This is a genomic window from Novosphingobium lentum NBRC 107847, assembly GCF_001590965.1.
GTDB lineage: Bacteria > Pseudomonadota > Alphaproteobacteria > Sphingomonadales > Sphingomonadaceae > Novosphingobium > Novosphingobium lentum.
In genome coordinates this window covers 1-57,671 of record NZ_BCTW01000018.1, presented here as the reverse complement: position 1 = coordinate 57,671, position 57,671 = coordinate 1, and the positions used below count along the sequence as shown (strand labels likewise).

Below are 57,671 nucleotides of genomic sequence, written 5' to 3'. Positions count from 1 at the left end.
GTTTCCACTTCTGATGATGTGATCGATCGCGGATTCCGGTGTGCATGGGGGCCACCGGGATCCATGATCAGCCGATGGGATCGTGGGGGGATTTTTGCGAAGGAGGCGGGCATGCCCGACGTTTCAGCCGATCACCCCGAAGACCTGATCGAACTTGCCCAGACCGATATCTATGCGATCCCGCTGGCCGATCAGCACGCGTTTCAGCTGGCCGCGCTGCGTCGCCGGTTTGACGACCTCGTCACCCGCATCCCGGTGCTGCGCCAGCTCGCGCAGGAACAGGGCATCACGCGGATCGACGCCATCGCCGATGTCGCACCGTTGCTGGTGCCGCATTCGGCACTCAAGTCCTATCCGATGTCGTTCCTCGAACGGTCGCGGTTCGACCGGCTGACGCAGTGGCTCGACGGGTTCACCACGTATGATCTGTCGGCGATCGACGCGCGCGGCTGCGACAGCATCGACGACTGGCTCGACCTGCTCGACGCGCAGACCCCGATCCGGGTGATGCATTCGACCGGCACCAGCGGCAAGCTGTCGTTCCTGCCGCGGGGCCTGCCCGAAATGCACAAGATGGTCACCGGCCAGCGCCGCCAGTTCGACCATTACCGTGACGAGCGCCCGCTGCTGGGCGTGCCGATGGAACAGGCGCCGGTGATCTACACGCAGTACCGCCACGGCGGCATGGCGCAGCACCGCCTGCTGCCGTTCCTGCGCGACGAGGTGTTCGGCGGCGACGAGGACATGATCCTGGCCACCAACCCCACCCGCTTTTCCGCCGACGTCGCCTCGATCAGCGGGCGCCTGCGCGTGGCCGAATCGCGCGGCGAGGCGGGCATGCTGAACATTGCGCCCAAGCTGATCGCGCGGCGCGCTGCGTTCCTGGCCGACCAGGCGCGCAGCGGCGAATATCTCGACGCGTTCTTCGATCGCATCACCAGCCGCTGGCAGGGCCGCACCGTTTCGGTGATGGGGCACGTCCCCTCGCTCTACACGCTCGCGGTCGAGGCCGAAAAGCGCGGCCTGTCCAACCTGTTCGCGCCCGACAGTTTCGTGGCCGCAGGGGGCGGGATGAAGGGCCACGACCTGCCCGATGACTGGCGCGCGAAAGTCGACCGCATGCTGGGCGGCGCGCCGCTGGTCGAAGGCTACGGCATGACCGAGATCGTCGCCGCGTCGCGCGAATGCGGCGGCGGGCATTATCATGTGCCGGCGTGGCATGTGCCGTTCCTGCTCGACCCCGCGACCGGCACGCCGCTGCCGCGCACCGGCACGGGCAAGGGCCGCTACGGCGCGATCGACCTCAACGCGCAGACGTATTGGGCGGCCTTCCTCACCGGCGACGAGGTCACGCTGCACTGGGGCGACACCGAAACGTGCCCGTGCGGGCGGATCGGGCCGTTCCTGGAAAAATCCATCCGCCGCTACACCGAGAAGGAAGGCGGCGACGACAAGATCACTTGCGCCGGCGCACCCGGCGCGCACGACCGCGCGCTCGATTTCATCACGCGGTCGGCCGGTGGCGAAGGAGTGACCGCATGACCGCGTTTCGCGTGCCGCTGGTGATCCGCGGCGAAGTGATCGAAGGCGACGAGGTCGAGTTCGGCGGCCGCGATCCGGCGACGCGCTTTCGCGGGCCCGATGTGGCGCGCCATCTCGATCGGCTGCCGCTGTCACCGCCGTCCGCCATCGCCGATCTTCACACGATCTCGTTCGACGAGATGCTCGACTACCTTGTCGAACTGGGCGAGCGGCTGAACTTCGCGTCCAACCGCCATTTGCAGGAAGCGCTCGAACTCACCAGCCGCACGTCGGGGCTCGGCCGCCCGATCCTCGAGGCGGTGTATGGCAACCTGGGCAAAGTGTTCAACCGCTCCGAAATGCGCGAAATGGCCGATGTGCTGATCGGCATTCCGTTCCTCGAAGGCTGGGTCTGCACCCGCTGCGAAGGGCCATCGTCGAGCCATGTCCGCGCGTTCGGCGCGCGCAGCCTGCACGTGATCGCGGGCAACGTGCCGACGATTTCGGCGATCACCGTGCTGCGCAACGCGATCACCCGCAGCGACATGATCGTGAAGACGCCGTCGAACGATCCGCTGACGATGATCGCCATCGCGCGCACGATGATCGACATGGCGCCCGACCATCCGCTCACCCGCCACGTCAGCGTCGGTTACTGGAAGGGCGGCGATGAACGGATCGAGCGCCGCCTGTACCAGCCCGCCAACGTCGAGAAGATCATCGCCTGGGGCGGGCTCGCCTCGGTCCAGCACATCTCCAAGTACCTCCAGCCGGGGATCGACCTGATCACGCTCGACCCCAAGCTGTCCGCCACGATCATCGGCGCCGAGGCATTTGCCGACGAGGCAGCGATGCGCGAATGCGCGCGCCGCGCCGCGCTCGACGTGGGCGTAAACAACCAGCAGGCGTGCCTCAACGCGCGCGTGATCCACGTCCACACCGGCACCGATGCGGCGGGGCTCGCCAAGGCCAACCGCTTTGGCGAGTTGCTGTTCGCGGCGATCCAGCAACTGCCCGCCACGCTGAGCAATGCCGTGCCCGCGCTCGATCCCGAACTGGCCGAGGAAGTGGAAGGTTTGCGTTATGCCGCAGGCCTTTACCGCACCTTCGGCGGCGACGGGCGAGGCGGCGTGGTGGTGTCGCAAGGCGACGAGCCGGTCGAATTCTCACCACTGCTGTCGGGGCGGGTCGCCAATGTCGTGCCGATCGACAGCCTCGACACCGCGATCGGCGCGGTCACGTCATGGACGCAGACCATCGGGCTGTATCCCGATCGCCTGATGCACGATTTGCGTGACCGGCTGGCGTTCCAGGGCGCGCAACGGCTGGTGACGCTGGGCTGCGCCACGCGGCGGACCATTGCCGGGCCGCAGGACGGGATCGAAGTGCTGCGCCGGATGTGCAAGTGGATCCTCAACGAAGTCCATGAAGACGATCCAACTGCGATCTGGCAGGATCGCGCCGAACTTGCCGCCACGGCGAGCTGAACCAAACGGGGCCGCTCTGGCCGGGGAGAATACCATGCCGCTCGATCACTACATCACGCTCGGCCGTTCGGGCCTGAAAGTCAGCCGTTTGTGCCTGGGTGCGATGACGTTCGGCACCGAATGGGGTTTCGGCGCAGATGCGGCGGATTCGACCGCAATCCTCGATGCCTATGCAGATCGCGGCGGCAATTTCGTCGATACCGCCAACCTCTACACCATGGGCACATCGGAAAAGATCCTGGGCGAATGGTTCGCGGCCGATACCGCGCGGCGTGACCGGATCGTGCTGGCCACCAAGTTCAGCTCCAACATGCTGCCGGGCAACCCCAACGGCGGCGGCGCGAGCCGGCGCGCGATCATCGCGGCGTGCGAGGCTTCGCTCAAGCGGCTCCAGACCGACTACATCGACCTCTACTGGCAGCACTGGTCCGACCCGTTCACCCCGATCGAGGAGACGATGGCCGCGCTCGACGATCTCGTGCGTTCGGGCAAAGTGCGCTACATCGGGTTTTCCGACACCCCGGCGTGGAAGGTGGCCGAAGCGCAGACCATCGCGCGGTTTCGCGGCTGGGCGCCGCTGATCGCGCTGCAGATCGAATATTCGCTGCTCGAACGCACAGTCGAGGGCGATCTCACCCCGATGGCGCTGGACATGGGCCTGGGCATCACCCCGTGGTCGCCGCTGCGCAGCGGGATGCTCAGCGGCAAGTACGATCGCAACCACCAGCAGCCGGCCTCGCTTGGCCGCGCCGAAGGACTGGCGCGCAACTTCACCGAACCCACGTTCCGGGTGATCGACGTGCTGCGCGATACCGCGACGCGGCTGGGCAGCACGCCCGCGCGCGTGGCGCTGGCCTGGGTGCTGGCCCAGCCGGGCGTCGCCTCGCCGATCATCGGAGCGCGCACGATGGCGCAACTGGACGACAATCTCGCCGCGCTCGACCTGACGCTCGATGCAGAAGCGCTGGCTGCACTCGATGCCGTGTCGAAGCCCACGCTCAACTTTCCGGCCGAGTTCCTGCCGAGGGCCGTGGCCAATACGTATGCCGGCATGACGATCAACGGACAGACTTTCGGCCCGTCGCCAAGGTGAGGGAAAGCGGCACCGCATCGCCGGTTGGCGTGCCCGCGCAAGCCGCGGCGACAATGCTGGTGCTGCTCGCGATTGCCTATGGCCTGGCCTATCTCGACCGGCTGATGATGGCCGTGGTCGCCGAACCGGTGCGGCATGAATTCGGGCTGTCGGACAAGCAGCTGTTCGCGCTGACCGGCGCGGCATTCGTGCTGATCTACGGTGCGTGCAGCATGATCGCGGGCTGGCTGCTCGATCGCGCCAGCCGCGCCCGGATCATCGGCATGGCGATGGGCGGGTGGAGCCTGGCGACGATGGCCTGCGGCTTTGCCACCGGCTTTCCCGGCCTCGCCGCCGCGCGCGCCGGGGTGGGCGTGGGCGAGGCGGCGATCGTGCCCGCCGCGATGGCGATGATCAGCGACGCCTATCCGCCACAAAAACGCCCGCTGGCGATGGGCGTGTTCTATGCCGGCGGGATGGTCGGCGTGTTCGTCGCGTGGGTCGCGGGCAGCTGGGTCGCGGCGCACTATGGCTGGCGCAGCGCGTTCTTCCTGGCCGGGCCGCCGGGCATCGTGCTGGCGCTGCTGGTGCTGTGGAAAGGGCGCGAACCGGAGCGCGAATTCCATCGCGGCGCGGTTCGCGGACGCGGCACCTTTGCCGACATCGCGCGCAACACGCCGCTGCTGTGGTTGCTGGGCGCGGGATCGGTGCTGACGTTCGTCAACATCGGGCTGATCAACCAGCTGGGCAGCTTCTTCATGCGCAGCCATGCCATGCCGATGCAGCAGGTCGGGCTGATCTTCGGCCCGGTGATGGCGGGTGGCACCGCCTGCGGGCTGATCGGCGGCGGCTGGATCGGCAACCGGCTGGCGGCGCGCGGGGTCGATGCGCTGCTCAGGTTCTCGACGATCAACGCTTTCGCGCTGTTCCCGATCTACATGCTGGTGTTCCTGGCGCCGTCGAAAGGGCTGGCGCTGGTCGCGCTGTTCCTCGGCACGATCGCCAGCGTGTTGTATTCACCGTGCTTTTCGGCGGCCTATCAGGCGGTCAGCGCGCCACACACGCGGGCGACCGCCGCCGGGATTTCGGGCTTTGCCAACGCGCTGATCGGCGGGGCGCTGACCACGTTCCTCGTCGGCGCGCTCAGCGATCACTGGAAACCGGCGTACGGGCCGGAAAGCCTGCGATATGCGATGATGGCGGGGCTGGTCAGCTGCCTGATCTCGGGCGCGATGTTCGTGAAGGCGCGACAGCTGGTGGCGCAGCAGGCGGCAAGCGCCGACGCGGCTACATTCCCTTGAAGTCTGGCTTGCGCTTTTCGCGGAAGGCGGCGACGCCCTCGGCGTGATCCTCGCTGCGGCTGGCGACGGGCTGCATCACGTGCTCGACCTCGAGGAACGGATCGAACGCCATGCTGGCGGCGAGGTCGAACTGGCGCTTGGTCAGGCCGATCGAGATGCCCGGTCCTGCGGCCAGTTCGGTCGCAAACGCCAGCGCGCGTTCCATCAACCCCTCGGGCGGCAGCACTTCCAGCACCAGCCCCAGGTCCAGCGCCTCCGCCGCGCGCACCACGCGCCCGGTGTAGCACAGCTCCTTGGCGCGCATCGGCCCGACCAGCCGGCTCAGCAGCCACACCGACCCCGCGTCCGGTGCCAGCGCGATGTTGCGGAACACCTGCACGAACTTCGCGCGATCATCGCACAGCACGAAATCGCACGACAGCGCGATGCCCCAGCCCATGCCCGCGCAGACGCCCGGCACCGCCGCGATCACCGGCTTCTTGAGGTGATAGATTGCGCGGTTGATCCGCCCCAGCTCGTGCATCCGCCCCAGCGATCCGGGCATCCCCCCGCCGCCGAAACCGGCGACGTCGGCGCCCGAGCAGAAATCGCCGTTCGCGCCGGTCAGCACCACGGCGCGCACTGCGGGATCGAGCGCGAAATCCTCGAACGCCGTGAACAGTTCGCGGCGCATCGCGTCGGTGACCGCGTTCTTGGTCTTGGCGGCGTCGAGCGTGACCACCGCCACCGCGCCGTGCTGTTCAACCGAAACCGTCATGCGCCCTGCCCCGTCCTTGCTGCCGTCACGTTCAATGATCGCCCAGCTGGGTCTTTACCGCGCCGCCGTCGTAATAGTCGACCACCGCGGCAATGCGGCCGTCGGGCGCCAGCTTCATCACCGCGACGCCTACCCCGCTGAAGGCGATCCCGGTGGGCGGCTTGCCATGATAGACCCCGGTCTGCACGCCGGAAAATGTCCATTCGAGGCAAGCATCCTCGCCCGACCGGAAGGCGCGCGGGAATGCCATGCGGATGTCCGAGATCGCCGCGACGAAATGCGCGTGGAACGCGCGCAGATCGTCGTGGCCCCGGCTGAACCGCTTCACCTGATCGTCGCGGTACGTCGCATCGGGGGTGAACAGCGCGACGAACGCCTCGGTATCCGAACTGGCCCAGGCATCGCCATATCGGCGGGCGAAGGCGGCCATATCATCCATCTCGTCAGGCATCAGCGGCGCTCCAGCATGGCATCGAGGCGGTCGTGGTAGCGCGCGATGGCGTGTTCATAGCGGCCGAACAGCGCGGGCTGATCGAACCCGCCCGCATAAGCGCGCTGGATCGATTCCCAGATGGCGAAGTCATCGATCTGCACCAGCTGGTTCATCTCCCAGCTCTTGCGCCAGTGATCGTCGGTTTCGGGGCCAGCGCCGGGCGGCTTGAGCAGGCTCATCACCATTTCGCTGCGCCCGACCGACAGCGGCCGGATCGTCTGGATCAGCACGTGATCGTGCGGCGTGGTAACGAACGTGGTCGGGAAGATGGCGAAGGTGATCATCACCTCGCGCCGCAGCAGCGCCGGGTCGACCGGCTCGAGCTTGGCCAGCGATCGCCGCGCGGTGATGAAGCGCGTGTGATCGCCGTAAAAGTCGAACAGCGAGGCATTGCCGGTAAACGTCCGCGCCGCTGCCGGGTGCAGGTAGTTGAGGTGGTAGGTTTCCAGCGACCCGTCGATCGCCAGCTTCCAGTTGTAGTCGTTGACCACCGCGCCGTCGCAAAAGAACTCATGGTCGGCCAGGCCGAAGCTGTCGAGCTGCTCGCCCATCGTGCCAAGGTCGATGTCGATCGGTCCCGGGGTCAGCCGCACGAACACCAGCCCGTGCTTTTCGATCACCGGCAGCGGCGACATCCGCGCATCGTCGAGCGTCGCGCCCGCGAACGACTCGCGGTCGGTAACATGCGTCAGCTTGCCCGCAAGGTCATACGCCCAGCCGTGGAACGGGCAGAGGAAATCGCCGCGCCGCCCGCACGGTTCGCGCACCACTTGCGCCCCGCGATGGACGCACGCGTTGACGAACGCGTTGAGGCTGCCGGCATCGTCGCGCGTGACCACGATCGGCGTGCCCGCAATCGTCGCGGTGACAAAACTGCCGGGCGCGCGCAGTTGAGAGACATGGCAGACGAACTGCGGCATCTCGCGAAACACCGTGGCGATCTCTGCAGCATAACGTGCCGGATCGGTGTAGCGATCGGGCGATCGGGCGGACACCGCATCGCCCATGTCGTGGCCGTGCCGGCGGAAATTGTCCGCCATGCGTTCCAGGATGTTCAGCGCTTCGCGTTCCATCGCCTGTCCTTCCATCAACCGTCGCCCTGACCGAACCGGGGTTTGCGCTTCTCCGCGAACGCCGCCACGCCCTCGCGAAAATCGGGGTGCTCTGCCGCCAGCCCCATCAGCCGGGCTTCCATCTGCAGGTGATCGGCAAAGCTGTGCTGCGGCGCGGCGTTGACCAGCGCCTTGATCCCGGCGAGCGCAATGCGCGGCATCGCGACCAGCCGCTCGGCGAGCAGCTGCGTGGCAGCCTCCAGTTCCGCATCGGGTACGACCTCGCGCACCAGGCCGATGCGCAAAGCCTCGGCGGCGTCGATCCGTTCGGGCAGCATCAGGATGTCCTTGGCCAGCTTCGGTCCCAGCAACCGCGTCAGATACCAGCTGATCCCGCCATCGGGGGTCAGCCCGGCGAGAATGTGCGCGGCGAGGAAAAACGCAGTGTCCGACGCAACGATGAAATCGGCGGCGCAGGCAAAGCCGAAGCCCCCGCCCGTCACCGCGCCGCGCACGCTGGCGATCACCGGCACCGGCAGGCGTTCGATCACCTGGCAGAATTCGTTGGCCATGCGCACGACGTTGGATTCGAACACCCCGCGCATATTTGTCGCAGGGTCGGCCAGCAGCGGCGCGAGCGAGGACAGGTCGCCGCCGGTGGAAAAATGCCGCCCCTGCCCCGCCAGGATCAGGCACCGCACGTGCGGCGATCGTTCGACCTCGCGCGCATGGTGCAGCATCAGTTCGCACGCCGCACTGTCGAGCGCGTTGCCGACTTCGGGACGGTTGAGCGTGAGCCGCGCAATCGGACCCGCCATGTCGAGTTCTATCGCTGCCATGCCGCTCTCCCCGCGCCCTTGCGTCACCCCATCAGGCCGCGCGCGATCGCGACCTTCTGCAGTTCGTCGGTGCCGGCATAAATGCGCTGGATGCGCGCGGCGGTCCACATCCGGCTGATCGGGTTTTCATCCATCAGCCCCGCCCCGCCCCACAGCTGGACGCATTTGTCGAGCACGCGGCCTTCCATCTGCGTCGACCACAGTTTCAGCACCGCGCCGTCCTCGAACGTGAACTGCCCGTCGCGCAGCTTCTGCAGGCTGGCGTCGACCATCGTTTCGCAGATCAGGATGTCGGCGCGGCATTCGGCCAGCGCGAACTGCGAGTTCTGGAAATCGATCACGCGCTGGCCCGAAACCTTGCGGCTGCGCACATAGTCGAGCGTCAGCGCCAGCGCGGTCGAGGCCGCGCCCAGGCAGCGCGCGGCGATCTGGATGCGGTCTTCCAGGAACGTGCTCATCAGGATTTTCATCGCGCCGCCTTCGGTGCCGACGAGGTTGGTCACCGGCACGCGCACATTCTCGAAATTGAGCGCCCCGGTATCGCCGCAACCCCAGCCCACGGTCTTGATCTTGTGGCGGGTGACGCCGGGCGTGCCCTCCTCGACGATGATCACGCTCATGCCCTTGCCGCGCGCGGCGGGGTCGGTCTTGGCCACGACATACAGCAGGTTCGCGCCGGTGCCGTTGGAGATGAAGTACTTCTCGCCGTTGATCACGTAATCGTCGCGGTCGCGCAGCGCGGTGGCGGTGATCGCGGTGGCGTCGGACCCGGCGTTGGGTTCGGTCAGCGGCATCGCCTGCGTCCATTCGCCGGTGAGAATGCCGGGGATGTACTTGTCCTTCTGCGCCTCGGTTCCGTGCCCGCTCAGGATATAGGTGGCGATGTCGGCCATCAGCGAACTGCCGGTGGTGGCGCTGCCCACGGTGCGGCCCAGTTCCTCGGCCATGATCGCGTTGAAGGTGAAATCGCCGCCGCCGGTCACCGCCAGGCCCAGGATGCCCGCTTCGCCCGCCTTGCGCCAGAAATCGCGGTCGGTGCCGCCTTGCGCCTCGTACCGCGCGAGCTGGGGCTCGTGTTCGCGATCGAGGAAGCTGCGCACGGTGTGCCGGAACGCCTGGTGTTCTTCGCTGTAGCCCAGTCGCGCCATGTGTTTTGGTCCTCGCCCTGCCGATCGTGCGGCAAAATGGTTATGAGGGTCATTGTAATCTTGCTATCTAATTTCTGTCGAGCCAAAAATGGCCTCAGGAGAGCGAATCGATGGGCGAGAGGCAGGGGCCGTTGCGCGGTCTCAGGATCGTGGAGTTTGCCGGGCTCGGTCCCGGGCCGTTCTGCGGCATGCTGCTCGCCGATCTGGGCGCGGAAGTCGTCCAGATCGACCGGCCCGGCGGCGCGACCGCATTGTACGGCATCGACCCGGCCAGCAACCTGCTCAATCGCGGCCGCCGCGCGGTGACGCTCGACCTCAAGCAACCCGCCGACCTCGAAACCGCGCTGCAACTGGTCGATCGCGCCGATGCGGTGATCGAACCCAACCGCCCCGGCGTGGCCGAAAAGCTGGGCTTCGGGCCGGACGTGTGCCTGTCGCGCAATCCCCGGGTGGTCTACGGGCGGATGACCGGGTGGGGCCAGACCGGCCCGCGCGCAGCCGCTGCCGGGCACGACATCAACTACATCGCGCTGTCGGGTGCGCTGCACACCATCGGCCCGGCGGAAGACGTGCCCGCGATCCCCAACAACTTCGTCGGCGATATGGGCGGCGGCGGGCTGTTCCTGGCGTTCGGCATCCTCGCGGCGGTGATCGAGACGCGCCAGTCGGGCATAGGCCAAGTGATCGACGCCGCGATGATCGAGGGCGCGGCGCTGCAGATGATGGGCTTCCTGACGATGAAGGCCAACGGCTTCTTCACCGATAATCGCGCCAGCCATTACTCGGACGGGGCATCGCATTTCTACCAGGTCTATCGCACCGCCGACGGCAAGCTGCTGTCGGTCGGCGCGATCGAGCCGCAGTTCTACGCCGCGTTCCGCGTCGGTGCGGGCTTTGCCGATGACCCCGAGTTCGACCGCCAGATGGACCCGGCGGCGTGGCCTTCGCTCAAGGCCAAAGTCGCCGCGCGCATTGCGACAAAGACCCGCGCCGAATGGGATGCGCTATTTTCGCCCGAAGCCTGCGTCGCGCCGGTGCTGGCATCGGGCGAGCTGGCCGACGATCCGCACCTTGCAGCGCGCGCCAGCTATTTCACCGCCGACGGCGTGCTGCAGGCCGCGCCCGGCCCGAAATTCAGCCGGACGCCCGGCGCGGTGGCCTGTCCGCCGCCGCAGCCCGGCGCCGATACCGAAGCCGTCCTGAAGGATTGGGGAGTCACGCGATGAACAACAAGCTTTGCGCCATGCTGGGGATCGACTTCCCGCTGTTCGCCTTCAGCCATTGCCGCGACGTGGTCGTGGCGGTGAGCAAGGCGGGCGGCTTCGGCGTGTTCGGTGCCGCCGCGATGGACACCGCGCAGATGAAGGTCGAACTCGACTGGATCGACGCGCATATCGACGGCAAGCCGTATGGCCTCGACCTGGCGATCCCCGAAAACATGGGCAACCGCGACGACACGCACCAGACCCTGCACACGCTGCTCGCGCAGATCCCCGATACGCACAAGCAGTTCATGGACGAGGTGCTGACCAGCCACGGCGTCAACACCGCAACCCCCGTGCGCGCGGACGAGGATCGCGGCATCAGCCATTTCCTCGACACCGCGATGGAGCAAGTCGAGGAAGGCCTGCGCCACCCGATCCGGCTGTTCGTCAATGCTCTGGGCCTGCCGCCGAAATTCTTCATCGAGAAGTCCAAGGCGGCGGGCGTACCCACCGGCGCGCTGGTAGGCTCTCGCGAACACGCGCTGCGCCAGATCGAGGCGGGGATCGACGTGATCGTGGCGCAAGGCAACGAGGCGGGCGCGCATTGCGGCGAAGTGTCGACCATGGTGCTGCTGCCCGAAGTGGTGCGCACCTTGCGCGCATCGGGCAGCGACGCCCCCGTGCTGGCGGCAGGCGGCATCGCCACCGGGCAGCAGATGGCCGCCGCGATGCTGATGGGCGCAGACGGCGCATGGACCGGCTCCGCGTGGTTGCCCAGCACCGAATCCAGCGTCCACCCGGCGGTCAAGCAGCGCCTGATCGCCGCCAGATCGCGCGACACGATCCGCAGCCGCGCGATGACCGGCAAGACCGCCCGCCAGCTGAAATCGGACTGGAACGCGGCGTGGGAAGGCAAGGACAGCCCCGGCTTCCTGCCCATGCCGTACCAGCACATCCTCACCGATCGCGCGTTGCAACTGGCCGAGAAATCGGTCGACGGCGGCAACGAGCAGGCGCGTGCACTGCTGACCGAAGGCGTGGGCCAGGGCATCGGCCTGATCAACGAGGAAACCTCGTGCCGCGCCATCGTCCAGCGTTACCGCGAGGAATTTGCCGACGCGATGGAGCGATTTGCCGAAATCGCCGGCTGACCATTTCCCTTTCGGACGAGGACCACGATGCCCGCCAACGACCCCAACGATCCCGAGATCGCCGTGCTGCGCGGCCTGCTGGAAGACTATCGCCGCCAGTACGACATCGGCGGCGGCGCGCTCGACCGCTCGACGGTGGAGCATCTCTACAAGATGGATGACGATTTCACGGCTTACGACATCGCGCCGCCGCTCGAAGGCTATATCGGCTGGGATGCTTATGCGGTCGGCTGGTACAAAGTGCTCGAGAAATACAGCGAGATCCGCTTCACCTTCCGCGAGGAGCCGCGCATTTTCCGCAAGGGCGGCGTGGCGTGGATGTCGGTCAGCGCCGACTGGTACGGCAAGTCGAAAGGCGGCGATGATTTCGCCAAGCAGTTCCGCACCACGCTGGTCTGGGTGCGCGGCCCCGACGGCCATTGGCGCATCACGCACGAACACGGATCGAGCCCGCGCACGTTCGCGCTGGCGGGCGGCGAAGTGGTATGAGCCTGTCCGGCAAGACCTGGCTCATCACCGGCGCCTCGGCCGGGTTCGGCAAGGCGCTGGTGCGCGAAATCGTGGCGCGCGGCGGCAATGCGGTGGCGGCAGCGCGCAACCTTGACGACGTGGCCGATCTGGTGGCGCTGGCGCCCGAGCGCGTGCTGGCACAGCGCCTTGACGTCACCCGCCCCGGCGATGCGGAAAGCGCGGTGGCAGCGGCGCTCGACCGGTTCGGCGCGATCGACGTGCTGGCCAACAATGCCGGCTACGGCTTCCTCTCGACCATCGAGGAAGCGGACGACGCGGCGGTGCGCCGCCAGTTCGAAACCAACGTGTTCGGCCCCGCCGCCCTGATGCGCGCGGCGCTGCCCGGGATGCGCGCGCGGCGATCGGGCTTCATCGTCAACGTCTCATCCACCGCCGGATCGCGCGGGTTTGCCGGATCGGGCTATTACTCCGCGAGCAAAGCCGCGCTGGAGGCGATGACCGAGGCGCTGGCCGGGGAAGCGCGCGAGCTTGGCATTCGCGCGATGATCGTCAGCCCCGGCCCGTTCCGCACCGATTTCTTCGGCCGATCGATCGCGCTGCCAGACAGCGAGATCGCCGATTACAGCGCGGTCATCGCACAGCGCCGGTCCTATGCCGCGAGCGACGGGCTGCAGCAGGGCGATCCCGTGCGTGGCGCGGCGATCATCATCGATACCGTGACGGGCGACGATCCCCCGCTGCGGCTGGTGCTGGGGGGCAAGGCGCTGCCGACCATCACCGGCGCGTACCACGCCAAGCTGGCCGACCTTGCGCGCAGCGAACCGATCGCGCCGCTGGCCGACTTTCCCGAAGGCGAATGACATGACCAGCATCCACGACGACCTGCCGCATCCGGTCCCGGCGTTTGCGCAGCTGCGCTACAAGGAAAACTACTTCTTCATCCTGCTGGCGCCCGAAAGCCGCGCGTTCGGGGTGATCCATCTCAACCACGAACCGGGCCACGATCGCGCGCGCTATACCGCCAACCTCGAGATCGCCGGGCGATCGGTGCGCTATGCCAACACCACGCCGTTTCCCGCCGACTACGAATACGCGCGCACCATCGGCGACGGCGCGCTCACACTGCACTTCGCCGCGCCGCATGCCCGGTTCGAACTGGCGCTCAAGACCGCCGAAATCGAGCTGGAACTGGCGTTTACCGCGCGGCTTCCGACGTTCGATTATGCCGCGTGCAAGACCGCCGGCAACCCATCCGCGTCGTTTCAGGAAGTGATGACGCTGGGGCTGAACCTGCCGTACAATCACCAGCAGCAGGCGCTCGACGCCAGCGGCACCGCGCGGTTTGCCGATGGCGGCAGCGTGGCGATTGCCGGGACCGGCTACCGCGACCACAGCTGGGTGATGCGCGCCGATGCGGGTAGCCTGTCGCACACCTGGTGCGCGCTCAATTTCCCCGGCCGCAGCTTCGGGATCAAGACCATCGCCACCACGTGGCGGCCCGGTCTGGTGGCGCGCGAAGGCTATGTCGTCGATGCCGAGGGCCCGCGCGCGCTGCGCCATATCGAGGTGCGCAGCGAAGGCGCACAAGCCGACGGGCTGTGCGAACGGCTGGTACACGAGGTGACCGACGTGTTCGGCAACCGCTACACCATCACCGCCGACGTCGCCGCGCGGTTCGCGCACGTGCCGCTCGCGTCCGAGGCACCGGCGGGCAAAGTCGCGTTCCACATCGTCGAGAACTTCTGCCCGCTGACGCTGGCCGAAACCGGCGAGCACGGCGTCGGGCTGGTGGAGATCGGCCGCAGCTCGACCATCGGCGGACCGTACGCATGAGCGACGCCGTGGCCAACCAACTCAGGCTCGTGCGCGATGCGGTGGCGCGGCTCGATCCGGCCGATGCCGCCGGTCGCACCGCGATCCAGATCCTGCTGGGCGAACTGATCGGCGAGGCCGCGCTGCCCGCACCGCCCGGCGACGTCGCGGCCGAGACCGCGCATTGCCGCACGCTGGAAACGCTGGCGCTGACCGAACGCAGCGCGCCGGTGCTGGCGCCGGTGGCGGACCGGCTCGACACCGCCGCGCTGGCCCGGTTCCTGGGCGAAGGCGTGCAGGTTCTGTCCGCCGCGACCGTCTCGCGCGGGATGTCTAAAAAGACGGTGCTGGTCACGATCGCGGGCAGCACCACCCTGCCGCGCAACCTGGCGCTGCGCGTCGATCGCAGCGCCAACAACTACCTCGGCACCACGGTGATCGACGAATGGGGGCCGCTGCAACTGCTGTGGCAGCATGGCGCGCGCATCCCGCAGCCGTTCGCGCTGGAGCCGACGGGAACGGTGATCGGCGATCCGTTCATCGTGTTCGCGGCGGTGTCGGGCGCGCCGGCGGGCAGCATCTACGCCCCGCCCGGCCCCGCCCCGGCGCTGGTCGCAGACGTGGCGGGGTGCATGGCCAAGGTCCATGCGATCCCGGTCGACGCGTGGCCCAACGCTGGCCAGCCGCAGGGCGATGCCTTCTTCGACGCGCAGTTCGCCGAACATCAGGCAGACTGGCAGGCGTTGGGCGAGCGCAGCGCGATCATGGACGCCTGCTTCGACTGGATCGAACGCCATCGCAGCGATGCCTACGGCCCGCCCGCGCTGACGCACGACGACTTCAATTTCAACAACATGCTGGTCGAAGGCGATCGCGTTTCCGCAGTGCTGGACTGGGAGTTCGCGCATGTCGGAACGCCCGCCGCCGATCTTGCGTATTTCTGGTACGCGGCGCAAAGCGCCTCGACGTTCGCGGATTTCCTGACCGCCTATGAAGCGGCGGGAGGGCGTCGCCCACCCGCCGCGCAGCTCGATTTCTACCGGATGTGGGGCCAGTTGCGGCTGGGCGTGATGGGCTTCAAGGCGGTGCGCAACCTTGAGCAGGGCCACTTCGACGACGTGCGCTACGGCATGTCGCGCTGGCACCGGCGGCAGGCGCTGCTGCGGCTGAGCGCGTTGCTCGGCACCGCCTGACGAGCCCCGGTCAGGGCGCCGTGTTCGCCGGATGGGGCGTGACGTCGACCGGACCTGCCGGACTCGCATCAAGCAGCGCGTCGCCGCCGAGCGAGCGGTACAGGCTGACCAGATTGCTCGCACCGACCAGCCTGGTCGTGGCCAACGTGCGTTGGGCGGAATACAGCGAACGTTGCGCATCGAGGCTGTTGAGGAACGGGTCGATCCCGCCGCGATAGCGCGCCTCGACCAGCCGGTAGGTATCGGCGGCGGCATCGCGTTGCGCGGTCACCGCGCGCAACTGTTCGCCCACCGTGCCGCGCCGTGCCAGCGCATCGGACACTTCGCGAAACGCGGTCTGGATCGCCTTTTCATATGTGGCCAGCGCGGCCTTGCGCTGCGCCTCGCTCAGCGCGACGTTGGCCTTGCCCGCGCCCGCGCTGAAGATCGGATAGTCCACCGCCGCGCTCGCCGACCAGGCCAGCCCGCCGCTGAACAGGCTGGTCAGTGCGGTGCTGGCGAACCCGAGCAGCCCGGTCAGCGAAATCTTGGGAAACAGCGCCGCGCGCGCCGCGCCGATCTCGGCATTGGCGGCGCGCAAGTTGTATTCGGCCTCGACCACGTCGGGGCGGCGCAGCAGGATCGTGGAATCGAGCCCCGCCGGCAGCGCGGCCAGCGTCGGCGCGGCCTCGTCGATCGAGGCGGGCAGCCGGGCCGGGTCGATCGGCGCGCCGACTAGCAGTTGCAGCGCGTTGACATCCTGCGCCAGCGCCGTGGTCTGCTGCGCGACGTCGGCGTTGGCGGTCTCGAGGATCTGTTGCGCCTGGCGCAAATCGGTGCGCGGCGCGATGCCACCGGTCAGCCGCGCCTGCGTCAGGCTGACGCTGCGCTGCGCGCTGGCTGCGGTACTGCGCGCGATGGCCAGCAGCGTGGCGTCGGAGGCATAGTTGAGCCAGCCGTCGGCGATGTCGCCCACCAGCGTCAGCCGTGTGGCACGCGCGGCGGCTTCGGTGGCGAAGTAGCGGTTCTGTTCGGCGCGCGACAGCGAGGCGAGCCGCCCGAACAGGTCCAGCTCGAAGCTGCGCACGCCGAGGTCGGCGGAAAAATTGCTGCGCGTGCCCGATCCGCTCGACGTCGTGGTGCCGGTGCCGGTGCCGCCGGTCGAGGTCGTGTTGGTGGAACTGCTCGTGCCCTTCGCGATCGACGCCCCGGCGGTGGCATCGAGCCCCGGCAACTGGTTGGCGCGCTGGATGCGGTATTGCGCGCGCGCCGCCTCGATATTCGCGGCGGCCACGCGCAAGTCGCGGTTGTTGGCCAGCGCCTGCTCGATCAGCGCCTGCAGCCGCGCATCGCGGAAGATGTCGCGATAGCTGACCGACGGCAGCGCCGCCTCGTTCTGGCGCAAGTACGCATCGCCCACCGGCCACGACGGTGGCACCGGCGCTTCGGGCCGGACATACTTGGGGTCCATCGAGCACCCGGCGAGCGCGGCGCCGAGCATTAGCAGGCTGGCGGCTTTGTTCATGGCTGGGGCTCCGGTTCGGGGCCGGTTGTTGCAGGCGGCGGCGGGCGATGGTGCAACTTGTTCCACGCGTCACGCGTGCCCCGGCGCACCAGCACGAAGAACAGCGGAATGTAGAAGATCGCCAGAATCGTGGCGGTCAGCATCCCGCCGATCACCGAGGTGCCGATGGCGATGCGGCTGTTGGCGCCCGCGCCGGTCGAGATCGCCAGCGGCAGCACGCCGAAGATGAACGCCAGACTGGTCATCAGGATCGGGCGCAGGCGGATGCGCGCGGCCTCCAGCGCGGCCTCGATCACGCGCTTGCCCTCTTTTTCGGCACGTTCGGCAAACTCGATCATCAGGATCGCGTTCTTGGCGGCCAGCCCCATCGTGGTGAGCAGGCCGATCTGCAGGTACACATCGTTCTGCAATCCGCGCAACGTCACCGCGAACACCGCGCCGACCAGCCCCAGCGGGATGATCAGCAGCACCGCCACCGGGATCGTCCAGCTCTCATACAGCGCGGCCAGGCACAGGAAGACGACCATCAGCGAGATCGCGTACAGCAACGGCGCCTGCCCCGACGACAGTCGTTCCTGGTACGACAGCCCCGACCATGCGATCGTCGTGCCGGGGATTTCACTCGCCAGCTTCTCGATCCGGTTCATCGCATCGCCCGAGCTGTAACCCGGCGCCGCCGAGCCCTGCAGCTCGTACGACGGGATGCCCATGAACCGCGACAGCGTGGTCGGCGCGGTGGCCCAGTGGGTTTGCGCGAACGAGGAGAACGGCGCCATCTGGCCGGTGTTCGATCGCACGAACCAGGCGCCGATGTCCTCTGGCGAGGCGCGCCACGGCGCATCGCCCTGCACGTACACGCGCTTGACCCGGCCCCGGTCGATGAAGTCGTTGACGTAGCGTCCGCCCCAGGCGGTCGCCAGCGTGCTGTTGACGTCGGCCTGCGCCAGCCCCAGCGCGGACAGCTTCTGCTGGTCGATATCGACCGCCAGCGTGGCCACGTCGGGCAAATCGGACAGGCGCACCGCGGTCATCGCCGGATCGGCGTTGGCCAGCGCAAGCAGCTTGTCGCGCGCGGCGGCGAACTGTTCGGGCGGCATGCTGCTGGCGTTCTGCAGCTCCACGGTAAAGCCGTTCGACTGGCCCAGCCCGCGGATCGCGCCGGGGATCAGCGCAAAGACCTGTGCATCGCGGAAGTTGCGGAACGCGGCCGAAGCCCGCGCGACGATGGCGTCGGCGGTGTTTTCGGACCCCTTGCGGTCGGCCCAGTCGGCGAAGTTGAGGAAGCCCTGCCCGGTGTTCTGGCCGCTCGCGCCGCCGCCACCGCCGCCCGCGACCGTGAAGATGACGGCTGCGTTCTTGGCTTCGCTGGTGAGGAAGTACTTCTCGATCGCGGTCTGCACTTGCTGCGTGCGGCCCAGCGTGGCGCCGGCGGGCAGGCGGAACTGGATGCTGGCCGCGCCCTGGTCCTCGGTCGGCAGGAAGCCGGTCGGCAGGCGCACGAACAGCACCACCAGCAGCGCCACGACCCCGCCGTAGATCAGCAGGAACAGCCACTTGCGATCGACGACGCGTGACACCGCGCCGGCATAGCGTTCGATGCCGTTCTGGAAACCGGTGTTGAACCGGTCGCGCGCATGGCCGACGCGTTCGGCGGCCTTGGGAAACTTGCGCCCCAGCCACGACTGTTCCAGCTCCGGCTCATCGGCCTTGCGCCGCAGCAGCGTGGCGCACAGCGCGGGGCTGAGGATCAGCGCGACCAGCACCGACAGCACCATCGCCGAGACGATGGTGATCGAGAACTGGCGATAGATCACCCCGGTCGATCCGCCGAAGAACGCCATCGGCAGGAACACCGCCGACAGCACCAGCGCGATCGCCACCAGCGCGACCTGAATCTGCTCCATCGACGCGATGGTCGCCTCGCGCGGGGTCATCTCGGGGTTTTCCTCGAGCAATCGCTCGACGTTCTCGACCACCACGATCGCATCGTCGACCAGCAGGCCGATCGACAGCACCAGCCCGAACAGGGTCAGCGTGTTGATGGTGAACCCGAACAGATGGAGAATCGCGAACGTGCCCAGCAGCACCACCGGCACCGCGATGGTCGGCACCAGCGTGGCCCGCCAGCTTTGCAGGAACACGAACATCACGATCACCACCAGCACGATCGCCTCGACCAGCGTCTTGATCACTTCGTCGACCGACAGCTTGATGAACGCGGTGGTATCGTTGGCATAGGCATAGGCCAGGCCATCGGGGAAATTGTGCGAGGCCTGCTCGACTGCGGCCTTGACCAGTTCGGCGGTCTTGAGCGCGTCGGCGCCCGGCGCCAGGCTGATCGACAGGCCCGCGCCCGGGTGGCTGTTGACCCGGCTGGCGGCGCTGTAGTTGTCCGCGCCCAGCTCGATCCGCGCCACGTCGCGCAACATCACGCTGGCGCCGCTGGGATCGGTCTTGAGGATGATCCTGGCGAACTGGTCCGGCGTCTGCAGCCGCGACTGCGCGCTGACCGTGGCGTTGAGCATCTGCTCCCTGGGCATCGGCTGGCCGCCGATCTCGCCCGCGGCGACTTCGGTGTTCTGCGCGGTGATCGCGGTGACCACGTCGGACGGCATCAGCGAATAGCTAGCCAGCCGATCGGGGTTGAGCCAGATGCGCATGGCATAAGGCGCGCCGAACACGTTGGTATCGCCCACGCCCGGCACGCGCGAGAGCTGGTCCTGCAGGTTGGAGGCGAGGTAGTCCGACACGTCCATGTTGGTCATGCGGTCGGTCTTGTCGTAAACGCCCACCAGCAGCAGGAAGTCGGGGTTCGACTTGGTGACGGTGAGCCCCTGCTGCTGCACCTGTTGCGGCAGCCGCGACAGCGCCTGCTGCACCTTGTTCTGCACCTGGACTTGCGCGATGTCGGGGTTGGTGCCCTTGTCGAACGTCGCGGCGATGCTGACCGAACCTTTCGAACTGGACGTGGAGCTGAAATACAGCAGCCCGTCGATGCCGGTCAGTTGCTGCTCGATGATCTGGGTCACGCTGTTCTGCACGGTCGAGGCAGAGGCGCCGGGATAGCTGGTGCGCACGTTGACCTGCGGCGGCGCGACATCGGGATACTGCGCGATCGGCAGCGTCAGGATCGCCCCCAGCCCGGCCAGCATGACGATGATCGCGATCACCCAGGCAAAGATCGGGCGATCGATGAAGATGCGGGACATGCGGGCCTATCCGCCCTGCGACCGTCGGCCGCCGGCCGCGCCACCGCTGCCGCCAGCCCCTGAGCCTCCCCCGCCGCGCGACGGATCGATCCGCTCGGGCGCGCTGGCCGCAACCGGGCGCACCGGAGCGTTGGCCTTGAGATTGGCGATGCCCTGCACGATCACTTTGTCGCCGGGCTGCAACCCGCTGGTGACCACCCAGTTGGCACCTTGTGCGCGATCGGCGACGACGCTGCGCTGCACCGCCTTGTTGCCCGGCCCCACGATCCACACCGTGCCGCCGCCCTTGGCATCGCGCACGAGCGCGGCCTGCGGCAGCAGGTAGGCTTTGGTATCGACCGACTGCGCGACGATCGCGTGCACGAACATGCCCGGCAGCAGCAGCCCTTGCGGGTTGGCGAAGCTGGCGCGCAGCGTGACCGTACCGGTGCTCTGGTTGACCATGACCTCGGAAAACTGGACCAGCCCTTCAAGCGGGTAGTCGCTGCCATCCTCCAGCTTCAACCGCACCCGCGCGGTGGCGGGCACCTGCCCGTCGGTCGCCAGCGCCCGGCGCAGCGCGAGCAGGTCGGCGCTCGACTGCTGGATGTCGACATAGATCGGATCGAGCCGCTCGATCACCGCGAGCGGATCGACCTGGCTCGACGTCACCAGCGCGCCCTCGGTCATCAGCGAGCGACCGATGCGGCCGGTGATCGGCGACGGCACGCGCGTGAAGTTGAGGTTGATCCGCGCGGTGCGCAGTTGCGCGGCGTTCTGCGCGATCGCCGCGCTGGCCTGGCGCGCGGTGGCGGCGGCATCGGTATAGTCCTGTTTGGAAATCGCCTCGATCTGCGCGAGCGGGCGATAGCGGTCGGCCTTGATCCGGGCGCCGTCATAGGTCGCCTGCGCGCTTTGCACGTTGGCGGACGCTTGCGAGACTTGCGCCTGATACAGGCTGGGATCGATCTGGTAGAGCGTCTGGCCCTTGCGCACCAACGACCCTTCGGTGAAATAGCGGCGGCGGATGATGCCCGACACTTGCGGGCGGACCTCGGCCATCTGGTAGGCGGTCACGCGCGCCGAAAGCTCGGCATCCAGGCCCACGCTGGTGGGCTGCATCACCACAAAGCCCACTTGCGCCGGCCCTTTGGCCCCGCCCTTCTTGTCCGCGCCCTGGCTCGATGAGCAGGCGGCCAGTACCAGCAGGGCTGCCAGCGGCATGACGTGTGCAAACCGGCCGGCGGTCGAGGTCGAGATGTTCAAGGTCGCAGATCCCGCTCGTACGGTTTGGCCAGGGGCCGAGAAAACGAATGCCGGATTCGCTGGTCCGGCGTCATGCCCCTAACACGCGTTGGCGGCGTCGGTTTCTGAAGATACAATTTATTACGAGCCGATCTGGCCGGTTTTGGCACCCTGATGCTGTCGCATCGCAGTCACCGATTGCTGCGGTGCAGCACCAAGATATTCTAATCCTTACATTTTAATGAAAATTTCGGCTGGAACGGTCCCAGCGCAGGACCGACCGAATTTTTTTGCGGGAACTGGCATCTTTTGCGCTCGCGAAGCATTGTGCGCTTATGCCGGGTGCGACACTGCGACACTTCCTGTCCGAGGAACAATGGACCTTCGCGCCGCACGAGCGCGCGGTCATGCCCGGATCCCCCGCCTCACCCGCGCATCCGGCCCGCCGTCGCGCCGTGTATATCGCGGTGGCCACGCTGGTGGGGCTGACCGGCGGGTTGGGCAACGCGATGATCTCGGTCAACACCGCGCAGCTCCAGGGCTCGCTGGGGCTCGATCCCTACCAGATCGCGTGGCTGCCCACGGTCTATGTGATGACCAACACGTCGGCCAACATGCTGCTGATCAAGTTCCGCCAGCAATACGGGTTGCGCCCGTTCGCGCTCATCTTCCTGGGGCTGTATGTGCTGGCGACGTTCGCCCACCTGTTCGTCAACGATTTTGGATCGGCAGTGATGGTCCGCGCGGTCAGCGGCATCGCCGGAGCGTCGCTGTCGACGCTGTGCCTGTACTATTTCATGCAGGCGTTTCCGGCCAAATGGCGGCTGAAGGGTCTGGTGGTGGGCATCGGCATTCCGCAGTGCGCCATCCCCATGGCGCGGCTTTTTTCGCCCGATCTGCTGGCGATGTCGCAATGGCGCGCGCTGTATCTGTTCGAGCTGGGGCTGGCGATCATCAGCTTTGCCGCCGTCGCACTGGTCCGCCTGCCGCCGTCAGAGCGCCAGCCCGCGTTCGAGAAGCTGGATTTCGTCACGTTCGGGCTGTTCGCCGGGTCGGTCGCGCTGGTCGCGGCAGTGCTGGGACAGGGCCGGATCGTGTGGTGGACGCAGGCGCCGTGGATCGGCTGGTCGCTGGTCGCGGCGATCCCGATGTTCATCGGCGCGCTGGCGATCGAGCATCACCGGGCCAGGCCGCTGATCAACACGCGCTGGCTGGGCAGCGCCGACATCGTGCGGTTCGCCGTGGTCACGATCATGGCGCGGATCGTGCTGTCCGAACAGACGTACGCCGCCGTCGGTCTGCTGACCACGCTGGGCCAGACCAACGACCAGTTCCACACCCTGTTCGTGATCATCCTGATCGCCTCGATCGCCGGGGTGGCCGCCAGCGCGATCACGCTCAATGTCGAGAAGCTGACCCACCCGATCATGCTGGCGATCGGGATCGTCGCGATTGCCGCCTACACCGATTCGCATTCGACCAGCCTGACCCGCGCGCCCGAACTGTATGTCTCGCAGGCGCTGATCGCGTTTTCGGCCACGTTCTTCCTCGGCCCGGCGCTGTTGTTCGGGATGACCCGCGCGCTGAAGGAGGGCAGCGGGCACATCATCACGTTCATCGCGCTGTTCGGGATCGTCAATTCGCTGGGCGGCCTGGGCGGCGCGGCGTTGCTCGGCACGTACCAGACGATCCAGGAAAAGGCGCATTCCAGCGCCATCGTCCAGACGATCGACATCACCGACCCGATGGTCGCGGCGCGGATCGGCGCGGGCGGGCAAGCCGTCGGCCGCGTGATCGGCGATCCCGCGCTGCGCCAGGCCGAAGGCGGCGCGCTGCTGTCGCAAGTGGCCACGCGTGAGGCCAACGTGCTGGCCTATAACGATGTGTTCCGCCTGATCGCGATCCTTTCCGCGCTGACCACCGCCTACCTTGCGTTCCTGCTCGCCCGCCGCAACTGGCGCGCACGCCGCGCCGCCTTGATCGAAGTGCCCACATGACCGAAACTGTGCCCACCGACCTGCGAATTCCCGTCACTGAGTCCCCCGATCCGCGTGAAGGAGCGCAATCCATGGCCACAGAGCCGCCCGTGATGCCTGCTGCCGAACCGGTCGCGCGCATTCCGGTGACCGAGGAGCGCGCGCAGGAAGTCGTGGCGCCGCCGGTCGACTCGGGCTGGACCCCGCCGCGCGCGTCACGCACCACGGTCGTGATATTCGCGGTGATCGCGCTGTTGGGCGTGTTTGCGGTGCTCGCCGCGTGGCGCCTGCCGCCGTTCGCCACCGCGCAGCAGGCGACCGACAACGCCTATGTGCGGGGCCGCACCACGGTGATCAGCCCGCAAGTCAGCGGCTACGTCACCCAGGTGATGGTGCACGATTTCGACGTCGTGACGCCGGGGCAGGCGCTCGTCACGATCGACGACCGCATCTATCGCCAGCGCGTCGATCAGGCGCAGGCGCAAGTCGATGTGTCGCAGGCCACGCTCGACAATGCGGCGCAGGCCGCGCGGGCGCGCGCCGCGACGGTGCAGGCGCAGGCCGCCGCCGTCGCCAATGCGCAGGCGCAGCTGCAGCGCGCGCAGGCCGACATGGCGCGGGTCGACGATCTGGTCACCGACGGTTCGGTCAGCAAGCGCGAGCGCGACCAGACGCTCGCCGCCTTGCGTCAGGCGCAGGCCGGTGTGTTGCAGGCGCAGGCCGCGCGGTCGATCGCGCAGGAAGACGTACGCACCGTGGAAGTGGGGCGCGGCGGACAGCGCGCGGGCGTTTCCGGGGCATCGGCAGCGCGTCAGCTCGCCCAGATCGATCTGGCCAACACCGTGATCCGCGCGCCCGAGCCGGGGCGGCTGAGCGAAGTGGGCGTGCGCGTGGGGCAATACGTCACCGCCGGATCGCAGCTGATGTTCCTCGTCCCGCCCGAAACCTGGGTGATCGCCAACTTCAAGGAGGCGCAGACCGCGCACATCGAAGTCGGCCAGCCCGCCAGCTTTCGCGTCGACGGGTTGGGCGGCGCGACCATCACCGGGCATGTCGAGCAGATTTCCCCGGCGGCAGGATCGGAATTCTCCGTGCTCAAGGCCGATAATGCCACGGGCAACTTCACCAAAGTGCCGCAGCGCATCGCCGTGCGCATCCGCATCGATCCGGGGCAGGATCTGGCCAAGCGCCTGCGCCCCGGCATGTCGGTGGAGGCGACGGTCGATACCTCGGTGCGCGGAACCCGCCGGTGACCCGTACCGCGTCCGGATGGCCGGCGCTCGCAGCGATCCTGCTGGCGGGCACGGCAGGATGTGCAGGTCCCCGCCCCGCAACTCCGACCGCCGCGTCGGTCGCTCCCCCGGCGGAGTGGCGTTCGGCCCCGGCGCGCACCGGCAGCGGCCCGGTCCGCGCCGACTGGTGGCAGGCGTTCGGCGATCCGGCGCTGTCCGACCTGATCGACCGCGCGCTCGCCGCCAATCCGGACATCGCCATCGCCGCCGAACGGGTGGAGGAAGCGCGCGCGCAGGAGCATCTTGCCCATGCGCAGGAACTGCCCAACATCTCGGGCAGTCTCGGCGCGGCCGAAGCCCGCTCGGTCACCGCGTTCGGCACGCCCTCGACCAGCCTCGGCGCGCAGCCGACGATCGGCGCGAGCTACGACCTCGACCTGTTCGGCCGGTTGCGGCAGGCCGATGCCGCCGCCCGCGCTGCGCTGCTGGCGACCGAGGGCGCGCGCGATACAGTGCGGCTGGCGATCGCGAGCAGCGTGGCCAGCGGCTACATCAACTTGCGCGCGCTCGACACGCGGCTGGGCATCGCGCAAGCCACGCTCGCCTCGCGCGCCGATGCGCTGCGCATCGCCCGGCGCCGGGCCGAGACCGGCTACACCTCAAACCTCGAGCTGCATCAGGCCGAAGCCGAGTACAAGTCGACCGAGCAGCTGGTCCCGCAAGTCAAACTGCTGATCACCCGGCAGGAAAACGGACTGCGGCTGCTGGCGGGCGAGGTTCCCGGCGCCCCGGCGCGCGGGCTGGCGCTGCAGCGGCTGGCGATCCCGGCGGTGCCCGATGGCCTGCCCGCCGACCTGCTGCGCCGCCGCCCCGACCTGTTCCAGGCCGAGCAGTCGGTGGTGGCCGCCGACCACAGCCTCGATTCGGCGCGCGCGGCGTTCCTGCCCACCGTCTCGCTGACCGGCTCGGTCGGACTGGTGCTGTCGACCGCGCTGGCCAACCCGATCGGGGTGTTCTCGCTGGGCGGCAGCATTCTGGCGCCGTTGCTCGACAGCGGACGCATGCGCGCGCAGGCCGATGCGGCGGCGGCGCGGCGCAACCAGGCCGCGTTCGCCTATCGCAAGGCGGCGCTCACCGCGTTCCGCGAGGTGGATGACAGTCTGGCCGGCGTGGCCCGGCTGCGCGAGCAGGAAGCCGCCATCGTCGGGCAGCGCGATGCCGCAGCGGCGGCGCTGCGCAACGCCACCAACCGCTATCGCGCGGGCTATTCGCCCTATCTCGAACAGCTCGACGCGCAGCGCACCCTGCTGACCGCCGATCTGGCCGCCGTGCAGGCGCGCGCCGACCGGCTGACCTCGTACGTCACGCTCTATCAGGCGATGGGCGGCGGCTGGACGCTGGCGCCCGACCTCGCATCGGCCTCCCGATCATCCACAGGCGATTGATCCGGCGCGGGGTCGGCTCACCGCCGCGCGGTTGAAATGCCGGCCCGCTCCCGGCAAGGGCGGACCGGTGACGGCGGGAATCGAAATCGGGATGGATGGCGCGGGCTTGCCCGTGCGCATCGATATCGAGGAACTGCTCGCCACGCGCCTGCTCGTGCAGGGCAACTCGGGCTCGGGCAAGTCGCACCTGTTGCGCCGCCTGCTCGAGGAAAGCGCCAGTCTGGTGCAGCAGGTGGTGATCGATCCCGAAGGCGATTTCGTCACGTTGGCCGATGCATTCGGCCATCTGGTGATCGACGCGGGCGATTATAACGAGCGCGAGATTGCCCGGATGGGTGCGCGGGTGCGCGAACACCGCGCGTCAATCGTGCTGACGCTGGAATCGCTCGAACTCGAAGCGCAGATGAGCTGCGCCGCCGCGTTCCTGTCCGCGTTGTTCGATGCGCCGCGCGATCACTGGTATCCCGCGCTGGTGGTGGTCGACGAAGCGCAGATGTTCGCGCCTGCCGCCGCTGGCGACGTGTCCGACGCGGTGCGCCGCACCAGTCTGGCGGCGATGACCAACCTGATGTGCCGGGGGCGCAAGCGCGGGCTGGCCGGGGTGATCGCCACGCAGCGGCTGGCCAAGCTGGCCAAGAACGTGGCGGCCGAGGCCAGCAACTTCCTGATGGGGCGCACGTTCCTCGATATCGACATGGCGCGCGCGGCCGACCTGCTGGGGATGGAGCGCCGCCAGGCCGAACAGATCCGCGATCTCGAGCGCGGGCGGTTCCTCGCGCTCGGCCCGGCGATCTGCCGGCGTCCGGTGGCGGTGAAGATCGGGGCGGTGCGCACCTCGACCCGGATGGGCACGCACAGCCTGCTGCCGATGCCGGTGTCGGAACCCGACAACATGCGCACGATGCTGTTCGCGGAGATGGAGCCCGATGCTCCGCCGCCGCGCAGCGAGCCCCGCCCCGCCCCCGTCGCGGCGGACGACCTGATTCGCCAGCTTGCCGCAGCCGATGGCGTCGATTCCGCGCACCCGCGTGAGGACGCCGCGCAAGTCGATCCGCAGGCGACCGAGGGTGTCGTCGTCGACGTCCTCGAAGCGATGCTGGCCGACCCCGACAGCGCGTTCCAGCCGGCCGCGCTGCTGTACCAGGATTTCACCGTACGCTGCCGGATGCACCGACTGACGCGCCCGCCGCTCGATCTGGCCGCGTTCCGCCGCCGGTTCGCGATGGCGCAGGCGGGAATGCTCGATCCGGCCGATTCCCGCTGGGCGGAGTCGCTGGCGCTGGCGGATCGGCTGCCCGAGGAAATGCTCGCGCCGTTCCTGTTGCTGGCCCGCGCGGCGATGGACGGCGAACCCTGCCCCGATGACGATGCGCTGGGCCGCGCGTATGCCACCAGTTCGCCCGGCCGGGTCCGGCGCATGGTGGAATACATGGAAAAGCAAGGCGTTGTCGTCGCCCGCACCGATTTTGGCGGACGCCGGTCGATCGGCATACCCGGCCTGGGCCTCAGCACCACCGCCGAATAGCGTTCGCGCGCCGCGCACTCTGCAATCGTATTCCCTGGCCAAAAAGCACCCGATTGCGCCAATTGTGCATTGCACCCCTTGTCGCGGGCGCGAGGCCTGTCATACCCTGATTCGATGGAAGCGTGGGAGCGGCCAACCGCGTCGCGCCCGGCACCTCCGATCACAGGAGCGGCACGGGCCTGACACCAAGTGAAGGAGGGTTCACCGTGTCCGTGAAAGTCCCCGCTCAGCCGTCACCGGCCGCCCCGTCCGCCAGCAGCGCGATCACCACGGGCAATATCGAGAGCGATCTCATCGATGTCCTGCGACGACGCGTGGGCAAGGACGAATTCGCCGCCAAGCCCAGCGACTGGTTCTATGCCGCCGCGCAAACGGTGCGCGACCGGGTGATCGATCACTGGATCGCCTCCACCCGCCAGACGTACGCGGCGGGCAGCAAGCGGGTCTATTACCTCAGCCTGGAATTCCTGATCGGGCGGCTGATGCGCGATACGCTGAGCAATCTGGGGCTGACGCGCGAGATGGAGCGCGCGCTGGCCGACCATGGGCTCGACCTTGCCGCGATCGAGGAAATGGAGCCCGACGCGGCGCTGGGCAACGGCGGCCTTGGCCGGTTGGCGGCGTGCTTCATGGAAAGCCTCGCCAGCCTCGACATCCCCGCATACGGATACGGCATCCGCTATGTGAACGGCATGTTCCGCCAGCGCATCGACGACGGCTGGCAGGTCGAACTGCCCGAAACCTGGCTTGCCAACGGCAACCCGTGGGAATTCAAGCGGCGCGAAAGCGCGTATCGCATCGGCTTTGGCGGCGAAGTCGTCGAAACCGCCGACGGTTCGATCGCGTGGAATCCGGCCGAACTGATCGAAGCGAGCGCGGTCGATACCCCGGTGGTCGGCTGGCGCGGCAAGCGGGTCAACACGCTGCGGCTGTGGACCGCCAACTCGCTCGACCCGATCAAGCTCGATGCGTTCAATGCGGGCGATCACGCCGGTGCGCTGGCCGATCAGGTGCGCGCCGACAGTCTGGTGCGCGTGCTGTACCCGGCGGATTCGAACGCGTCCGGGCAGGAACTGCGGCTGCGGCAGGAGTACTTCTTCTCGTCCGCGTCGATCCAGGACATCGTCCGCCGCCATGTGCAATACCACGGCGACGTCACCACCCTGCCCGACAAGGCCGCGATCCAGCTCAACGATACGCACCCGGCGGTTTCGGTTGCCGAACTGATGCGCCTGCTGGTCGACAACCACGGGCTGGAGTTCGACGAGGCGTGGGACATCACCAAGCGCACGTTCGGTTACACCAACCACACGCTGCTGCCCGAAGCGCTGGAAAGCTGGCCGTTGCCGCTGTTCGAGCGGCTGCTGCCGCGCCACATGCAGATTGTCTACGCGATCAATTCGCGGCTGCTGCGCGAGGCGCGCAAATCGGGCGTGATGGACGATGACTCCATTTCCGCGATCTCGCTGATCGACGAGGGCGGCGAACGGCGCGTACGCATGGCCAACCTCGCGTTCGCCGGCGCGCACAGCGTCAACGGCGTGGCCGCGCTGCACACCGAACTGATGAAGACCACGGTCTTTTCGGACCTGCACAAGCTCTACCCGACGCGCATCAACAACAAGACCAACGGCGTCACGCCGCGGCGCTGGCTGCAGCAGTGCAATCCCGGGCTGACCGCCACGATCAAGGACGCGATCGGCGACGCGTTCCTCGACGATACCGAAAAGCTGGTCGATCTGGTCCCGCTGGCGGGCGACAGCACGCTGCAGGAACGCGTGGCCGAGGTGAAGCGCAGCAACAAGGTGGCGCTGGCCAAGCACATCAAGGATCTGATGGGCGTCCGGCTCGATCCCGATGCGCTGTTCGACGTGCAGATCAAGCGGATCCACGAATACAAGCGCCAGCTGCTCAACCTGGTGGAAACGGTCGCGCTGTATGACCAGATCCGCAGCCATCCCGAGCGCGACTGGGTGCCGCGCGTGAAGATCTTCGGCGGCAAGGCGGCATCGAGCTACCACAACGCCAAGCTGGTGATCAAACTGGCCAACGACATCGCGCGCCGGGTCAATGCCGATCCGTCGGTGGGCGGGCTGCTCAAGGTGGTGTTCGTGCCCAACTACAACGTCACCTTCGCCGAACGGATCATCCCCGCCGCCGATCTGTCCGAACAGATCTCCACCGCGGGCATGGAAGCATCGGGCACCGGCAACATGAAGTTCGCGCTGAACGGGGCGCTGACGATCGGCACGCTCGACGGCGCGAATATCGAGATCAAGGACCATGTCGGCGACGAAAACATCTTCATCTTCGGCATGACCGCCGAGGAAGTCGCCCAGAAGCGCGCGGACACCTACAACCCGCGCGAACTGATCGAAGGCTCGCCCGAACTGCACCAGGCGGTCGAGGCGATCGCCAGCGGGGTGTTCTCGCACGACGATCCGCACCGCTACACCGAGCTGATGGCCGGGCTTTACGATCACGACTGGTTCATGGTCGCCGCCGATTTCGACGCCTATGCCGCCGCGCAGCGCGCGGTCGACCGGCGCTGGGAAGACGCCGCATCGTGGCGCAAGGCGGCGATCCACAACATCGCCAAAGTCGGCTGGTTTTCGTCCGACCGCACCATCGGGGAATATGCCCGGGAGATCTGGGGAGTGCTTTGAAACCACCGGGAGAGGCCATCGACGCACTGCTGGACGGCACCAACGCCGATCCGTTTTCGCTGCTGGGAATTCATCAAGGGCCGCAAGGCGCGTTTGCGCGCGCGCTGCTGCCCGGCGCGGAAACGGCGGTGGCCTTCGACCTTTCGGGCCGGAAGCTGGGCAAGCTGAAGCGCGTCGACGATCGCGGGCTGTTCGAAGGCGCGCTCAAGCCGACGGTCCCGAACGGCGGGCGCCAGCCGGTGCGGTATCACTGCACGGCCGGCGACCATGCGTGGGAGGTGACCGATCCTTACAGCTTCGGGCCGGTGCTGGGTCCGATCGACGATTTCCTGATTGCCGAGGGCACGCATCTGCGGCTGTTCGACAAGATGGGCGCGCACCTGATCGAGCATGAAGGCGCGCAAGGCGTGCACTTTGCGGTGTGGGCGCCCAACGCGTCGCTGGTGGCACTGGTCGGCGATTTCAACGGCTGGGACTATCGCAGCCACCCGATGCGGCGGCGCAGTGACATCGGCGTGTGGGAAATCTTCCTGCCCGGCATCGGTGAGGGCCGCGCCTACAAGTACCGCATCACCGGCCCCGACGGCACGGTGCAGCCGCTCAAGGCCGATCCGTTCGCGTTCGCGTCGGAATTGCGCCCGGCCACCGCGTCGATCATCGCCGATCCGCGCAAGACCGACTGGGGCGATGCCGCGCACCGCGCGCACTGGGCCTCGATCGACCCGCGCCGCCAGCCGATCTCGATCTACGAAGTGCACCCCGGATCATGGGATCGCGATGAAAACGACTGGTTCCTGACCTGGGACGCGCTGGCCGACCGGTTGATCCCTTATGTCATCGACCTGGGGTTCACCCACATCGAGTTCCTGCCGGTCAGCGAACATCCCTACGATCCGAGCTGGGGTTACCAGACCACCGGCCTTTACGCGCCGTCTGCCCGGTTCGGCGATGCCGAAGGGTTCGCCCGCTTCGTCGATGGCGCGCACCGCGCCGGGATCTGCGTGCTGATCGACTGGGTGCCCGCGCACTTTCCGGTGGACGAGCATGGCCTTGCCCGGTTCGACGGCACCGCGCTGTACGAACACGAAGACCCAAGGCTGGGCTTCCATCCCGACTGGAACACCGCGATCTACAACTTCGGGCGGCGCGAGGTATCGAGCTTCCTGGTCAACAACGCGCTGTTCTGGGCCGAACGCTATCACGTCGATGGCTTGCGCGTCGATGCGGTCGCCTCGATGCTCTACCGCGATTACAGCCGCGAGCCGGGCGAATGGATTCCCAACGATGAGGGCGGGCGCGAGAACTGGGAGGCGGTCGCGTTCCTGCGCTCGATGAACACGGCGCTGTACGGCAGCCACGCCGGCATCCTGACAATTGCCGAAGAATCGACATCATGGCCCGGCGTTTCCAAACCGGTCCACGAAGACGGGCCAAATGGCGGAGGACTGGGCTTCGGTTTCAAGTGGAACATGGGGTTCATGCACGACACGCTGACCTACATGGCGCGCGACCCGATCCATCGCCGGTATCACCACGGCGAGATCACGTTCGGGCTGATGTACGCGTTTTCCGAGAATTTCGTGCTGCCGCTGAGCCATGACGAAGTGGTCCACGGCAAAGGATCGCTGCTGGGCAAGATGGCGGGCGATCATTGGCAGAAGTTCGCCAACTTGCGCGCCTATTACGGCCTGATGTGGGGCTATCCCGGCAAGAAGCTGTTGTTCATGGGGCAGGAATTTGCCCAGTCGCGCGAATGGAGCGAGGCGCGCAGCCTCGACTGGTTCCTGCGCTCCGACCCCGCGCACGAAGGCGTGCGGTGCCTGGTCCGCGACCTGAACGCCACCTACCGTGACAGGACCGCGCTCCACGCGCGCGATTGCGAGGGTGACGGGTTCGAATGGCTGGTGGTGGACGACGCCGACAATTCAGTGTTCGCGTTTTTGCGCAAGGCCCCGGGCGCGCCACCCGTGGCGGTGATCTCCAACATGACCCCGGCGGTCCATCACGGCTACCGCGTGCCGCTGCCGCATGACGGTGCCTGGCGCGAGATCATCAATTCCGACGCGGCGGCCTATGGCGGCAGCGGGGTGGGCAACTTGGGCGGCGTGATCGCCAGCGGCGGCGGGGCGGACCTCACGCTGCCCCCGCTGGCCACGATCATGCTGGAATATCAGGGATAACGACTGGGAAGGGCGCAAATCGCCCGGGGAGCAAGGGATTATGGTGGAACGACTGGGTCAGCCGCTGGCACGCGATGCGATGGCCTATGTGCTGGCGGGCGGACGCGGCAGCCGGCTGCGCGAGCTGACCGACAACCGGGCCAAGCCCGCGGTCTATTTCGGCGGCAAGTCGCGGATCATCGATTTCGCGCTGTCCAACGCGATCAATTCGGGCATCCGCCGCATCGGCGTGGCGACGCAGTACAAAGCGCACTCGCTGATCCGCCACATGCAGCGCGCGTGGAACTTCATGCGCCCCGAACGCAATGAAAGCTTCGACATCCTGCCCGCGTCGCAACGCATCGACGAGCAGCACTGGTACGAAGGCACCGCCGACGCGGTGTTCCAGAACATCGACATCATCGAAAGCTATGATCCCAAGTACATGGTCATCCTGGCGGGCGATCACATCTACAAGATGGATTACGAGCTGATGCTGCGCCAGCACGTCGATTCCGGCGCCGACGTGACCATCGGCTGCCTGGTGGTGCCGCGCATGGAAGCATCCGGTTTCGGGGTGATGGCGGTCGACGCCACCGACACGATCACCGCCTTCGTCGAAAAGCCCGCCGACCCGCCGGGCATCCCCGGCAGCCCCCATCTCGCGCTCGCCTCGATGGGGATCTACGTGTTCGACACCGATTTCCTGTTCGAGCAGCTGCGCCGCGATGCCGACACGCCCGATTCCACGCGCGATTTCGGCGGCGACATCATCCCCCACATCGTCAAGCACGGCAAAGCGGTGGCGCACCGCTTCACCACGTCGTGCATTCGCGCGGCCGAGGAGATCGAGGAATACTGGCGCGACGTCGGCACGATCGACGCCTATTTCGACGCCAACCTCGACCTGACCGACGTGGTGCCCAAGCTGAACATGTACGATCGCGACTGGCCGATCTGGACGGATTCGGTGGTCGCCGCCCCGGCCAAGTTCGTTCACGATGCCGAAGGGCGGCGCGGCATGGCGATCTCTTCGCTGGTCTCGAACGACTGCATCGTCTCGGGCGCCACGGCGCGGCGCAGCCTGCTGTTCACCGGCGTGAAGATGGGCAGCTTTTCCAGCGTCGATGAAGGCGTGATCCTGCCCTATTGCAACATCGGCCGCAGCGCGCGCCTCAGCCGCGTGATCCTCGACAGCGGGGTGCGCATTCCCGAAGGGCTGGTGGTGGGCGAAGACCCCGAACTCGACGCGCAGCGCTTTCGCCGCAGCGAGAACGGGGTGTGCCTGATCACCAAGTCGATGATCGACCGGCTGGGCTGATTTTGTGGACAGCGTAGCGCCATGACCGTTTCGAAACCGCTGGCGGTCCTGTCGGTCGCATCGGAGGCGGTGCCGCTGGTCAAGACCGGCGGACTGTCCGACGTCGCCGGTGCCCTGCCCGCTGCGGTCGCTCCGCACGGCGTGGCGATGACCACGCTGCTGCCCGGCTATCCGGCAGTGATGCGCAGCCTCGGCAAGGCCCGCGTGTTACACAAGTACGATGCGCTGCTTGGCACCCCGGCGCGGTTGCTGGCGGCAAAGCTGGGCGATCATCCGCTGATCGTGCTCGATGCGCCGGTGCTGTTCGATCGCGATGGCGGCCCTTATGGCGACGATGCGGGGCGCGACTGGGGCGACAACTGGCGCCGGTTCGCCGCGCTGGGCCGCGCGGGGGCGGACCTGGCCTGCGGCGCGGTGAAAGGCCGCAAGTTCGACGTGCTCCACGCGCACGACTGGCAGGCGGCGATGGCGCCCGCCTATGTCCGGTTTGCGCCGCCCGCCGGAAAGCCCGGCGTGCCGTCGGTGATGACCATTCACAACATGGCGTTCCAGGGCTATTTCAGCGCCGACGTGTTCCCCGTGCTGGGCCTGCCGACCGAAGCGTTCGCGATCGACGGCGTGGAATACCACGGCGGCGTCGGCTTCCTCAAAGCGGGCATGGACTCAGCCAGCGCGATCACCACGGTCAGCCCCAGCTATGCCGTGGAGATCCGCGATCCGGCGTTCGGCATGGGGCTGGAAGGGCTCATCGTCAGCCGGGGCGAGCGTGTTTCGGGCATCGTCAACGGCATCGACACCGCGCAGTGGAACCCGGCGACCGACCGCGACATCGCCATGCGCTTCACTGCGCGCACGCTCGACAAGCGGGTGGTCAACAAGCGCGCGCTCGAAGCCGAGTTCGGGCTGGAAATCGATGACGGCCCGCTGTTTATCGTGGTCAGCCGCCTGACCTGGCAAAAGGGCATGGACGTGCTGGCGGGCGCGATCGCGCACCTTGTCGGCAATGGCGCGCGGCTGGCGCTGCTCGGATCGGGCGACGCCGCGCTCGAGGCCGCGTTCGTTGCCGCCGCCGCGCGCCATCCCGGCCGCATCGGCGTGCGCATCGGCTATGACGAGGCGTTGTCGCACCGGATGCAGGCGGGCGGCGACGCCATCCTTGTGCCCTCGCGGTTCGAGCCGTGCGGGCTGACCCAGCTTTACGCGCTCGCCTACGGCTGCGTACCGGTGGTGGCGCACACCGGCGGGCTGGCCGATACGGTGATCGACGCCAACATCGCCGCGATCGATGCGGGGGTCGCAACCGGACTGCAATTCGCGGGCGTCACGCCGGCAGCGGTGGCGCAGGCGATCAGCCGGGCGATCGCGCTGTACCGGCAGCCCGACGTCTGGCGCATGGTGCAGCGCAACGGGATGAAGGCCGATTTCTCATGGGCGCAAAGCGGCCGCGCTTACGCCGATCTCTACCGCAAACTGGCAGGCAGGACTTCATGATCAGGACCATCCCCACCACACCGTTTGCCGGGCAGAAGCCGGGCACATCGGGCCTGCGCAAGAAAGTGCGCGTGTTCCAGCAGGCCAACTATTCGGAAAACTTCATCCAGTCGGTCTACGACGTGGCGGCCCCTGCCCCCGGCGCGACGCTGGTGATCGGCGGTGACGGCCGCTTCCACAACCGCACCGTGATCCAGCAGGCGATCCGCATGGCCGCGGCGAGCGGATATGGCCGCGTGCTGGTGGGCCAGGGCGGCATCCTGTCCACCCCGGCAGCCAGCCATGTGATCCGCAAGTACGGCGCATCGGGCGGGCTGATCCTGTCGGCCAGCCACAATCCCGGCGGCCCGGACGAGGATTTCGGGATCAAGTACAACACCGCCAACGGCGGCCCTGCCCCTGAAGCGGTGACCGAGGCGATCTATGCCCGCACCCAGACCATCGACCGCTGGCTGACCGTCGATGCGCCCGACATCGATCTCGATACCATCGGCCTGGCCACGGTCGCCGCGATGACGGTCGATGTGATCGATCCGGTGGCCGATTACGCCGACCTGATGGAGCAGCTGATCGATTTCGCCGCGATCCGCGCGGCGGTGGCGGGCGGCTTCACCATGGCGTTCGATGCGATGCATGCGGTGACCGGGCCTTACGCGGTCGAGATCCTGGAACGGCGGCTGGGCTTTCCCACAGGGACCGTGCGCAATGGCATTCCGCTGGAGGATTTCGGCGGCCATCATCCCGATCCCAACCTCGTCCACGCGCACGACCTGTACGCGCTGATGATGGACGCGGATGCTCCCGATTTCGGCGCGGCTTCGGACGGTGATGGCGATCGCAACCTGATCATCGGCCGCGGCCGCTTCATCACCCCGTCGGATTCGCTGGCGATGCTGGCGGCCAACGCCACGGCGGCGCCGGGCTATGCCGCCGGGCTGAAGGGCATCGCGCGCTCGATGCCGACCAGCGCGGCGGCCGATCGCGTGGCCGAGGCGCTGGGCCTGCCCGCGTTCGAAACGCCGACCGGGTGGAAGTTCTTCGGCACGCTGCTCGACGCCGGGCTGGCGACGATCTGCGGCGAGGAAAGCGCGGGCACGGGATCGGACCACGTGCGCGAAAAGGACGGGCTGTGGGCGGTGCTGCTGTGGCTCAATATTCTCGCCGCGAAGGGCCTGTCCGCCGATGCCGTGGCGCGCGATCACTGGGCGCGGTACGGTCGCAATTATTACGCGCGGCATGATTATGAAGCGATCGACACCGCCGCCGCCAATGCGCTGATGGCCGATCTCGAAGCCGCGTTCGCCGCGCTGCCGGGCCAGCGCTTCGGTCCGCTCGAAGTCGCCCGCGCCGACAGTTTCAGCTACACCGATCCGGTCGATCATTCGACCAGCGCCAACCAGGGCCTGCGCGTCTATTTCACCAACGATGCGCGGATCGTGTTCCGGCTGTCGGGCACGGGGACCGAGGGCGCAACCTTGCGCGTCTATCTCGAACGGTTCGAGCCCGCCGACGGCGATCTCGACGCGGAGACGCCGACGATGTTGGCCGACCTGATCGCCGCCGCCGATACCATCGCGGGCATCACCAAGCGCACGGGCCGCACCGCGCCCGATGTCGTGACATGACCCGGCTCGGCGCGGTCGTCGGCCCCGACGGCACCGATTTCACGGTCCGCTCGCCCGCTGCCGAGGCGCTGACGCTGTGCCTGTTCGACGGCGAGCATGAAACCCGCGTCGCCATGCAGCGCGAGGACGATCACTGGCGCGCCCACGTTCCCGGCATCGGCGCAGGCCAGCGCTATGGCTATCGCGCCGCCGGTCGCTGGGCGCCCGAGGACGGGGCGTGGTTCGATCCAGCCAAGCTGCTGGTCGATCCTTACGCGGTGGAGCTTGACCGCCGCTTTCATTACGACCCGCATCTGTCGGCGTACGACACCGACACCGCAACGCTGATGCCCAAGGCGATCGTGCCGGCCCCCCTGCCCCCGTTGCCAATCGCCCCGCCCCGCTTCACTCACGGCGGGCTGGTCTATGAAGCCAATGTGCGCGGGCTGACGATGCTGCACCCCGACGTTCCGCCCGCGCAACGCGGCACGGTGGCGGCTCTGGCTCATCCCGCCATCATCGCGCACCTCAGCAAGCTGCACGTCACCGCGATCGAGCTGATGCCGGTCACCGCGTGGATCGACGAGCGGCATTTGCCGCCGCTGGGCCTGAGCAACGCCTGGGGCTACAACCCGGTGGTGCCGATGGCGCTCGATCCGGGCCTGTGCCCCGGCGGCGTGGCCGAGTTGCGCGATACCGTCGCCGCGCTGCACGACGCCGGCATCGGCGTGATCCTCGACCTTGTATTCAACCACACCGGCGAAAGCGATGTGTTCGGCCCGATCCTGTCGCTGCGGGGCCTGGACAACGCGGTCTATGCCCATGCGCCCGACGGCAGCCTGATCAACGACACCGGCTGCGGCAACACGCTCGATTTCGGCAACGCGGCGGTGCGCGAGATGGCGCTGGAGACAATGCGCCATTTCGTCCGCAACTGCGGCATCGACGGCTTCCGTTTCGATCTCGCCCCGATCATGGCGCGCAGCCCCGGCTTCGACCCCGCTGCACCGATCTTTGCCGCCATCGCCAGCGACCCGCTGCTGGCAACCCGCATGATGATCGCCGAGCCGTGGGACATCGGCCCCGGCGGTTACCAGCTCGGGCAGTTCCCCGCCGACTGGCTGGAATGGAACGATAGGTTCCGCGACGACGTGCGCCGGTTCTGGCGCGGCGAAGGCTCGCCGGGCGCGCTGGCGACGCGCATCGCCGGGTCGTCCGACGTGTTCGGCCCGGCCTGCCGCAGCGTCAATTTCCTCGCCGCGCACGACGGTTTCACGCTTGCCGACACGGTCGCCTACGAACAGCGCCACAACGAGGCCAACGGCGAACACAACCGCGACGGGCATGGCGAGAACCACTCGTGGAACAATGGCGTCGAGGGGCCGAGCGACGATCCCGCGGTGCTGGCACGCCGCGCCACGGACTTGCGCGCGCTGCTCGGCACGCTCTACGCCTCGACCGGCACGATCATGCTCACCGCCGGTGACGAGTTCGGCCGCAGCCAGCGCGGCAACAACAACGCCTATGCACAGGACAATCCGATCAGCTGGGTCGACTGGGCGGGCCGCGATCTGGCGCTGGAAGACCATGTCGCCGCGCTCGGTGCCCGGCGCGCCGCGCGCATCGCCGGGTTCGCGCGGTTCCCCGAACCCGGCACATGGTCCCGGCTGGACGGCGCGACGATGACGGCGGGCGACTGGGAAAACCCGCAGACCGCCGGTTTCGCCTACGCTTCCAGGGATCCGGGGGCGCCCCTGTCGCTGCGCATCGATCGCGGCGCGCGCACCGCAGACTTCTGGTAGCCGATCTTTTCCAGCGGCAAAAAAGCCTTCGTGGCGAAATACTACTAATTGAGTAGAGATAGCCCCGTCGCCACGGTGAACCCCGCAGCGACTGCGGCTTTTGATGGATGCCAGCTTGCTCCGCGACACCAACGGCTAAAGCGCACGGACCCCGCGCGACAACGCAAGGCTCGTGTTCCGAAACAGGAGACTGAGCAATGCCCCGATCATCCACCCTCCGATCCGCCCCGCACCGCCGCCGCGCGATCCCGCCGCAGCCGCATCCGTCGTGGGATCGCGGCCCCGAACCGCTGGACGCCGGCCACGCGATCTCCCCGCGCGATTTCTGGGAGCGACTTGGCATCTGATCGCCGCGCGGGCATCATGCGCCCGTCCACTCGTGTCCCCCGCAATGCAACGGAGCCCATGAAGACCGCCCTCATCATCCGCCACGTACCCTACGAAGGGGTCGCCGGGTTCCGCGCACCGATCGAGGCGGCGGGCTACGCGGTGGACCGCATCGACGTGGCCGACCCCGGATTTTCCGCGCGCGACCTGGTCGAACCGGATCTGCTGATCATGATGGGCGGCCCGATGGGGGTGTACGAACAGGCCTCGCATCCGTGGATCGCGTGTCAGCTCAAACGCCTCGCCCGGCGGCTTGATGCCGACCGGCCGACGCTGGGCGTGTGCTTCGGCGCGCAGATGATCGCCGCCGCATTGGGGGCCGAAGTGCATCCCGGGCCGGTCAAGGAAGTGGGCTTCCACCCCGTGGCGGTGAATGACGCGGCGATGGGCGGCCCGTTGCGGCACATCACCGACACGCCCGTGCTGCACTGGCATGGCGACACGTTCACCCGGCCCGACGGCGTCGAACTGCTCGCCTCGACCCGGCATTACGAGCATCAGGCGTTCCGGCGTGGCGACACGGTGCTGGCGCTGCAGTTCCACGCCGAGATGGGCGAGGATGAGCGGTTTCACGCCTGGGTCGACCAGTCGCCCGCGACGCTGGCGGAGGCCGGCACCGATGCCGCCCGGATCCGCGCCGCCCACGGGGAGCACGGCCCCGGCGCGGTCGCCGCCGGGCGCGCGATGATCGCCGAATGGCTGGCCGCGCTGCCCGCCTGACAGGGCGCTGATCGGGTCCGAATGCCACCGCGTTCGCGCCTGCACAATCGATGATGGCTAAAACCGCGCAAACCCGCTAAGGGCCGCTGCAACCCGGTCGACGCCGGCGCCGTGGGACCATCCGTCTCCGGCCCGACCATGCCCTGACAGACCGCCAGCAGATAAATCGCAACGCCATGGCATGGCTGCGGCAAAACTATCGAGACTTATGGCTTTTCCGAACATTCCCGCCGCCATCGCCGCTGCATTGACGCAGCAGGGCTATGCCGATCCCACCCCCGTTCAGGCCGCCGTGCTCGAACCCGAAGCGCTGTCGCGCGACCTGATCGTTTCGGCGCAGACCGGATCGGGCAAGACCGTGGCGTTCGGCCTGGCGATGGCCGCCACGCTGCTCGGCGAGGCGGACACGCTGCCCTATGCGGTGACCCCGCTAGCGCTGGTGATCGCGCCCACGCGCGAACTGGCGATGCAGGTCAGCCGCGAGCTGGAATGGCTGTATGCCGGCGCCAACGCGCGCATCACCACCTGCGTCGGCGGCATGGACCCGCAGCGCGAACGCCGCGCGCTGCAGGGTGGATCGCACATCGTGGTCGGCACGCCGGGCCGACTGCGCGATCACCTCGAACGCGGCGCGCTCGACCTGTCGGCGCTGAAATTCGTGGTGCTGGATGAAGCCGACGAGATGCTCGACATGGGCTTCCGCGACGATCTGGAGGAAATCCTCGGCGCCACGCCCGAAGGTCGCCGCACGCTGCTGTTCTCGGCCACCATGCCGCGCCCGATCGTGGCGCTGGCCAAGCGGTTCCAGAAAGACGCGCTGCGCATCAGCACGGTCGGCGACGATCGCGGCCATGGCGACATCGCCTACCAGGCCGTCGCCGTCTCGCCCTCGGACATCGAGCACGCGGTCATCAACCTGCTGCGCTTCCACGAGGCGGAAACGGCGATGCTGTTCTGCGCCACGCGCGACAACGTGCGCCACTTGCACGCCACGCTGGTCGAGCGCGGGTTCGCCGCCGTCGCACTGTCGGGCGAGCACAGCCAGAACGAACGCAACCACGCGTTGCAGGCGCTGCGCGACGGTCGTGCGCGGGTGTGCGTGGCGACCGACGTCGCTGCACGCGGCATCGACGTCGCCTCGCTCAGCCTGGTCGTCCACGTCGAAATCCCGCGCGATGCCGAAATCCTGCAGCACCGTTCGGGTCGCACCGGGCGCGCGGGCAAGAAGGGCACGGCGGTCATCATCGTGCCGTATCCGCGCCGCCGCCGCGTGGAAATGATGCTGCGCGGCGCGCGCATCGCCGCTGACTGGGTCGAAGTGCCCAGCGCCGATGCGATCCGCGCGCAGGACAGCGAACGCATGCTCGCCGGGCTGATGGAAGTGTTCGAGGCGAGCGACGAGGACCGCAAGCTGGCCGATCGCCTGCTCGAAAGCATGAGCGCGTCGGATATCGCGGTGGCGCTGGTGCGGGCGCACCGGTCGCGCATGCCCGAGCCCGAAGACCTGATCGACATCTCCTCGCGCGGTGGCGAAGGCGCCCGGCCAGAGCCGCGCATGCGCGAAGGGTTCGACGATACGGTGTGGTTCCGCATGGACATCGGCCGCCGCCAGAACGCCGATCCGCGCTGGATCCTGCCGCTGCTGTGCCGCCGCGCGCACATCACCAAGAACGAGATCGGCGCGATCCGCATCGCCGCCAACGAAACCTATTTCCAGGTGCCCACCGCGATTGCCGGAAAGGTGAGCGCCGCGTTGAAGCGCACCGCCGACGAAGGTGGTTCGGACGAGAGCGGCATCACCATCGAGCTCGCCCCCGATACCCCGCGCGATGCCGCACGCGGCAATCGGGACCGGCCCAACGACGGCGCGCCTCGCACCCCGTACAAGGGCGGAGCCCGCCGCGAAGGCGGTCCCCGGCCAGAGGGCGGGCATCGCGCTGAAGGCGGGCATCGTCCCGACGCAGCGCCGCGCCACGATCCGGTGCCACGCGATGACGGGGCGCCATGGAGCGATGCGGCGCCACAGGGCGATGCCGCGCCGCGCGCCGATGCTCCCCCGCGTACGGAACTGAAGCCCAAGTTCGGCAACGGTCCGCGCAAGGATTTCGTGCGCAAGGATGGCCCGCGTAGCGATGGCCCCCGCAGCGATGGCCCGCGCAAGGACTTTCAGCGCAAGGACGGCGGGCCGTCCAAGCACGGCAAGCCCGGCAACTTCAACGGCCCGCGCGGCGCCAAGCCGCATCGCAAGGGTCCGCCAACCCGGTGAGCGCCCCGTCGACGCACGCCGTCCAGATTCTGGTCGATGCCGATGCCTGCCCGGTCAAGGACGAGATCTACAAAGTGGCGCTGCGCCACGACGTGCCGGTCACCATCGTCAGCAACAGCCCGATCCGCGTGCCTGCGCACCCGCTGATCGCGCGTGTCGTGGTCGGCAGCGGGTTCGACGAGGCGGATGACTGGATCGCCGAGCGCTGCGCCCCCGGCACGATCGCGATCACGTCGGACATCCTGCTCGCCGATCGCTGCCTGAAGGCGGGCGCCATGGCGCTTTCGCCCACGGGCAAGCCGTTCACCACCGCGTCGATCGGCGGCGCCATCGCCACCCGCGCGATCATGGCCGACTTGCGCGCGGGCGGCGATATCATTGGCGGCCCCGCCCCGTTCGGCAAAGCCGATCGTTCGCGGTTCCTGTCCGCGCTGGACGAGATGCTGGTGCGGGCGAGACGGTGAAGCAGGCGACAAGAACCGAATCAGTTGTGATCCCCCGCGAAGGCGGGGGTCTCGGGAGTGGCACGCATCGCCTGGGCTTGATGGCCTGAGATCCCCGCCTTCGCGGGGATGCACATTGGGTAAAATGCGCCCGACGATACCCAACGAGAAAACCCGCCGCAGAGCCGGTGAGCTCCGCGACGGGCAACTTTCCTCCCCAGGAAAGCTCGGTGCCGACGTGTCGGTCAGCGATTCATGACATCCTCGTCAGTCGTCAGGCAGCAAACTGGTTCATCGTGTTGTGCGCGCCGCCAGCCTTGAGCGCGGCTTCACCCGCGAAGTATTCCTTGTGATCGTCGCCGACGTCGGAGCCCGACATGTTCTGGTGCTTCACGCAGGCGATGCCCTGGCGGATTTCCTCGCGCTGGACGCCCTTGACGTAGCCGAGCATGCCCGCTTCGCCGAAGTATTCCTTCGCCAGGTTGTCGGTCGAGAGCGCAGCCGTGTGATACGTCGGCAGCGTGATCAGGTGGTGGAAAATGCCCGCACGCGCCGCCGCGTCACGCTGGAACGTGCGGATCTTCTCGTCGGCTTCGGCGCCAAGCTCGGTGCCGTCGTAGTCCACGCTCATCAGCCGCGCACGGTCATAGGCGGCAACGTCCTTGCCCGTTTCAACCCACGTATCATAGACTTGCTGGCGGAAGTTCAGCGTCCAGTTGAAGCTGGGCGAGTTGTTGTAGACCAGCTTGGCGTTGGGGATGACCTCGCGGATGCGATCGACCATGCCGGCGATCTGCTCGATGTGCGGCTTTTCGGTCTCGATCCACAGCAGGTCGGCGCCGTTCTGCAGCGAATTGATGCAGTCGAGCACGCAGCGGTCGGCTCCGGTGCCGGCGCGGAACTGGAACAGGTTCGACGCCAGACGCTTGGGCCGCATCAGCTTGCCGTCGCGGTTGATCACGACATCGCCGTTGCGCGCGGTGGCAGGATCGATTTCCTCGCAATCGAGGAAGCTGTTGTACTGGTCAGCGATGTCGCCCGGCTCTTTCGAGAAGGCGATCTGCTTGGTCAGGCCGGCGCCCAACGAGTCGGTGCGCGTGACGATGATGCCATCCTCGACGCCCATTTCGAGGAACGCGTAACGGCAGGCGCGGACTTTCGCGAGGAAGTCCTCATGCGGGACGGTGACTTTGCCGTCCTGGTGGCCGCACTGCTTTTCATCGGAAACCTGGTTTTCGATCTGCAGCGCGCAGGCGCCCGCTTCGATCATCTTCTTGGCGAGCAGGTACGTCGCCTCGGCATTGCCGAAGCCGGCGTCGATATCGGCGATGATCGGCACGACGTGCGTCTCGTAGTTGTCGATCGAAGACTGGATCTGCATCGCCTTGACCGCGTCGCCGGCATCGCGTGCCGCATCGAGATCGCGGAACATCATGCCAAGCTCGCGCGCATCGGCTTGCTTGAGGAACGTGTAGAGTTCCTCGATCAGCGCGGGAACGCTGGTCTTCTCGTGCATCGACTGGTCGGGCAGCGGGCCGAAGTCGCTGCGCAGCGCGGCAACCATCCAGCCCGACAGGTACAGGTAACGGCGCTTGGTCGAGCCGAAGTGCTTCTTGATCGAGATCATCTTCTGCTGCGCGATGAACCCGTGCCAGCAGCCGAGCGACTGGGTGTAGTCGGCCGGGTTGGCATCATAGGCGGCCATGTCGGCGCGCATGATCTTGGCGGTGTAACGCGCGATGTCGAGCCCGGTGCGGAAACGGTTCTGGGCGCGCATGCGGGCCACCGATTCTGCGTCGATGCCATCCCACGTACCGTTGAAGCTGCGGATCAGGGTGTCGGTCTGGGCAATATCGTTGGTGTAGGTCATGGCATGAACTCGTTCGCAGGTGTCTGTTGCCACGGCCCTACCCGCCGAGTCCCTGCCCTGCGAGGGCTTGCGCGGTTGACTTGTCATACTTTACAAGATTTGAGTGTAAAGTTGTACAGTCTGCACAATCCACGCAAGGGAGCGGGAATTGGCCACCGAACGTTCCGTCTACATGGGCCCCCGGCTCAAACGCCTGCGCCGCGAACTGGGGCTGACCCAGGCGCAAGTCGCGGGCGACTTGGACGTGTCGCCCAGCTATGTCGCGCTGCTCGAACGCAACCAGCGCCCGCTGACCGCCGACCTGCTGCTGCGGCTGGCGCGCACCTACAAGATGGACTTGTCGGACATCGCGGGTGACGGTGGGGCCGATTACGCCGCGCGGCTGGCAGCGGCGCTGAAGGATCCGATGTTCGCCGATATCGACCTGCCCGCGCTGGAAGTGACCGACGTCGCCACCAGCTTTCCCGGGATCAGCGAGGCATTCCTGCGGCTGCACACCGCCTGGGCCGAACGCCAACTGGAACTCGCCGATCGCGGCGCGCTGGGCAGCGACGAGGCGGATCCCACAGACCCGGTCGCCGAAGTCCAGCGCTTCCTGGCCGCACGCCACAACTACTTCGCCGCGATCGACGATGCGGCCGAAGCCATTGCCGCCAAAGTGGCCGAGGCTGGCGGAATGACGCCGTACTTGCGCGCCGCCCACAGCCTGCGCGTGCGCCGCCCGCCCGCCGAAGTGCTGGGCGGATCGCAGCGCCGTTATGACCGCCATCGCGGCGAAATCCTGCTCGACGACACGCTCGACACCGCCAGCCAGACGTTCCAGCTCGCGCTGCAGCTCGCCTATATCGAGCTGTCGCGCACGATCGACGCGTCGGTGAAAGCGGGCCAGCGGATGAGCGAGCCGGGCCGCACGCTCGCCCGGCGCGCGCTGGCCAACTATGCGGCGGCGGGAATCGTGATGCCGTATGCCGCGTTCGCCCGCGCGGCCGAAGTGCGCGGCTACGATATCGAGGCGCTGGGCCGCGCGTTCGGCGCCAGTTTCGAGCAAGTCGCACACCGGCTGACGACATTGCAGAAACCCGGGCAGGAACGCGTGCCGTTCTTCTTCATCCGGGTCGATCGCGCGGGCAACGTGTCCAAGCGGCTCGACGGCGCGGGTTTCCCGTTCGCACGACACGGCGGCGCCTGCCCGTTGTGGAGCCTGCACCACGTGTTCTCCACCCCGCGCCAGATCGTCACCCAATGGCTGGAACTGCCCGACGGCAAGCGGTTCTTCTCGATCGCGCGGACGGTGACGGCGGGCGGCGGCGGGTTCGGCAGCGCCCGGATCGAACGCGCCGTGGCACTGGGCTGCGCCGCCGAACACGCCGACCGGCTGGTCTACACGCGGATGCAGCCCGACCTGACCCCCGACAAGGCGACGCCGATCGGAGTGACCTGCCGCCTGTGCCAGCGGATCGATTGCGCGGCACGCTCCGCCCCGCCGGTCGGGCGGCTGATGCTGGCCGAAGACTATCATCGCGGCGCGGCGCCGTTCACGTTCGATGACCGGTAGGGTGGGAACGTCGGAAAACTCTCGCCAACACCTGCTCATCCTGAGACTGTCGAAGGATGCTTTTTTTCGGTCGCAAAAGTGAAGCGACATCCTTCGACAAGCTCAGGATAAGCCGGCGTGGGGTTAGCTCCGGCCTTGATCCGGAAGCTTAGCGCCGCCGACCCACATTGGCGCGCGTGTAGCATTCGATCACCACGCTGATCGCGGTCCCGTCGGCCAGTCGCAGCACCGCGCGATGGGCCAGCACGGTGCCGCCGGGACAGCCGCGGTCGCCGCCGTGCCGGCTGGCCAGCCGCTCACGCCGGAAGCCAAGCGGCGCCACGACTTTGCCGAACGGCGTGTCGGTCGTGTCGAGCAGGCGGTTCATGTCTGGCGTCAACCGCGCGGGCACGTACCAGTTGTGCGCGACCGACAGCACTGTCGATCCGCACGCCAGCCGGACATGGCGATAGCGCACCGGCTCCAGCGGGGCGATGCTCAGCAGCTGGCGCACTTCGTGCGGTACAGGCGGGGGCGGCCCGGCAATGGCCTGCGCCGCGATGACCGGCGGCGATGCGATGGCGTGCGCTGCGCACCACGCCCCCAGCGCGGCGGTGGCGCTGTCGTTGGCGGCCAGCGCGCGTTCGAAGGCCGCCAGACCCGATGCGGTGTCGCGCGCGCAACCGCCGGGCATCACCATCGCCGCCAACAGGGCGAGGCGCAGCGACATGGGATAGAGGCGCGAAAATCGGGGCATCGCGCGTTCTACCACGTCGCCCCCATTCATCGCGAGCGCGGCTTGAACCTGCCCTCCGATTACGCCAAGCGGGAGCGGCCAGCAGGGGAGCATGGGCGTGACCGGAATCGACAGTGTGCCCGCCGACCCGCGCAAGGCTCGTCCCGCGCCGGTCTCGCTGGGTGAGGCGTTCTGGGTGTGGCTGCGCATCGCGGCGCTGTCGTTCGGCGGGCCGGCGGGCCAGATCGCGGTGATGCACCGCATCCTGGTCGAGGAGAAACGCTGGATCGGCGAGCAGCGGTTCCTCCACGCGCTCAACTATTGCATGCTGCTTCCCGGACCCGAAGCGCAGCAGCTGGCGACGTACATCGGCTGGCTGATGCACCGCACGCGCGGCGGGCTGGTGGCGGGCGGGCTGTTCATCCTGCCCGGCGCGGTCGCGATCATGGGGCTGAGCTGGATTTACGCGCTGTATGGCCGGGTCGGACTGGTCGCCGGGCTGTTCTTCGGCCTGAAGTGCGCGGTGCTGGCGGTGGTGCTGCAGGCGGTGATCCGCATCGGCGGCCGATCGCTGCGCAACCTGCCGATGCGCGCGCTGGCGGCCACCGCGTTCGTGCTGATCTTTTTCCTGCACGTGCCGTTCCCGGCGATCGTGCTGGGCGCGGGCGTGATCGGATACATCGGCGGCAAGGCTGGCCTCGCCGCGTTCCGCGCGGGCGGCGGCCACGGCGCAGGCGGCGGCGCGATCGTGGACGATGCCGATTCGCTGCTGGGCGAGCAACTGCCCGACCATGCCCGCCCGTCGGTGCACCACGCGGTGGGGCAGGCGGCGGTGTGGCTGGTGCTGTGGCTCGCACCGGTGGCCACGCTGGTGCTGGTGCTTGGCCCGGACAACGTGTTCAGCCAGATCGCGACGTTCTTTTCGCGCATGGCGGTGGTGACGTTCGGCGGAGCGTATGCGGTGCTGGCCTATGTCGCGCAGCAGGCGGTGGAGAACCACCACTGGCTCGCCCCGCGCGAGATGCTCGATGGGCTGGGCATGGCCGAAACCACGCCGGGGCCGCTGATCATGGTGCTGCAGTTCGTGGGCTTCATGGGTGCATTCCGCGATCCCGGCGCGCTGTCACCGCTGCTGGCCGGCACGCTCGGCGGGCTGCTGGCGACGTGGGTCACGTTCGTGCCGTGCTTCCTGTGGATATTCCTCGGCGCCCCGTTCATCGAGCGATTGCGCGGCAACGTGGCGCTGGCCGGCGCGCTGTCGGCAATCACCGCTGCGGTGGTCGGCGTCGTGCTCAACCTGGCGATCTGGTTTGCGGTGCACACGATCTTCCGCAGCGTGCACCTGTTCGTCGCCGGGCCGCTGCGCTTCGACATGCCCGACCTTGCCAGCCTCGATCCTGCGGCCCTGGCGATCTCGGTGGCGGCGGTGATCGCGATGATCCGCTTCAAGGTGGGCATTTTCCCCACACTCGGCGCAGCTTCGGCGGCCGGTATCGCGCTGTTCCTTGCAGGCGGGGCCGCGTAAGGCTAGGCGCCCCCGATGCTCAACCTCAACGACATCACCGTCCGCCTTGGCGGGCGCACGATCCTCGACGGCGCCACCGCCAAGCTGCCGCCGCGCGGACGGATCGGCCTGATCGGTCGCAACGGCGCGGGCAAGTCCACGCTGGTGCGCGTGATCGCCGGGATGCTGGAGGCGGATGGCGGGTCGGTCGACATGCCGCGCGGCAGCCGTCTGGGCTATATCGCGCAGGAAGCGCCGGGCGGAGACGCCTCTCCGTTCGAGACCGTGCTGGCCGCCGATACCGAACGCGCCGCGCTGATGATCGAGAGCGAATCGGGTGAGGATCACCACCGCCTCGCCGAAATCCACGACCGCCTGCTCGCGATCGAGGCGCATTCCGCCCCAGCCCGCGCCGCACGCATCCTCGTCGGCCTCGGTTTTGACGAAGAAGCGCAGCACCGCTCGCTTGAAAGCTTTTCAGGCGGCTGGCGGATGCGCGTGGCGCTGGCCGCGCTGCTGTTCTCGCAGCCCGACCTGCTGCTGCTCGACGAACCGTCGAACCACCTCGATCTCGAAGCGGTGCTGTGGCTGGAGGACTTCCTCAAGTCCTACCCCGCCACGATCCTGCTGGTCAGCCACGAGCGCGACTTCCTCAACAACGTGGTCGATCACATCCTCCACCTGACCGGCGGCAAGCTGACGCTCTATCCCGGCGGCTATGATGCGTTCGAGCGCCAGCGCGCCGAACGCCAGGCGCAGCTCGCCTCGGCCAAGGTCAAGCAGCAGGCGATGCGGGACCGGCTGCAGGATTACGTCGCGCGCAATTCCGCCCGCGCCTCCACCGCCAAGCAGGCGCAGTCGCGCGCCAAGGCGCTGGCGCGGATGCAGCCTATCGCCGAACTGATCGACGATCCCTCGCTCAGCTTCGATTTCCCCAGCCCCGACGAACTGCGCCCGCCGCTGATCACGCTCGACATGGCGAGCGTGGGCTATGGCGACACGCCGATCCTGCAGCGGCTCAACTTGCGGCTCGATCCGGATGACCGCATCGCGCTGCTGGGGCGCAACGGCAACGGCAAGACCACGCTGGCGCGGCTGCTGGCGGCGCAGCTGAAGCCGATGGACGGCGCGATGAACGCCAGCGGCAAGATGCGCGTGGGCTATTTCACCCAGTATCAGGTCGAAGAACTCGACCGGACCGAAACGCCGCTGCAGCACATGACCATCCTGATGAAGGGCGCGAGCCAGTCTGCGGTGCGCGGACAGCTGGGGCGGTTCGGCTTTTCCGGCCAGAAGGCGACGACCGAGGTCGGCAAGCTTTCGGGCGGTGAGCGCGCACGGCTGGCGCTGGCGCTGATCACGCGCGACGCGCCGCACATGCTGATCCTCGACGAGCCGACCAACCACCTGGACGTCGATGCGCGCGAGGCGTTGATCCAGGCGCTCAACGACTATGCCGGCGCGGTGCTGATCGTCAGCCACGATCGCCACATGCTGGAAATGACCGCCGACCGGCTGGTGCTGGTCGATAGCGGCACCGCGAAGGATTTCGACGGCTCGATCGAGAACTACATCGACTTCGTGCTGTCCAAGGAGTCTTCAGGCAGCGGTGGCGGCAGCAAGGTCAGCAAGAAGGAACAGCGCAAGGCCGCCGCCGAAGCGCGCGAAAAGGGCCAGCAGTTGCGCAACCGCGCCAAGTCGGCGGAGGCCGAGCTGGCACGGCTGAACAAGGCCCGCAGCGCGGTGGACCATGCGATGTTCGATCCCTCCTCTGCCGAGGCGGCGCTGTCGAAACTGACCATGACCGACCTGATGAAGCGCCGCGCCGCGCTGGATTCCGAGATTGCCGGGGCGGAACTGGCCTGGCTGGAGGCGAACGAGGCGCTGGAATCGCTCGCCGCCTGATCCGCGCCGCAGGCACTGGTGCCTGACAGGACCGGATGCGGTCGGGTTCGTTCTGGACGAACCGCCATGTTGGGCTATGCTGGCACCGCGCAAGCGTGATGCCGGGGTCTCGTCCCCGGGGGCACATCTTCCCAGAGGGTTTGGGGCGGGCGCGTGAAGGTGGGGCATGCGGCAAACGACATCGTCGATCGCGCTTGAGGTCAAGCCGGACAGCGAAGCGCTGCTGCTGTCGCTGATCGCTCGGCTCGACCGGCCTGACGCAGCGACGCAACCGGCCATGACCAAGACGGACCTGCTCGCGCGGATGCCGTCGCTGCATTTCTTCTCGCTGACCGTGTTTCCGCGCGGCGTGTTCGATCCGCTGTTCGTGATCGAGGCCAATTTCGATGGCCCGGCGGGCCCGTTCTGGCCGCAGCTCGAGGCCGCGCTGGGACCGCAACTGCGCCCGATGATCGCCTGCTGCAAGCGCCCGGCCGATGGCTGCGGCCCGCTGTACGACGCGGTCACCGCGCCGGGATCGCGCCGCGACCTTGCGCCCTACCTCCAGACCCGCGCGGGCAAGCCCAGCGTGTACCACCACGGCAACCGCGGCATGTCCCGCCAGCGCGTGGTAAACGAAGCGGCGCTGTTTTCGGCGGTCGAGGCCGAACTCGATGCTGCCGGACAAGTCGCGCAGACCTGGCGGATACTCCCGCCCGCCGACATCCACGCCCGGCTGCGCGAAAAACTGCTGCCGCAGTTCGCGTGGCTGGCCCAACCGGCACCCGCGCGCAAGACGCTGGGCGAGAAACTCGGCGACTGGGTGCGGCTGGCGGTGCTCGTGCTGGCGGTGCTGGTCGTGCTCACGCTGCCCGGCCAGATTGCCGCCGGTCTGGTGGAAACCGATCGGCTGGTGATCGCGTTCGTGCTGCTGACCGCGATCGTGTGGGGTTCGCTGCTGCGGATCGCCGGACCGCTGGAAGGCACCGCCACGCACGGACGCACCAACCTGCTCAACTTCGCGTGGCGCCAGATCTTCAAGATCCTGATCGCGCTGGCGGTGTTCTTCGCGGTGGCCATGCTGGTGGTGACGCCGACAACGGTCGCGATCAGCCATTTAAGCTGGCGCGAGGCAGTGATTCCTTCGGCGCGCGCGCTTGGCTGGGGCATCGCGGCGATGGTGGTGATCGTGCTCCCCGCGCTGGTGCTGTGGCTGCGTTGGCTGGAACGGCGCGATTCCACGCAGGACGCGCCGACCATCGACGAGGCGGTGATGCGTCTGATGCGCGAGCGCGAGGATCACACCCCGATCAACCACATGGCCGCGATGATCCCGCTGAAGCCGGGCATCCTGCGCACCGTCCTGGTCCATGTCGGCCATCGCGGCCTGCATCTGGCGCTGCGCGTGTTCATCAAGGACGGCTATCTGGCCAGCATGCGCACGATCCACTTCGCGCACTGGGCGTTCGTCAACAACGGCGCGCGGATGATGTTCCTCAGCAACTACGACCTCAGCTGGGAAACCTATTTCGACGATTTCATCGAGAAGGCGCACGAAGGGCTGACGCTGGCGTTCGGATCGGGCGAAGGGTTTCCGCCCACGCGGCTGCTGATCCAGGACGGCGCCAGCCACGGCACGCTGTTCAAGGCGTGGGCGCGCCATTCGATGACCGTCAGCCGGTACTGGCTGGCCGCCTATACCGATATCACCTCGGACCAGATCGAGCGCAACTTCCGCATCGCGGCGGGCTTGCGCCAACCCACCCTCACCCCGGAAAGCGCGGCGCAATGGATCGTGGACCTGTGAGCGCGCACCTGTGAGCGCGCGCAAATCCGATCGCGGGCCCAAGCGCGACGACGGCTCGTGGCAGCTGACCGAACCGCACGCCGGCATGGCGCAGGGCATGGTCGTCAGCGGGTACGATCATCTTCCGACCGGCGAGGCGCTGTTCCTCGAGTTCGCGTGGGACCGGCACCAGCGCGGCGGTGCGTGGCTGGCCGCGCTCAACGCAATCGCGCCGGTCACGCCCGCCGACGGCAAGGTGCCCCGGTCGGTGTCGCTCTCGCTGTCGTGGACCGGGCTGGCGCGCATGGGGCTGGACCAGCGCGCGCTGGCCTCGTTCCCGCAGGCGTTCCGCGAAGGGATGTACCAGCGCGACCGCATGCGCCGGCTGGGCGACACCTGCGACGGCCAGTGGAGCGACTGCGTCATACCCACCGGCCCGCGCTGGAGCGGCAACACCCCGCAACTCCCGCCAGAGGACCCGGCGTCGGTGCCGCCCGGACAAGTCGACGGGACGACGCCGATCACGGTCCACGCGATGCTGTTGCTGTTCACCGCGACCGATGCCGAAGTGGCCGCGTGGAGCGCCGAGGTCGAACAGGCGCTGGTGCCGCAGGGCGTCCATGTCGTGCACCGCCGCCCGATCGCGCTGCACAAGGGCGATGACGGGATCGTGCGCGAACATTTCGGGTTTGCCGACGGCATGTCGCAGCCCGTGCCGTTCGACCCCGACGCCACGGTGCCCGCCGCCGCCGTGCCCAACGGCTGGAACGCGGTGGCGCTGGGCGACGTGCTGTTGGGCCATATCAACGGCCACCACGACATCGCCGCCGGGCCGGTGGTGCCGATCGAACCCGACGGGCGCACCGCGGCGGCGGGCCTGCCGCGCCACCCGCGCGCAGGCGACGCCGCCGACTTCGGCCTCAACGGCACGTTCCTGGCGGTGCGCGAACTGCTGCAGGACGTGCCCGGCTTCTGGACCGCGCTGACCCGCGAGGCCGCGCGGCTGCGTACCGAAGATCCGCACGGCGGTGACGTCATCGACGCGACGTGGCTGGGTGAACGTGTGATCGGCCGCTGCATGGCGGGCGACGCTCTGCGCGCCAACGGCCCGCTGCCGCGCAACGATCCGGCGACGCCCGACAACGAGTTCGGCTTCTACGACGACGACCAGCTCGGCTATGGCTGCCCGATCGGCGCGCACATGCGGCGCGGCAACCCGCGCGACGGGCTGGCGCAGCGCCCCGATCAGGTGCGCACCTTGCGCGAAGCCGCCAACCGCCACCGCATCCTGCGGCGCGGGCGCAAGTTCGGCCCGCCGATCGCCGACCGCATGGTCGATGACGGGGTCGAGCGCGGACTGCTGTTCCTGGCGATCAACACCGATATCGAGCGCCAGTTCGAATTCATCATGCAGACGTGGATGATGAACCCCAACTTCGCCACGCTGTTCGACGAAGCCGATCCGCTGGTCGGCACGGCGACGCCGATGAGCCTTCAGGCGAAGCCGCTGCGGCGCAAGGCGCACCTGGAAAACTTCGTGAAGCTGGCGGGCGGCGATTACTTCTTCCTGCCCAGCCTGCCCGCGCTCAAGTACCTGGAGCTGCTGTGACCGATCCTGCGCCCGATCCATCGACCGAGCCGGTCCTGCGCCCCGGTCCGCGCGGGCTGAAGGCGCTGGTCGGCCGTCTGGTGCTGGCCGGGCTGCCGCTGGTGTTTGCGGTATCGCGCGCGATCCGCCCGATCCTCAAACTGCCCGCGCTGCCGTTCGGCCAGAAGAAACCGCCGCAGTTCATCATCACGCGGTATGACGATGTGCGCGAGGTGTTCCAGACCGACACCGCGTTCGGCGTGCCCTACAAGGCCAAGCTCGACGTGATCATGGGCGGAGAGCCGGTGTTCGTCGGCATGGCCGATACCCCGCTCTATCGCGGCGACCTCGCCCGGCTGCGCGAGATCGTGCGCGGCGACGATCTTGCCGCGCTGGCGCTGCAATCGTCGGCGCAGGCCGAACACATCGTCGCGGGTGCGTCGGGACAGCTCGAGGTGGTCGATGCGCTGGTGCGGCGCGTGACGTTCGATGTGCTGGGCGCCTACATCGGCATCCCCCACCCGCCCGGCGGCAACCTGCCGGTGTGGTGCACGCGCCTGTTCGAATTCGTGTTCATGCCCAGCGACGCGCAGCTGATCGCCGATGTCGACCGGATGGCCCCGGCGATGCGAGCGCATATCGACAGCGAACTCGCCCGCCGCCGCAGCGGGGGCATCGAGGGCGACGATCTGGTCGCGCGCGCGCTGAGGAAGCAGGCGAGCGGCGAACCCGGCTGGACCGATGCGTGGATCCGCACCGCGCTGATGGGGCTGATCGTGGGCGGTCCGCCGCAACCGCCGATGGTGCTGCCGCAGGCGCTGGAGCAGCTGCTGCGCCGCGCGAAACCCTTGCGCGATGCTCAGACCGCCGCAAAGCGCGCCGACGACGCGCTGCTGCTGCGCATCCTGTTCGAGGCGATGCGCTTCGATCCGATCGCGCCGATGATCCCGCGCACCGCGATCGCGGACTGGACGCTGGCGGCAGGCACAGACCGTGCACGTGCGATCCCGGCCGGATCGACAGTGATGGCCGCGATCCAGTCGGCGATGGTTGACACCCGCCGCATTCCCGATCCGGGCACGTTCGACCTGATGCGGCTGCCGCACGAATATTTCCTGTTCGGGCACGGGTTGCACCAGTGCTTTGGCGAACACATCAACCGCGCGATGTTCCCCGCGCTGATGCGTCCGTTGCTCGCCCGGTCGAACTTGCGCCGCGCCCCCGGAAAGGCCGGGCATCTCGCCAAGCAGGGCTTCTTCCCGTCGGCGCTGACCGTGCTGTTCGATACGGCCGGGCAGGATAACAAGCCGGGCTGAAGCCGACCGAGCAGGCCTGCGCGCCGCCCGTCAGCCCGCTGCGGCGGCCAGACTTTCCTTGACCAGCCGGATGTGTTCGGGCGTGCGCATCAGCGCGAGCCCGCCGATCGCGCCACCGGCCGCCGTCAGCCGCGCATGGACCGCGCGCGCATCGTCCAGCCGGCCGACCTGCACCAGCGCGATCGCCAGCGCCGCCAGCGCATCGGGTTGCGGCGAAATTTCCACCACCACGCGCAGTTGCTCGACCGCTTCCTCGCTGCGTCCCAGCAGGATCATGGCGATGGCCAGCGGAATGCTGGTCAGGTGGCGGATCGCCGACAACGGGTTGAGCCGGACCGAATCTTCCGCGCGCGCCAGCGCCCGCCCGGGATTGCCCTGCACGACATCGGACCACGCGCCCCAGAACAGACTGGTGGTGTTGCACGGGTTCAGCTCGATCGCCCGGTCGGTCAGCTGCATCGCGGTATCGGGATCGTGGCCGATGCAGTTGAGCGCGGCGCCGCAAAAGCCCAGCACCCGCTCGTCGTCGCCGTGCGACTGGATCGCCTGCTCGTACAGTTGGAGCGCCTTGGCCCGGCTCAGCGCGCGGTCGTCGCTCCACCCCAGCAGGTACTGGAAGGCGTGCGATACGCTGGCGAGCGACAGGGCCCAGGTGTTGTCGGGCTCGATCTCGAGTGCGCGGTTGGCCAGTTCGAGCGATTCCGCGATCGAATCCGGGGCAATCCGGCGGATGGCGAGGTTGGCGCGCCAGTAATACTCGCGCACGCTGGGCGATGGCGTGGACTTGCGGCCATAGCGGCTGGCCTCGGCATCGTTGATCGACGAGCCGATGCGCCCCGCCACGGCCAGCGCGATGCGATCCTGCAGATCGAAGATGTCGTCCATCGTGTCGCTGAACTTCTCGGTCCAGACAGTGCCGCCGTCGATCCCGTCGTCGAGCCGGATGATGAAGCGGACCCGGCCCGAATCGCGCTGCACGGTGCCGCTGAGGATATACCGCACACCCAGTTCGGCGCTGACCGTCGCCGGATCGGCGGTGCGGTCGCGATACGACAGGCTGGTGGCCGACGAGATCACGAACAGCGTGCGGAACCGCGACAGCGCCACGACGATTTCCTCGACCACGGCATCGGCGAACCACGGTTCGTCACCGGCGCCACGCTCGATGAACGGCAGCACCGCGATCGACGGCCGGTCGGGCAGGCGCAGCGTGGGCACGGCCTTGGACACCGGCGACAGTGGCCGTTCGGCCACCACCTGCCAGCGCCCGCTGCCGGTCTGCGACCAATCGCCATTGCCATCGGCCGTCTCGATCGGCGCGACAAGGCGATAACCGCGCCCGTACACGCTCTGGATCACGCGCGAATTCTTCGGTTCGTCGCCCAGCGCGCGGCGCAGTTCCTTGATCACCGAGGTCAGCGCCGATTCGGAGACGAACGTGCCGTCCCACACCGATTCGAACAGCGCTTCCTTGGTCAGCAGCTTGCCGTCCTGCTCGATCAGCGCATCGAGCACGCGGAACGCCTTGTTGCCGATCCGGATCGGCCCCTGCGGACCGATCAGGCGCTCGTCCTCGCGATCGAGGACGAAGCGGTCAAACCTGACCTTGCTGTCCGACACAACCTTCATTCCTGGAATCGATCCGTTCCACGCCCGACGCTGACCCATTCTCGCGCTATTATGGACCTAACTGGCCCTACGGGATCAATCAACAGCAAACCAAATCGGGCGCGATGCTGGCCGGATCCTGCTCACTCATCATTGTTGTCCGACATTTTCGATATGGTATTATTTGAAACCAAGTTCGAGACGAAAACGCCCTGAGCGCGCCATTTTTGACGCCTGCGGGCCCCGCACATTTGCTTCCCTAGCTGAACGAACCGGCCGGTCGATCGGCGATTCCGCGTCTGCGAAAAATCGCGATGACGATAGCGCGCGGACCGGGCATGGTGCGGCCCATACTTGCGAGAGGATAACACGATGAACACCCGCCACCTGGTCGACCCCGAGGTCCTGCCGATCATCGAACTGCTCCCGGTCTCGGACATGACCCGCGCAAGCCTGCCCGAAGCGCGCCTGACGGCCAGCGAGAGCATGGTGGCGATGTTCGATCCCGCGCTCGTTCCCCAGCGGCGTACGGTGCCGGGTCACGATGGGGCGCCCGACGTGGCCGTGCTCGTGTTCGATCCCGCGACGAGCGATGCGATCCGGCCGGCGGTGCTGCACATCCATGGTGGCGGCATGGTGATCGGTTCGGCCGACATGGCGCGTATCGGCATGCCCTCGCTGGCGCTGGCGCTGGGTGCGCTGGTGGTTTCGGTCGATTATCGCCTTGCGCCCGACACGCCGTTTCCCGGCCCGCAGAACGACAATTTCGCCGCGCTGGCGTGGCTGTTCGATCAGGCGGCGGCGCTGCGCGTCGATCCGGCGCGGATCGTGGTGATGGGTGAAAGCGCGGGCGGCGGGCTTGCCGCAGCGCTGGCGGTGATGGCGCGCGATCGCGGGTTGCCGCCGCTGGCCGGACAGGTGCTGACGTACCCGATGCTCGATCACCGCACCGGCGGCGACAGGGACCCGTGGCGCAACCGCCACACCGGCGAATTCATCTGGACGCGCGAGCGCAACCAGTTCGGCTGGGATGCGCTGCGTGGCGACTATGCGCTGGACGACGGTCGCATCGGCTGGTTCTCGCCGGCCCGGGCGGCAGACCTCGCCGGGCTGGCCCCGGCCTACATTGCCACCGGTGCGCTCGACCTGTTCCTCGACGAAGACCTCGATTACGCGCGGCGGCTGGCCGACGCCGGGGTTCCGGTGGAAATGCACGTCTACCCCGGCGCGATCCACGCGTTCGACATGATCGCCGGGTCGCGCGTCGGTCGGCAGTCGCGGCGCGATCTGGTCGGCGGGGTGGCGCGGCTGCTGGGCGTGACGCCCGCGACCTGACCGCGTTCAACTCACCCGGTTGGCGACGAGATCG

Annotated in this window: 43 protein-coding genes (1 of these 43 running past the window's edge); 32 read left to right on the top strand and 11 right to left on the bottom strand. The window is 67.9% G+C overall.

The genetic code is table 11. The features are described from left to right. The 5 genes from NL2_RS15605 to NL2_RS15585 all read left to right on the top strand — a co-directional run. Nucleotides 1-14, top strand: partial view of a TonB-dependent receptor gene (locus NL2_RS15605; protein WP_068076624.1) — the end only. Its footprint begins 2,509 nt before the window's first position; the window shows 14 of its 2,523 coding nt (coding positions 2,510-2,523); its start codon lies beyond the left edge, outside the window; the stop codon is at nucleotides 12-14. 97 nt (nucleotides 15-111) lie between these two features. Continuing rightward, on the top strand, nucleotides 112-1,542 hold the full coding sequence (locus tag NL2_RS15600) for a phenylacetate--CoA ligase family protein (RefSeq protein WP_157083206.1): 1,431 nt from the start codon (nucleotides 112-114) through the stop codon (nucleotides 1,540-1,542). After that, nucleotides 1,539-3,008 (top strand): acyl-CoA reductase, encoded by a 1,470-nt coding sequence (locus NL2_RS15595; RefSeq protein WP_068076622.1) that lies wholly within the window; start codon nucleotides 1,539-1,541, stop codon nucleotides 3,006-3,008. The genes NL2_RS15600 and NL2_RS15595 overlap by 4 nt, the downstream gene beginning before the upstream one ends. A gap of 34 nt (nucleotides 3,009-3,042) precedes the next feature. Continuing rightward, nucleotides 3,043-4,101, top strand: coding sequence for an aldo/keto reductase (locus NL2_RS15590; protein ID WP_068076621.1), 1,059 nt, complete (start codon nucleotides 3,043-3,045; stop codon nucleotides 4,099-4,101). A 29-nt stretch (nucleotides 4,102-4,130) separates the two neighbouring features. Next, on the top strand, nucleotides 4,131-5,381 hold the full coding sequence (locus NL2_RS15585) for a spinster family MFS transporter (protein WP_157083205.1): 1,251 nt from the start codon (nucleotides 4,131-4,133) through the stop codon (nucleotides 5,379-5,381). Here the strand turns inward: NL2_RS15585 and NL2_RS15580 are convergent. From NL2_RS15580 to NL2_RS15560, 5 genes are read right to left on the bottom strand one after another with little or no spacing between them, the layout of a single operon-like run. Beyond that, nucleotides 5,368-6,138 (bottom strand): enoyl-CoA hydratase/isomerase family protein, encoded by a 771-nt coding sequence (locus NL2_RS15580; RefSeq protein ID WP_068076619.1) that lies wholly within the window; start codon nucleotides 6,136-6,138, stop codon nucleotides 5,368-5,370. The genes NL2_RS15585 and NL2_RS15580 overlap by 14 nt on opposite strands. A 31-nt stretch (nucleotides 6,139-6,169) precedes the next feature. Then, nucleotides 6,170-6,589, bottom strand: coding sequence for a nuclear transport factor 2 family protein (locus tag NL2_RS15575; RefSeq protein WP_068076618.1), 420 nt, complete (start codon nucleotides 6,587-6,589; stop codon nucleotides 6,170-6,172). Further along, nucleotides 6,589-7,719, bottom strand: a complete 1,131-nt coding sequence (locus tag NL2_RS15570; RefSeq protein ID WP_068076617.1) for an aromatic ring-hydroxylating oxygenase subunit alpha — start codon at nucleotides 7,717-7,719, stop codon at nucleotides 6,589-6,591. The genes NL2_RS15575 and NL2_RS15570 overlap by 1 nt, the downstream gene beginning before the upstream one ends. After that, nucleotides 7,719-8,522: an enoyl-CoA hydratase/isomerase family protein gene (locus tag NL2_RS15565; RefSeq protein ID WP_068076616.1), complete on the bottom strand. Its 804-nt coding sequence runs from the start codon at nucleotides 8,520-8,522 to the stop codon at nucleotides 7,719-7,721. Before NL2_RS15565 ends, NL2_RS15570 begins: the two co-directional genes overlap by 1 nt. A 23-nt stretch (nucleotides 8,523-8,545) precedes the next feature. Beyond that, the gene (locus tag NL2_RS15560; RefSeq protein WP_068076615.1) at nucleotides 8,546-9,670 is read right to left on the bottom strand and encodes an acyl-CoA dehydrogenase family protein; all 1,125 of its coding nucleotides are present in this window, start codon (nucleotides 9,668-9,670) and stop codon (nucleotides 8,546-8,548) included. Between the two features lie 110 nt (nucleotides 9,671-9,780). Here NL2_RS15560 and NL2_RS15555 point away from each other — a divergent pair, with 110 nt between their 5' ends. The 6 genes from NL2_RS15555 to NL2_RS15530 are packed head-to-tail and all read left to right on the top strand — an operon-like array spanning nucleotide 9,781 to nucleotide 15,502. After that, the gene (locus tag NL2_RS15555; RefSeq protein WP_068076614.1) at nucleotides 9,781-10,896 is read left to right on the top strand and encodes a CaiB/BaiF CoA transferase family protein; all 1,116 of its coding nucleotides are present in this window, start codon (nucleotides 9,781-9,783) and stop codon (nucleotides 10,894-10,896) included. Next, entirely contained in the window at nucleotides 10,893-12,026 is a 1,134-nt protein-coding gene (locus tag NL2_RS15550) for a nitronate monooxygenase (RefSeq protein ID WP_068076613.1), read from the top strand. The genes NL2_RS15555 and NL2_RS15550 overlap by 4 nt, the downstream gene beginning before the upstream one ends. A gap of 27 nt (nucleotides 12,027-12,053) precedes the next feature. After that, entirely contained in the window at nucleotides 12,054-12,515 is a 462-nt protein-coding gene (locus NL2_RS15545; protein ID WP_068076612.1) for a YybH family protein, read from the top strand. Next, nucleotides 12,512-13,357: an oxidoreductase gene (locus NL2_RS15540; protein ID WP_068076611.1), complete on the top strand. Its 846-nt coding sequence runs from the start codon at nucleotides 12,512-12,514 to the stop codon at nucleotides 13,355-13,357. The genes NL2_RS15545 and NL2_RS15540 overlap by 4 nt, the downstream gene beginning before the upstream one ends. Nucleotide 13,358: 1 nt before the next feature. After that, a complete protein-coding gene (locus tag NL2_RS15535; protein WP_068076610.1) occupies nucleotides 13,359-14,330 on the top strand; it encodes a DUF7064 domain-containing protein in 972 nt (323 codons plus the stop codon). Beyond that, nucleotides 14,327-15,502 (top strand): phosphotransferase family protein, encoded by a 1,176-nt coding sequence (locus NL2_RS15530; RefSeq protein ID WP_068076609.1) that lies wholly within the window; start codon nucleotides 14,327-14,329, stop codon nucleotides 15,500-15,502. Before NL2_RS15535 ends, NL2_RS15530 begins: the two co-directional genes overlap by 4 nt. A gap of 10 nt (nucleotides 15,503-15,512) precedes the next feature. Here NL2_RS15530 and NL2_RS15525 read toward each other — a convergent pair whose 3' ends face one another. Genes NL2_RS15525 through NL2_RS15515 form a run of 3 tightly spaced genes read right to left on the bottom strand, consistent with a single transcriptional unit; the run spans nucleotide 15,513 to nucleotide 21,454 of the window. After that, a complete protein-coding gene (locus NL2_RS15525) occupies nucleotides 15,513-17,006 on the bottom strand; it encodes an efflux transporter outer membrane subunit (protein WP_068076608.1) in 1,494 nt (497 codons plus the stop codon). Beyond that, on the bottom strand, nucleotides 17,003-20,215 hold the full coding sequence (locus NL2_RS15520) for an efflux RND transporter permease subunit (RefSeq protein WP_068076607.1): 3,213 nt from the start codon (nucleotides 20,213-20,215) through the stop codon (nucleotides 17,003-17,005). The genes NL2_RS15525 and NL2_RS15520 overlap by 4 nt, the downstream gene beginning before the upstream one ends. Before the next feature lie 6 nt (nucleotides 20,216-20,221). Continuing rightward, nucleotides 20,222-21,454, bottom strand: coding sequence for an efflux RND transporter periplasmic adaptor subunit (locus tag NL2_RS15515; protein ID WP_245647721.1), 1,233 nt, complete (start codon nucleotides 21,452-21,454; stop codon nucleotides 20,222-20,224). A gap of 392 nt (nucleotides 21,455-21,846) precedes the next feature. Between NL2_RS15515 and NL2_RS15510 the strand changes: the two genes are divergently transcribed. The 14 genes from NL2_RS15510 to NL2_RS15450 all read left to right on the top strand — a co-directional run bounded on the left by NL2_RS15510 (nucleotide 21,847) and on the right by NL2_RS15450 (nucleotide 42,497). Next, nucleotides 21,847-23,436: an MFS transporter gene (locus tag NL2_RS15510; RefSeq protein WP_245647718.1), complete on the top strand. Its 1,590-nt coding sequence runs from the start codon at nucleotides 21,847-21,849 to the stop codon at nucleotides 23,434-23,436. Between the two features lie 71 nt (nucleotides 23,437-23,507). After that, nucleotides 23,508-24,668 carry an HlyD family secretion protein gene (locus NL2_RS15505; RefSeq protein ID WP_084356134.1) on the top strand — a complete coding sequence of 387 codons (1,161 nt, stop codon included), beginning with the start codon at nucleotides 23,508-23,510 and terminating at the stop codon, nucleotides 24,666-24,668. Beyond that, complete coding sequence (locus NL2_RS15500; protein WP_068076603.1) at nucleotides 24,665-26,092, top strand: efflux transporter outer membrane subunit; 1,428 nt, start codon at nucleotides 24,665-24,667, stop codon at nucleotides 26,090-26,092. Before NL2_RS15505 ends, NL2_RS15500 begins: the two co-directional genes overlap by 4 nt. Nucleotides 26,093-26,159: 67 nt before the next feature. Beyond that, a complete protein-coding gene (locus NL2_RS15495; protein WP_068076667.1) occupies nucleotides 26,160-27,617 on the top strand; it encodes an ATP-binding protein in 1,458 nt (485 codons plus the stop codon). Between the two features lie 263 nt (nucleotides 27,618-27,880). Continuing rightward, the gene (locus NL2_RS15490; RefSeq protein WP_157083210.1) at nucleotides 27,881-30,283 is read left to right on the top strand and encodes a glycogen/starch/alpha-glucan phosphorylase; all 2,403 of its coding nucleotides are present in this window, start codon (nucleotides 27,881-27,883) and stop codon (nucleotides 30,281-30,283) included. Further along, on the top strand, nucleotides 30,280-32,463 hold the full coding sequence (gene glgB, locus NL2_RS15485) for a 1,4-alpha-glucan branching protein GlgB (protein ID WP_068076601.1): 2,184 nt from the start codon (nucleotides 30,280-30,282) through the stop codon (nucleotides 32,461-32,463). The genes NL2_RS15490 and glgB overlap by 4 nt, the downstream gene beginning before the upstream one ends. A gap of 40 nt (nucleotides 32,464-32,503) precedes the next feature. Then, nucleotides 32,504-33,763, top strand: a complete 1,260-nt coding sequence (gene glgC / locus NL2_RS15480) for a glucose-1-phosphate adenylyltransferase (protein ID WP_068076600.1) — start codon at nucleotides 32,504-32,506, stop codon at nucleotides 33,761-33,763. A gap of 21 nt (nucleotides 33,764-33,784) precedes the next feature. Next, entirely contained in the window at nucleotides 33,785-35,254 is a 1,470-nt protein-coding gene (gene glgA / locus NL2_RS15475; RefSeq protein ID WP_068076599.1) for a glycogen synthase GlgA, read from the top strand. Continuing rightward, nucleotides 35,251-36,879, top strand: a complete 1,629-nt coding sequence (locus tag NL2_RS15470) for an alpha-D-glucose phosphate-specific phosphoglucomutase (RefSeq protein WP_068076598.1) — start codon at nucleotides 35,251-35,253, stop codon at nucleotides 36,877-36,879. The genes glgA and NL2_RS15470 overlap by 4 nt, the downstream gene beginning before the upstream one ends. After that, complete coding sequence (gene glgX / locus NL2_RS15465; RefSeq protein WP_068076597.1) at nucleotides 36,876-38,660, top strand: glycogen debranching protein GlgX; 1,785 nt, start codon at nucleotides 36,876-36,878, stop codon at nucleotides 38,658-38,660. The genes NL2_RS15470 and glgX overlap by 4 nt, the downstream gene beginning before the upstream one ends. Nucleotides 38,661-38,857: 197 nt before the next feature. Then, on the top strand, nucleotides 38,858-39,007 hold the full coding sequence (locus NL2_RS21245; protein WP_157083204.1) for a hypothetical protein: 150 nt from the start codon (nucleotides 38,858-38,860) through the stop codon (nucleotides 39,005-39,007). A 58-nt stretch (nucleotides 39,008-39,065) separates the two neighbouring features. Continuing rightward, nucleotides 39,066-39,767: a glutamine amidotransferase gene (locus tag NL2_RS15460; protein ID WP_068076596.1), complete on the top strand. Its 702-nt coding sequence runs from the start codon at nucleotides 39,066-39,068 to the stop codon at nucleotides 39,765-39,767. A gap of 208 nt (nucleotides 39,768-39,975) precedes the next feature. Next, entirely contained in the window at nucleotides 39,976-42,033 is a 2,058-nt protein-coding gene (locus tag NL2_RS15455) for a DEAD/DEAH box helicase (RefSeq protein ID WP_068076595.1), read from the top strand. Continuing rightward, nucleotides 42,030-42,497, top strand: a complete 468-nt coding sequence (locus tag NL2_RS15450; RefSeq protein ID WP_068076594.1) for a YaiI/YqxD family protein — start codon at nucleotides 42,030-42,032, stop codon at nucleotides 42,495-42,497. The genes NL2_RS15455 and NL2_RS15450 overlap by 4 nt, the downstream gene beginning before the upstream one ends. A 253-nt stretch (nucleotides 42,498-42,750) precedes the next feature. Here the strand turns inward: NL2_RS15450 and NL2_RS15445 are convergent, their stop codons facing one another. Next, nucleotides 42,751-44,346 (bottom strand): isocitrate lyase, encoded by a 1,596-nt coding sequence (locus tag NL2_RS15445; RefSeq protein WP_068076593.1) that lies wholly within the window; start codon nucleotides 44,344-44,346, stop codon nucleotides 42,751-42,753. Nucleotides 44,347-44,494: 148 nt separating this feature from the next. Between NL2_RS15445 and NL2_RS15440 the strand changes: the two genes are divergently transcribed. Then, nucleotides 44,495-45,901, top strand: a complete 1,407-nt coding sequence (locus NL2_RS15440) for a helix-turn-helix domain-containing protein (RefSeq protein WP_068076592.1) — start codon at nucleotides 44,495-44,497, stop codon at nucleotides 45,899-45,901. Between the two features lie 148 nt (nucleotides 45,902-46,049). On the opposite strand, the gene NL2_RS15435 is transcribed toward NL2_RS15440, so the two are convergent. Then, entirely contained in the window at nucleotides 46,050-46,637 is a 588-nt protein-coding gene (locus NL2_RS15435; protein ID WP_068076666.1) for a hypothetical protein, read from the bottom strand. Between the two features lie 97 nt (nucleotides 46,638-46,734). Between NL2_RS15435 and chrA the strand changes: the two genes are divergently transcribed. The 5 genes from chrA (at nucleotide 46,735) to NL2_RS15410 (ending at nucleotide 54,694) form a co-directional block, all read left to right on the top strand. Continuing rightward, a complete protein-coding gene (chrA, locus tag NL2_RS15430; protein ID WP_068076665.1) occupies nucleotides 46,735-48,141 on the top strand; it encodes a chromate efflux transporter in 1,407 nt (468 codons plus the stop codon). A 15-nt stretch (nucleotides 48,142-48,156) separates the two neighbouring features. After that, entirely contained in the window at nucleotides 48,157-50,025 is a 1,869-nt protein-coding gene (locus NL2_RS15425) for an ABC-F family ATP-binding cassette domain-containing protein (RefSeq protein ID WP_068076591.1), read from the top strand. A 166-nt stretch (nucleotides 50,026-50,191) separates the two neighbouring features. Next, nucleotides 50,192-51,811: a hypothetical protein gene (locus tag NL2_RS15420; protein WP_068076590.1), complete on the top strand. Its 1,620-nt coding sequence runs from the start codon at nucleotides 50,192-50,194 to the stop codon at nucleotides 51,809-51,811. A gap of 10 nt (nucleotides 51,812-51,821) precedes the next feature. Then, a complete protein-coding gene (locus NL2_RS15415; RefSeq protein WP_068076589.1) occupies nucleotides 51,822-53,399 on the top strand; it encodes a Dyp-type peroxidase in 1,578 nt (525 codons plus the stop codon). Continuing rightward, nucleotides 53,396-54,694 carry a cytochrome P450 gene (locus NL2_RS15410; protein WP_068076588.1) on the top strand — a complete coding sequence of 433 codons (1,299 nt, stop codon included), beginning with the start codon at nucleotides 53,396-53,398 and terminating at the stop codon, nucleotides 54,692-54,694. The genes NL2_RS15415 and NL2_RS15410 overlap by 4 nt, the downstream gene beginning before the upstream one ends. A gap of 30 nt (nucleotides 54,695-54,724) precedes the next feature. On the opposite strand, the gene NL2_RS15405 is transcribed toward NL2_RS15410, so the two are convergent. After that, on the bottom strand, nucleotides 54,725-56,323 hold the full coding sequence (locus NL2_RS15405) for a winged helix-turn-helix domain-containing tetratricopeptide repeat protein (protein WP_068076587.1): 1,599 nt from the start codon (nucleotides 56,321-56,323) through the stop codon (nucleotides 54,725-54,727). Between the two features lie 351 nt (nucleotides 56,324-56,674). Between NL2_RS15405 and NL2_RS15400 the strand changes: the two genes are divergently transcribed. Then, the gene (locus NL2_RS15400) at nucleotides 56,675-57,637 is read left to right on the top strand and encodes an alpha/beta hydrolase (protein WP_068076586.1); all 963 of its coding nucleotides are present in this window, start codon (nucleotides 56,675-56,677) and stop codon (nucleotides 57,635-57,637) included. Nucleotides 57,638-57,671 lie beyond the last annotated feature (34 nt).

Excerpts from the sequence above, each read along its gene's own strand:
- NL2_RS15600 (WP_157083206.1), top strand. The coding sequence starts at position 112 with ATGCCCGACGTTTCAGCCGATCACCCCGAAGACCTGATCGAACTTGCC.
- NL2_RS15595 (WP_068076622.1), top strand. The coding sequence starts at position 1,539 with ATGACCGCGTTTCGCGTGCCGCTGGTGATCCGCGGCGAAGTGATCGAA.
- NL2_RS15590 (WP_068076621.1), top strand. The coding sequence starts at position 3,043 with ATGCCGCTCGATCACTACATCACGCTCGGCCGTTCGGGCCTGAAAGTC.
- NL2_RS15580 (WP_068076619.1), bottom strand. The coding sequence starts at position 6,138 with ATGACGGTTTCGGTTGAACAGCACGGCGCGGTGGCGGTGGTCACGCTC.
- NL2_RS15575 (WP_068076618.1), bottom strand. The coding sequence starts at position 6,589 with ATGCCTGACGAGATGGATGATATGGCCGCCTTCGCCCGCCGATATGGC.
- NL2_RS15570 (WP_068076617.1), bottom strand. The coding sequence starts at position 7,719 with ATGGAAGGACAGGCGATGGAACGCGAAGCGCTGAACATCCTGGAACGC.
- NL2_RS15565 (WP_068076616.1), bottom strand. The coding sequence starts at position 8,522 with ATGGCAGCGATAGAACTCGACATGGCGGGTCCGATTGCGCGGCTCACG.
- NL2_RS15560 (WP_068076615.1), bottom strand. The coding sequence starts at position 9,670 with ATGGCGCGACTGGGCTACAGCGAAGAACACCAGGCGTTCCGGCACACC.
- NL2_RS15555 (WP_068076614.1), top strand. The coding sequence starts at position 9,781 with ATGGGCGAGAGGCAGGGGCCGTTGCGCGGTCTCAGGATCGTGGAGTTT.
- NL2_RS15550 (WP_068076613.1), top strand. The coding sequence starts at position 10,893 with ATGAACAACAAGCTTTGCGCCATGCTGGGGATCGACTTCCCGCTGTTC.
- NL2_RS15545 (WP_068076612.1), top strand. The coding sequence starts at position 12,054 with ATGCCCGCCAACGACCCCAACGATCCCGAGATCGCCGTGCTGCGCGGC.
- NL2_RS15540 (WP_068076611.1), top strand. The coding sequence starts at position 12,512 with ATGAGCCTGTCCGGCAAGACCTGGCTCATCACCGGCGCCTCGGCCGGG.
- NL2_RS15535 (WP_068076610.1), top strand. The coding sequence starts at position 13,359 with ATGACCAGCATCCACGACGACCTGCCGCATCCGGTCCCGGCGTTTGCG.
- NL2_RS15530 (WP_068076609.1), top strand. The coding sequence starts at position 14,327 with ATGAGCGACGCCGTGGCCAACCAACTCAGGCTCGTGCGCGATGCGGTG.
- NL2_RS15525 (WP_068076608.1), bottom strand. The coding sequence starts at position 17,006 with ATGAACAAAGCCGCCAGCCTGCTAATGCTCGGCGCCGCGCTCGCCGGG.
- NL2_RS15520 (WP_068076607.1), bottom strand. The coding sequence starts at position 20,215 with ATGTCCCGCATCTTCATCGATCGCCCGATCTTTGCCTGGGTGATCGCG.
- NL2_RS15510 (WP_245647718.1), top strand. The coding sequence starts at position 21,847 with ATGCCCGGATCCCCCGCCTCACCCGCGCATCCGGCCCGCCGTCGCGCC.
- NL2_RS15505 (WP_084356134.1), top strand. The coding sequence starts at position 23,508 with ATGGCCACAGAGCCGCCCGTGATGCCTGCTGCCGAACCGGTCGCGCGC.
- glgC (WP_068076600.1), top strand. The coding sequence starts at position 32,504 with ATGGTGGAACGACTGGGTCAGCCGCTGGCACGCGATGCGATGGCCTAT.
- glgA (WP_068076599.1), top strand. The coding sequence starts at position 33,785 with ATGACCGTTTCGAAACCGCTGGCGGTCCTGTCGGTCGCATCGGAGGCG.
- NL2_RS15470 (WP_068076598.1), top strand. The coding sequence starts at position 35,251 with ATGATCAGGACCATCCCCACCACACCGTTTGCCGGGCAGAAGCCGGGC.
- glgX (WP_068076597.1), top strand. The coding sequence starts at position 36,876 with ATGACCCGGCTCGGCGCGGTCGTCGGCCCCGACGGCACCGATTTCACG.
- NL2_RS21245 (WP_157083204.1), top strand. The coding sequence starts at position 38,858 with ATGCCCCGATCATCCACCCTCCGATCCGCCCCGCACCGCCGCCGCGCG.
- NL2_RS15460 (WP_068076596.1), top strand. The coding sequence starts at position 39,066 with ATGAAGACCGCCCTCATCATCCGCCACGTACCCTACGAAGGGGTCGCC.
- NL2_RS15455 (WP_068076595.1), top strand. The coding sequence starts at position 39,976 with ATGGCTTTTCCGAACATTCCCGCCGCCATCGCCGCTGCATTGACGCAG.
- NL2_RS15445 (WP_068076593.1), bottom strand. The coding sequence starts at position 44,346 with ATGACCTACACCAACGATATTGCCCAGACCGACACCCTGATCCGCAGC.
- NL2_RS15435 (WP_068076666.1), bottom strand. The coding sequence starts at position 46,637 with ATGCCCCGATTTTCGCGCCTCTATCCCATGTCGCTGCGCCTCGCCCTG.
- NL2_RS15425 (WP_068076591.1), top strand. The coding sequence starts at position 48,157 with ATGCTCAACCTCAACGACATCACCGTCCGCCTTGGCGGGCGCACGATC.
- NL2_RS15420 (WP_068076590.1), top strand. The coding sequence starts at position 50,192 with ATGCGGCAAACGACATCGTCGATCGCGCTTGAGGTCAAGCCGGACAGC.
- NL2_RS15405 (WP_068076587.1), bottom strand. The coding sequence starts at position 56,323 with ATGAAGGTTGTGTCGGACAGCAAGGTCAGGTTTGACCGCTTCGTCCTC.
- NL2_RS15400 (WP_068076586.1), top strand. The coding sequence starts at position 56,675 with ATGAACACCCGCCACCTGGTCGACCCCGAGGTCCTGCCGATCATCGAA.